Source organism: Streptomyces sp. NPDC001443 (assembly GCF_053597355.1).
In genome coordinates this window covers 1-43,503 of the sequence record NZ_JBSFIA010000055.1, presented here as the reverse complement: position 1 = coordinate 43,503, position 43,503 = coordinate 1, and the positions used below count along the sequence as shown (strand labels likewise).

32 protein-coding genes are annotated in these 43,503 nt (G+C 71.7%); 7 read left to right on the top strand and 25 right to left on the bottom strand.

Translation table 11 applies throughout. From position 1 onward, the window contains the following. Positions 1 to 252: 252 nt before the first annotated feature. The gene (locus tag ACWC24_RS37700; protein ID WP_450667424.1) at positions 253 to 2,799 is read left to right on the top strand and encodes an amino acid permease; all 2,547 of its coding nucleotides are present in this window, start codon (positions 253 to 255) and stop codon (positions 2,797 to 2,799) included. Between the two features lie 154 nt (positions 2,800 to 2,953). Here the strand turns inward: ACWC24_RS37700 and ACWC24_RS37695 are convergent, their stop codons facing one another. Continuing rightward, positions 2,954 to 3,307: a hypothetical protein gene (locus tag ACWC24_RS37695; RefSeq protein WP_450667423.1), complete on the bottom strand. Its 354-nt coding sequence runs from the start codon at positions 3,305 to 3,307 to the stop codon at positions 2,954 to 2,956. 198 nt (positions 3,308 to 3,505) lie between these two features. Next, the gene (locus ACWC24_RS37690) at positions 3,506 to 4,522 is read right to left on the bottom strand and encodes an NADP-dependent oxidoreductase (RefSeq protein ID WP_450667422.1); all 1,017 of its coding nucleotides are present in this window, start codon (positions 4,520 to 4,522) and stop codon (positions 3,506 to 3,508) included. Between the two features lie 101 nt (positions 4,523 to 4,623). Between ACWC24_RS37690 and ACWC24_RS37685 the strand changes: the two genes are divergently transcribed. Then, positions 4,624 to 5,580 carry a LysR family transcriptional regulator gene (locus ACWC24_RS37685; protein WP_450667421.1) on the top strand — a complete coding sequence of 319 codons (957 nt, stop codon included), beginning with the start codon at positions 4,624 to 4,626 and terminating at the stop codon, positions 5,578 to 5,580. Here the strand turns inward: ACWC24_RS37685 and ACWC24_RS37680 are convergent. The 19 genes from ACWC24_RS37680 to adhE form a co-directional block, all read right to left on the bottom strand. After that, positions 5,577 to 6,728, bottom strand: a complete 1,152-nt coding sequence (locus ACWC24_RS37680) for a sugar phosphate isomerase/epimerase family protein (RefSeq protein WP_450667420.1) — start codon at positions 6,726 to 6,728, stop codon at positions 5,577 to 5,579. The genes ACWC24_RS37685 and ACWC24_RS37680 overlap by 4 nt on opposite strands. Next, positions 6,725 to 8,134 carry an alkaline phosphatase family protein gene (locus ACWC24_RS37675; protein WP_450667419.1) on the bottom strand — a complete coding sequence of 470 codons (1,410 nt, stop codon included), beginning with the start codon at positions 8,132 to 8,134 and terminating at the stop codon, positions 6,725 to 6,727. Before ACWC24_RS37675 ends, ACWC24_RS37680 begins: the two co-directional genes overlap by 4 nt. Then, positions 8,131 to 9,300, bottom strand: coding sequence for a metabolite traffic protein EboE (eboE, locus tag ACWC24_RS37670; protein WP_450667418.1), 1,170 nt, complete (start codon positions 9,298 to 9,300; stop codon positions 8,131 to 8,133). The genes ACWC24_RS37675 and eboE overlap by 4 nt, the downstream gene beginning before the upstream one ends. Before the next feature lie 3 nt (positions 9,301 to 9,303). Then, positions 9,304 to 10,152: a TatD family hydrolase gene (locus ACWC24_RS37665; protein WP_450667417.1), complete on the bottom strand. Its 849-nt coding sequence runs from the start codon at positions 10,150 to 10,152 to the stop codon at positions 9,304 to 9,306. Next, positions 10,152 to 10,793 (bottom strand): EboA domain-containing protein, encoded by a 642-nt coding sequence (locus ACWC24_RS37660; protein ID WP_450667416.1) that lies wholly within the window; start codon positions 10,791 to 10,793, stop codon positions 10,152 to 10,154. Before ACWC24_RS37660 ends, ACWC24_RS37665 begins: the two co-directional genes overlap by 1 nt. Positions 10,794 to 10,851: 58 nt before the next feature. Continuing rightward, positions 10,852 to 11,730 carry a sugar phosphate isomerase/epimerase family protein gene (locus tag ACWC24_RS37655; RefSeq protein WP_450667415.1) on the bottom strand — a complete coding sequence of 293 codons (879 nt, stop codon included), beginning with the start codon at positions 11,728 to 11,730 and terminating at the stop codon, positions 10,852 to 10,854. Then, positions 11,727 to 12,650: an SCO3242 family prenyltransferase gene (locus ACWC24_RS37650; RefSeq protein WP_450667414.1), complete on the bottom strand. Its 924-nt coding sequence runs from the start codon at positions 12,648 to 12,650 to the stop codon at positions 11,727 to 11,729. The genes ACWC24_RS37655 and ACWC24_RS37650 overlap by 4 nt, the downstream gene beginning before the upstream one ends. Continuing rightward, positions 12,647 to 13,768, bottom strand: a complete 1,122-nt coding sequence (locus ACWC24_RS37645) for an inositol-3-phosphate synthase (protein WP_450667413.1) — start codon at positions 13,766 to 13,768, stop codon at positions 12,647 to 12,649. Before ACWC24_RS37645 ends, ACWC24_RS37650 begins: the two co-directional genes overlap by 4 nt. 87 nt (positions 13,769 to 13,855) lie before the next feature. Beyond that, positions 13,856 to 15,187, bottom strand: a complete 1,332-nt coding sequence (locus tag ACWC24_RS37640) for a ThuA domain-containing protein (RefSeq protein ID WP_450667412.1) — start codon at positions 15,185 to 15,187, stop codon at positions 13,856 to 13,858. A 14-nt stretch (positions 15,188 to 15,201) separates the two neighbouring features. Continuing rightward, the gene (locus tag ACWC24_RS37635; protein WP_450667411.1) at positions 15,202 to 17,688 is read right to left on the bottom strand and encodes a PQQ-dependent sugar dehydrogenase; all 2,487 of its coding nucleotides are present in this window, start codon (positions 17,686 to 17,688) and stop codon (positions 15,202 to 15,204) included. Positions 17,689 to 17,828: 140 nt separating this feature from the next. Next, positions 17,829 to 18,827 carry a sugar phosphate isomerase/epimerase family protein gene (locus tag ACWC24_RS37630; protein ID WP_392621012.1) on the bottom strand — a complete coding sequence of 333 codons (999 nt, stop codon included), beginning with the start codon at positions 18,825 to 18,827 and terminating at the stop codon, positions 17,829 to 17,831. Positions 18,828 to 18,839: 12 nt separating this feature from the next. Continuing rightward, entirely contained in the window at positions 18,840 to 20,060 is a 1,221-nt protein-coding gene (locus tag ACWC24_RS37625) for a Gfo/Idh/MocA family protein (protein ID WP_450667410.1), read from the bottom strand. A gap of 77 nt (positions 20,061 to 20,137) precedes the next feature. Then, positions 20,138 to 21,181, bottom strand: coding sequence for a substrate-binding domain-containing protein (locus tag ACWC24_RS37620; protein WP_450667409.1), 1,044 nt, complete (start codon positions 21,179 to 21,181; stop codon positions 20,138 to 20,140). Positions 21,182 to 21,198: 17 nt separating this feature from the next. Then, positions 21,199 to 22,218, bottom strand: coding sequence for an ABC transporter permease (locus tag ACWC24_RS37615; protein WP_450667408.1), 1,020 nt, complete (start codon positions 22,216 to 22,218; stop codon positions 21,199 to 21,201). Then, positions 22,215 to 23,732: a sugar ABC transporter ATP-binding protein gene (locus ACWC24_RS37610; protein ID WP_450667407.1), complete on the bottom strand. Its 1,518-nt coding sequence runs from the start codon at positions 23,730 to 23,732 to the stop codon at positions 22,215 to 22,217. Before ACWC24_RS37610 ends, ACWC24_RS37615 begins: the two co-directional genes overlap by 4 nt. Positions 23,733 to 23,954: 222 nt before the next feature. Next, positions 23,955 to 25,136: an ROK family protein gene (locus tag ACWC24_RS37605; protein WP_450667406.1), complete on the bottom strand. Its 1,182-nt coding sequence runs from the start codon at positions 25,134 to 25,136 to the stop codon at positions 23,955 to 23,957. Between the two features lie 233 nt (positions 25,137 to 25,369). Then, on the bottom strand, positions 25,370 to 26,194 hold the full coding sequence (pflA, locus tag ACWC24_RS37600) for a pyruvate formate-lyase-activating protein (RefSeq protein ID WP_450667405.1): 825 nt from the start codon (positions 26,192 to 26,194) through the stop codon (positions 25,370 to 25,372). Positions 26,195 to 26,272: 78 nt separating this feature from the next. Then, positions 26,273 to 28,537 (bottom strand): formate C-acetyltransferase, encoded by a 2,265-nt coding sequence (gene pflB, locus ACWC24_RS37595; RefSeq protein WP_450667404.1) that lies wholly within the window; start codon positions 28,535 to 28,537, stop codon positions 26,273 to 26,275. Positions 28,538 to 28,591: 54 nt separating this feature from the next. Next, positions 28,592 to 31,297: a bifunctional acetaldehyde-CoA/alcohol dehydrogenase gene (adhE, locus tag ACWC24_RS37590; RefSeq protein WP_450667403.1), complete on the bottom strand. Its 2,706-nt coding sequence runs from the start codon at positions 31,295 to 31,297 to the stop codon at positions 28,592 to 28,594. Positions 31,298 to 31,738: 441 nt separating this feature from the next. Between adhE and ACWC24_RS37585 the strand changes: the two genes are divergently transcribed. After that, complete coding sequence (locus ACWC24_RS37585) at positions 31,739 to 32,188, top strand: hypothetical protein (RefSeq protein WP_450667402.1); 450 nt, start codon at positions 31,739 to 31,741, stop codon at positions 32,186 to 32,188. A 27-nt stretch (positions 32,189 to 32,215) separates the two neighbouring features. Here the strand turns inward: ACWC24_RS37585 and ACWC24_RS37580 are convergent, their stop codons facing one another. Both ACWC24_RS37580 and ACWC24_RS37575 read right to left on the bottom strand, forming a co-directional pair. After that, on the bottom strand, positions 32,216 to 33,361 hold the full coding sequence (locus ACWC24_RS37580; RefSeq protein ID WP_450667401.1) for a hypothetical protein: 1,146 nt from the start codon (positions 33,359 to 33,361) through the stop codon (positions 32,216 to 32,218). Positions 33,362 to 33,673: 312 nt separating this feature from the next. Next, entirely contained in the window at positions 33,674 to 34,102 is a 429-nt protein-coding gene (locus ACWC24_RS37575; RefSeq protein ID WP_450667400.1) for a VOC family protein, read from the bottom strand. A 238-nt stretch (positions 34,103 to 34,340) separates the two neighbouring features. On the opposite strand from ACWC24_RS37575, the gene ACWC24_RS37570 reads away from it, so the two are divergent. The 4 genes from ACWC24_RS37570 to ACWC24_RS37555 all read left to right on the top strand — a co-directional run bounded on the left by ACWC24_RS37570 (position 34,341) and on the right by ACWC24_RS37555 (position 40,519). Continuing rightward, entirely contained in the window at positions 34,341 to 34,784 is a 444-nt protein-coding gene (locus tag ACWC24_RS37570) for a hypothetical protein (protein WP_450667399.1), read from the top strand. Between the two features lie 437 nt (positions 34,785 to 35,221). Then, positions 35,222 to 35,827 carry a hypothetical protein gene (locus ACWC24_RS37565; protein WP_450667398.1) on the top strand — a complete coding sequence of 202 codons (606 nt, stop codon included), beginning with the start codon at positions 35,222 to 35,224 and terminating at the stop codon, positions 35,825 to 35,827. After that, the gene (locus tag ACWC24_RS37560; RefSeq protein WP_450667397.1) at positions 35,824 to 39,516 is read left to right on the top strand and encodes an nSTAND1 domain-containing NTPase; all 3,693 of its coding nucleotides are present in this window, start codon (positions 35,824 to 35,826) and stop codon (positions 39,514 to 39,516) included. Before ACWC24_RS37565 ends, ACWC24_RS37560 begins: the two co-directional genes overlap by 4 nt. 199 nt (positions 39,517 to 39,715) lie before the next feature. Beyond that, positions 39,716 to 40,519, top strand: a complete 804-nt coding sequence (locus ACWC24_RS37555) for a hypothetical protein (protein WP_450667396.1) — start codon at positions 39,716 to 39,718, stop codon at positions 40,517 to 40,519. Positions 40,520 to 40,533: 14 nt separating this feature from the next. Here ACWC24_RS37555 and ACWC24_RS37550 read toward each other — a convergent pair whose 3' ends face one another. After that, entirely contained in the window at positions 40,534 to 41,532 is a 999-nt protein-coding gene (locus tag ACWC24_RS37550) for a phosphotransferase family protein (protein ID WP_450667395.1), read from the bottom strand. Between the two features lie 199 nt (positions 41,533 to 41,731). Then, positions 41,732 to 42,979, bottom strand: a complete 1,248-nt coding sequence (locus tag ACWC24_RS37545; protein ID WP_450667394.1) for a cytochrome P450 family protein — start codon at positions 42,977 to 42,979, stop codon at positions 41,732 to 41,734. Positions 42,980 to 43,503 lie beyond the last annotated feature (524 nt).

Genomic DNA, 43,503 nt, shown 5'->3' with positions numbered 1-43,503 from the left:
CAAACCCCCACCACACATATCTACACACACACTGCAAAAAACTAACCAAACACCACGCTCTACCTATCTGGGCCCCGCCCCACACCCCGGACCCCCGGCCGCGCGGCCGGACGACCGCCCCCGCGCTGTTGCGGAGGGAACCGCCCCGCGTTGGAATCAAGTGTGAGGCACTTTGGCGCCGCCACGCCCGCCGACCGTCCCGCGCCCGGCACAGGGGCCGGCCGGAAGGGACTCAAGAGCAATGCCCTTGGCATGTTCTCCTCGGTCGTCATGGCCCTGGCCTCCACCGGTCCGGCGTACAGCCTCGCCGCCACGCTGGGCGTCATCGTGGCGGGGGTCGGACTGCAGGCCCCGATCATCACCATGCTGGCCTTCGTCCCGATGCTGCTGGTCGCGTACGCCTTCCGGGCGCTCAACGCGAGCAACGCCGACTGCGGGACCACGTTCACCTGGGCCACCCGTGCCTTCGGACCACGCACCGGCTGGATGGGCGGCTGGGGCCTGATCGTCGCCAACATGCTCGTCATGGCGAACCTCGCCGCGATCGCCGCCTCCTACGCCTTCCGGCTGGTGGGCCTGGACGGACCGGCGGAGAGCCGCCTGTGGACCACTTTGGCGGGCATCCTCTGCATCGTCGTGCTGACCGCGATCTGCTACGCCGGTATCCAGGTCTCGGCAACGGTCCAGCGCTGGCTGCTGTGCCTGGAAGTGGTGATGCTGCTCGTCTTCGCCGTCGCCGCGCTGATCAGGGTCTACGCCCGCCCTCCCCCGACGGCCATCCATGTCTCCGCCTCCTGGTTCAACCCCTTCGAGGTGACCTCGGCACAGGCCCTGACCTCGGGCCTTCTCGCGGGGGTCTTCATCTACTGGGGCTGGGACACCGCGTTCTCGGTCAACGAGGAGACCGTCGACAGCAACCGCGTCCCGGGACGCGCGGCGGTCCTGTCCACCGTGCTGCTCCTGCTCATGTACGGGCTGGTGTCCACGTCGGCGCAGGCGTTCGCGGGAGTGGGCACCACGGGCATCGGGCTCGCCAACCCCTACAACGTGGACGACATATTCGCCGGGCTGGGCGAGGCCGTGTTCGGGAGTCAGCAGGCTGGGGTCCTTCTGTCCAGACTGCTGATCCTGATGGTGCTGACCTCGGCGCTGGCCTCCGCCCAGACCACCATCCTGCCCCTGGCCAGGACCGTCTTCTCGATGGCGGTCCACAAGGCCGTCCCACCCCGGTTCGCCCGGGTCCATCGCAAGTACCTCACCCCGACCTGGGGAACCGTGGGCACGGGCGCGGTCTCGATCGCACTGCTGGTGCTGCTGTCCTCGTTCAGCGAGAACATCCTGGCCGACTCGATCGACTCGATCGGCCTGGCGATCGCGTTCCAGTACGGACTGACCGGCTTCGCCTGCGTCTGGTACCACCGCAGGGTCCTCACCCACAGCGGCAGAGACCTGATCTTCAAGGGGGTGCTGCCGGCGCTCGGCGGGCTGATCATGCTCGTGCTGTTCCTCTACGCCGCCTTCGTGGTCTACGCGGAGCCCGGGTACGGGTGGACCGTCGTCGACCTGCCGTTGATAGGACGGACGGGCGGCGTCACCGTCCTGGGCCTGGGCGCCCTGCTGATCGGCCTGCTGCTGATGCCGGTGGTCACCCGCGGTCACACCGTGGCCCTCAAACTCCAGCGGAGCCTGCTCCCGCGCGGTCTGCCGCAACACGTCGCCCTCGACTCGGCGAGCCGCTACCTGCCCGCAGACAGCGGGGCCGGGGTGGGCGGCGACTGGTACGACGTCATCCCCCTGTCGGGCACCCGGGTCGCCCTGGTCGTCGGGGACGTGCTCGGACACGGCCTCCAGGCGGCGGCCACCATGGGACGTCTGAGAACGGGCGTGCGCGTCCTGGCCCGGATGGACCTGAGCCCGGACGAACTGCTGTCACGCCTGGACGACCTGGTCGAGCAGACCGCGCACGAGCACACGGTCGGCCGCGGCCCGGGCCATCCGAAGCCGCGGGCCGACAGCGCCCTGGGCGTGTCCTGCCTGTACGCGATGTACGACCCCGTCTCGGGGAACTGCAGCCTCGCGCGGGCCGGGGAGTCGGTGCTGGCGGTCGTCGAGACGCGCACGGGTGTCGTCGACCACCTGAAACTGCCCCCCGGGCCGCCGCTGGGCGTGGCAGGCCCGCCCTACGAGAGCATGGACCTGGAGCTGGCGCCGGGCACGCTCGTCGCCCTCTTCACGGCCGGCCTCATCCAGGACTCCGACAGCCGTGCGGCCGGGCTCGCGCGGCTGTCCCACGCCCTCGCCGACGACCGAGCATCCCTGGAACAATTGTGCGATCGAGCGGTGGACACGCTGCTTCCCGGACCGGTGGACGAGGACGCGACGCTGCTCATGGCCCGCACCCACCTGCTCGACCGCAGCCAGTTCGCCCAGTGGGAGGTGTCGACGGACCCGGAGGCAGTGGGCACCATACGCACCGCCGTCAGCAAACAGCTGCGCGACTGGGACCTGGACGATCTCGAGTTCACCAGCCAGCTCATCGTCAGCGAGCTGGTCACCAACGCCATCCGCTACGGCGGCGGCCCGATCCAGGTACGCCTGATCCGCGACCGGGCCCTGATCTGCGAAGTCTCCGACACCGGCCACACCGCGCCCAATCTGCGGCACGCCGCGAGCGACGACGAGGGAGGCAGGGGCCTGTTCATCATCGCCCAGATGACCCACCACTGGGGCACGCGCTACACCCCCACCGGCAAGACGCTCTGGACCGAGCAGGACCTGCCACCGCCGGACGGTCCATAGCTCTTTCGTTCCAGGGCGGCGCCCGCTTCAGAGCGGCGGGCCCGCTTCGGAGCCGTGCCCGTTCCAGAGCCGCGGGTCCGCGTCAGGGGCGTGCCCGCTCCAGAGCCGCGGGTCCGCGTCAGGGGCGTGCCCGCTCCAGAGCCGCGGGTCCGCGTCAGGGGCGTGCCCGCTCCAGGCACCGGGCCGGTACCTGGCCGCCGAGCACGATCCGCCATTGGCTCCCGCCCCCGCACTCCCGGTACGCCGAGCGCCCGCCCCGGCCGATGGCCACCACGCACGACCGGACCTTCTCCCCCCGGCGCAGATACCGCACGACGGGCGATACGGTCGTCGCGACCGGCCCCTCGTTCCCCGCGGGCTTGCGCACGGGGACCTTCCGGACGGCCTCCCACATCGACGTGCACGGCGCGGACGCGGTGGGGGCGGCGGCGGCCGGCGGGGCGGTGGACAGGGCGGTCGCCAGCACGAAGGCGGCGGCAGTGGTGAACAGACGTCGGGTGAGGTGCATACCGGCTCAACCACGGCACCCACCGGACGGGTCACGGCCACCGACCGAAGATCACCCGACGGAGATCGACCGGGCCCCGCGGCACACGCCCGCGTGACATTTCACCGACAGCGTCGTTGAACGGTGCACCCCCCGAAACGGGCCCCGGGAAACGCGTCCCGGGGCCCGTTGATCACCGACCGTCTCCTTGTCGCCGGACTACACAGCGGCCTGGCCTCGGTCCCGGACGATGATCTTGCCGATGTTCTCGCCGTGCAGCATCCCCAGGAACGCGTCCACGATGTGTTCGAAGCCGTCGACCACCGTCTCGTCCGGGGTGAGCCGTCCGCTCTGGATGTGCGGTACCGCGAACTCGTACAACTCCTCCTGTACGTCGCGGTAGTTGCTGACCAGGAAGCCCTCCATGCGCAGGCTCTTCTCCACGATGTCCGCGTAGTCGAAGCGCGGTGGCGGTGCGTCGGGGGTGTTGTACTGGCTGATCGTGCCGATCCGGACGATACGGCCGAACTCGCGCAACGCTGCGATTGCGGCGGCCAGTTGCTCGCCGCCGACGTTGTCGACGAACACGTCGACGCCGTCCGGCGCGGCCTTGCCGAGCAGTTCGGCGGCGGGTCCGTCGTGGTGGTCGAAGGCGGCGTCGTAGCCGACCTCCCGGACGAGGTGGCCGGCCTTCGCCGCCGAACCCGCGCTGCCGACGAGCCGTCCGGCGCCGAGCAGCCGGGCGAAGCGCCCGGTGGCCGTACCGACCCCGCCCGCCGCGGCCGACACGAACAGGTCCTCGCCCTCCTGGAACCGGGCGATCCGGGTCAGGCCCACATAGGCGGTAAGGCCGGTGCCGCCGAGGACGCTGAGGTAGGCGCTCAGGGGCACGCCGTCGAAGCGGGGCAGGTGCCGGGTCTCCTCCGGCGTGACCACGGAGTGCGTACGCCAGCCCTGCCGGTGGAACACGATCGCCCCCTCGGCCAGCCGGGGCGTGCGCGAGGCGACGACCTGTCCGACGGCGCGGCCCTCCAGCGGCGCGTGCAGCGCGAAACCGCCGGGCACGTCGTCCATCATCTCGCGGTGGTACGGGTCGACGGACCAGTAGAGGTTCTTCACCAGCGCGCTGCCGGGCGGTGGGGTGGGCAGCGTGGACTCGACGAAGGCGAAGTGGTCGGCGGTGGGAAAGCCGTACGGGCGGGCGGTCTGGTGCACGGTGAGCGCGGTCTCGTCCATGGCCGGACCGTAGGCCGGGAATGCGCCCGGCGGGCAGCCGGTTGAGCTCATGCGACCCGCAGGTTCCATGAGCAGTTCTCATACAGTGAGGTGAGCGCCCCGTGGCTCGCACGACCGACTCCGATCTCGCCCCCCACGAACTGCGCGTGCTGGTGGCGGTGGCGGACGCCGGGGGCTTCTCGGCCGCAGCCGGGGCACTCGGTGTGACGCAGTCCGCGATCTCCCACTCGGTCCGCGGCAGCGAGCGCAAGATCGGCGCCGTGCTCTTCGACCGCGGCCGGGCCGGCGCCCGCCCCACGCCCGCCGGGGACAGGGCCGTGGCACACGCCCGCCGCGTCCTGCGGCTGCTGGACGTGCTGACCGGGGAGGCGCGCGCTGCGGCCCGGTCCGACGCGCCGCAGGGGCCGCTGCGGATCGCGGCCTTCCGCAGCGCCGCGCTCCAACTGCTGCCGTCCGTCCTCCAGCGGCTGCGCGCCCGGCATCCGGGGATCGAGCCGCGGGTACGGATCGTGCGCGAGGTGGGGCGCGGCACCGCGGGCGAAGTGGCCGACGGGAGAGCGGACATGGCCATCACCACGCTGGGCGGCTCCCTGCCGCATCCGCCGGGGCTGGTCACGGGCGAGCTCTTCGAGGAGGCCTACTCCCTGGCGCACCCGACGGGACACGCGGCCCCGCGCTCGCTGCCGCTGGTCGACTGGGCCGAGAACTGCGGCTCGTACACCCGTGATTGGTGGGCTGCCCAGGACTGGATCCCGGAGGCGAGCGTCGAGGCGGAGGACGACGGAGCGGTGCTCTCCCTGGTGAGCGCGGGTCAGGGAATGGCGATCATGCCGGCGCTCTCCCTGGCCGGAGCACCGGACTCGGTCACGATCGCCGATCTCGGCCCCGGGCGCCCGACGCGCCGGGTCGGCTACGTCACCACCGCCGAGCTCGCCGGATCCGCCGTGGTGCGCGCCTTCGTCAGGGAGCTGCGGGCCACGGTCCCCACGAACGGGAGTGCCTCCCCGGTGGCTGCCGGGGAGGCACTCGTGAGCCGGTTGCGGCCCGTGAAGTCCTAGCGGCGCAGTGCCGCCAGGTTGCGGTAGCCGATGGCCGCGTGTTCCAGGGACTGTCCTGGGTTCGTGCTGCTCGGGGCGTTGTCCTGCTCGATCATCGGATTGTGGTAGTTGCGGTGGCCCACCCGCGAGAAGAACGTGTGGTAGTCGATGACGCCGGTGCCGAACGGCACCATGTCGTAGCCCTGGCCGTTGGTGGCGTTGACGACGCCGTCCTTGGCGTGGAACAGCGGGTAGCGCTTGTCGTTGCGGGTGACCAGGCCCGCCGGGTCGAAGATGTTGGTCTGGGTCGAGCCGTCGTGGGCGGTGTAGCTGCGGAACTTGTACTGGGCCACGTGCGCCCAGAAGATGTCCATCTCCAGCCAGACCGTCTTCGGGTCGGTGATGGACAGGAAGTACTCCAGCTTGCGGATGCCGGAGCTGCGCGTCGGCCGGCCCTGGGCGTCGAGCGGACCGCCGTCGAGGAGGAAGCCGTAGGCGGCGTCGTGGTTGTGGGTGTAGAGCTTCAGTCCGGCGTCGCGGGCGAGGGTGCCGAGGGCGTGCCACTTCTCGGCGGCCACGTCCCAGTCCGCCTTGTAGGCGCTGCTGGTGGGGTCGCCGCCGGTGCCCACGTGGGCCATGCCGAGGATGTTGGCGATCTCCAGGTGCTTCTTGAAGGTGTCCAGGTCGGTGCTGGACAGCGACCAGGAGCCGGGGATGAAGCCGTGGTTGCCCTGGGCGCGCAGTCCGTTGTCGTCGAGCCAGCGGCGCAGCTGCTTCGCGCCCTCGACGGACTCCAGGCTGGCCCCGCCGGGCGCGTTGGCGTGCTGGCCGTAGCCGGCGAACTCGACCTGCTGGTAGCCGAACCGGGCGAGCTGCTCGAACACTTCGCGGAAGCCGGACGGCAGCGTGCTGGCCTGCGGGTCGCGGCCGATGGCGTCACGGACGGTGTAGAGGATGATGCCGCGCCTGTCGGCGGGGACGAGGACCTGCCCGTTGCCGTTCTCGCCGCCCTTGTTCTCCGTCCGGGGTGCGGCGTGCACGGGCGCCGCGCCGAGGACGGGGGCGGCGATCGCGCCCGCCGCGACGGCGGTGCAGGTGCTCAGGAAGCTGCGGCGGCCGATGCCGAGGCTGCGGCGCAGCTGGTCGTCGGAGTTGTGGTTCACGTTCAACGGGTGCCTTCCTTCACGGGGTGGCCGGTACCGAGACCGGCGAGGTCGAGCAGGAGCGGTTTCACGTCGGTGGCCGCGATGCGGTCGCCGACGGCGCGGGGGGTGGAGCACAGGAGGAGCGGACCGTCGTCGTCGCTCGTGGGGAGGCGGCCGTGGCTGCCCCGGACGGGTGAGCCGTCGAGGGGCACGACCGCCATGCGGTAGCGCAGGCCGAGCTTCTTGCGGGCGAGCGCGGTGGCCGCCTTGACCTTGACGTAGGGGTCCTGGGGATCCATGAACAGCTCGACCGGGTCGTAGCCGGGTTTGCGGTGGATCTCCACGAGCTGCGCGAAGTCGGGGGCGCGTGCGTCGTCGAGCCAGTAGTAGTAGGTGAACCAGGCGTCGGGTTCCGCGACGGCGACGAGTTCGCCGGCGCGCGGGTGGTCCAGGTGATGGGCCTTCTTGCCCTCGTCGTCGAGGAGTTGCTCGATGCCGGGCAGGCAGTCGAGGGCGGCGCGGGTGGCGGCCAGGTCCTCGGGGCGGCGGACGTACACATGGGCGATCTGGTGGTCGGCGACGGCGAACGCGCGCGAGACCATCGGGTCCAGGTACTCCATGCCGTCCTGGGTGTGGACCTCCAGCAGACCGGCGCGGCGCAGGGCGCGGTTGATGTCGACGGGCCTGCTGACCTTGGTGATGCCGTACTCCGACAGGGCGACGACGGTACGGCCTTCGGCCCGGGCGTCGTCGAGGAGCGGGGCCAGTGCGGCGTCGAGGTCGGTGGCCGCCTTCAGGGAGCGCGGGTCGTCGGGTCCGTAGCGCTGGAGGTCGTAGTCGAGGTGTGGGAGGTAGCTCAGCGCGAGGTCGGGCCGGCGGGTGCGCAGGACGTGCCGGGTGGCGTCGATGATCCACTGGCTGGAAGTGAGGTCGGCGGCCGGTCCCCAGAAGCGGAAGAGGGGGAACGTGCCGAATTTCTCCGTCAGTTCGTCGTGCAGGTCGACGGGTCGGGTGTAGCAGTCGGGTTCCTTGCGACCGTCCGCGTAGTAGACCGGGCGGGGGGTGACGGTGATGTCGGTGTCGGCGCCCATGGCGTACCACCAGCAGATGTTGGCGACCGTGTAGCCGGGGTGGGCGCGGCGGGCCGCGTCCCAGATCTTGTCGCCCGCGACGAGCCCGTTGTGCTGGCGCCACAGCAGTACGTCGCCGAGTTCGCGGAAGTACCAGCCGTTGCCGACGATGCCGTGTTCGGCGGGGAGCGTGCCGGTGAGGAAGGTGGACTGGGCGGCGCAGGTGACGGCGGGCAGGACGGTGCCGAGGTTCGCCCGGGAGCCGTTGTCGGCGAGTGCCCGCAGATGGGGCATGTGGGCGAGGAGGCGGGGGGTGAGGCCGACGACGTCCAGGACCAGCAGCGGGGTGGGTCCGGTCATGGCTGTTCCTTCAGTCCGAGGTCGGTCAGCAGGTCGCGGGCGAGGGCGAGTTCGGCGGCGATGCCGTCGGCGAGCCCGTCGCGGTCCCGGGGGCGCAGGCCGGGCGGGAGTGCCTGCCAGGTGTACGTCTCGACCTCCAGGTGCCGGGTGAGCGGGCGGGGGCCGCCGACGAGGCGGGTGAGGGCGGCGCGCAGTTCCGGGAGGGTGGCGGTGAGGGGGCCGTCGGGGTCGGTGTGCAGCGGGACGTGGAAGTGGGCGCGCCACGGTGCCGTCGCGGGCAGGGCGGGGCCGGTGAGGGCCTGTGGGAGGTCGTCGGTGCCGTGCAGCCCGGCGGGGGTGCGGGTGCGGGTCTGGTGCAGGAAGCGGGGTTCGGCGAACTCGGCCAGGGCGTGCCGGACTTCGGGGCGGTCGGGGTGTGCGGCGTGCAGGGCGGCGGACAGTTGCGCCTTGACGACGGGGATGTGTGCGGCGGCGAGGGCGTCCAGCGCGGTGCGCGGGTCCTCGAAGGAGGTGGCGAGGTGGCAGGTGTCGACGCAGACGCCGACGCGGGGGTGGGCGACGGCGGTGAGCGGGACCAGGGCGTCGTGGGTGGTCTCCACGGTGCAGCCGGGCTCGGGCTCCAGGCCGACGCGGATGGAGCGGCCGGTGAGTTCGGCCAGCGCGTCCAGCCGGGCGCCGAGGGTGCGCAGGGCGTCGTGTCCGGTGCGGGCGCGGTCGGCGCTCCAGCCGGTGCGCCAGCCGAGCGGCAGGGTGGAGATGCTGCCCTCGGTGACGTCGTCGGGCAGCAGTGCGCCGAGGATGCGGGCCAGCGCGGTGGTGTGTTCGAGGCGCTCGGGGTCGGCCCAGTCGGGCTTGTACACACGGTACTTGACCTCGTCGGCGCCGAATCCCTCGTACGGGAAGCCGTTGAGGGTGACGACCTCGAGGCCCCGCCGGTCGAGTTCTCCGCGCAGGGTGCTCAGCGCGGCCGGGTCGGTGTCCAGGGCGCGGGCGGCGTCCCGGGCGAGCCACAGGCCGATCCCGAGGCGGTCGCGGCCGAGCCGGCGGCGCACCGGTTCGCAGTGGTCGCGCAGTTGGGCGAGGACGCCGTCGAGGGTCTCGGCGGGGTGGACGTTGGTGCAGTAGGCGAGGTGGACGGTCGTACCGTCGGGGTGGGCGAAGCGCATCGCTCACTCCCCGCCGCGGGCGAGGGAGTTGCCCTCGTGGGTGGCGTCGGGCTGGGCGGCGTCCAGGTTCAGCCGGCCGCTGAGTCCGTAGAAGGCGACCGGGTTGCGCCACAGCACCCGGTCGACGTCGTCCTCGGTGAAGCCCTCGGCGAGCATCAGGTCGGCCACGGCACGGGTCTTGAGCGGGTCGCTGCGGCCCCAGTCGGCGGCGGAGTTGACGAGCACCTTCTCGGGCCCGTGGGCGCGCAGGATCTCCACCATGCGCCGCTCGTCCATCTTGGTGTCGGGGTAGACGGAGAAGCCGAGCCAACAGCCGCTGTCCTTGGCCTCCTTGACGGTCGTCTCGTTGAGGTGGTCGACCAGGACCCGGTCCAGGGGCAGGGCGGACTCCCGCACGACGTCGAGGGTGCGGCGCAGGCCCGCGAGCTTGTCGCGGTGCGGGGTGTGCACCAGTGCGGGCAGGCCGTGGTCGGCGGCGAGCTGGAGCTGTGTGGCGAGGGCCTTGTCCTCGGCCGGGGTCATGGAGTCGTAGCCGATCTCGCCGACCGCGACGACCTGGTCCTTGACGAGGTAGCGGGGCAGTTCGTCCAGGACGGGCGTGCAGCGCGGGTCGTTGGCCTCCTTGGGGTTGAGGGCCAGGGTGCAGTGGTGGGCGATGCCGTACTGGGCGGCGCGGAACGGCTCCCAGCCGAGCAGGGAGTCGAAGTAGTCGAGGAAGGAGGCGGGTGAGGTGCGGGGCTGGCCGAGCCAGAACGCGGGTTCCACCAGCGCGCGGATGCCGGCGGCCCGCATGGCCTCGTAGTCGTCGGTGGTCCGGGAGGTCATGTGGATGTGGGGGTCGAACAGGCGCATCAGGACTCCTTGCGACTCGGTGCGGTGGCCAGGGCCAGCACCCGGTGCAGACCGCCGGGGACGGGGCGGTCGGCGGCGGTGCGCTCGGCGGCGAAGTCGTCGAGCATCCGGGCGAGTTCGGCGTCGCCGTGGGCGCGCTCGTCGAGAGCGGCCACCGCGTCGACGGGAACGCCGGTGAACAGGCACTTGAGGACGGCGTGCCGCCAGCCGTGGGCGTCCAGGTGACGGGCGGCGTAGGGGCCGACGGCTGCGGCGATGAGCCGGGTGTCGTTGGTGCGCAGGGCGTCCTCGACCAGCTGCAGCGCGTCCGCGCCGGGCACGAGGTGGGGCAGGGCGAGCAGCACGGCCCGGCGTTCGTCCGCGGTGCCCTGCCGGTAGACGCGGGTCAGGGCGGTGGTGTCGGCGCGGGCGGCGTGCAGGATCAGGACGCGGGCGGCGTCGGCGTGCCGGCTGCCGCAGCGGCGTCCGGCCTCCGCGAGCCGCAGTTCCCAGGCGCTGATCGGTCCGTGTCCGCCGGGGTGTTCGGCGGCTTCGGCCAGGGCCTGCCGGTACCACTGCCGGGCGGCCGCATCGAGGTGGGTGTCGAGGTGTTCGCGCAGGGCGCCGAGGGAGGGCGCCGCTGCGACGGCGGTGTGGGTCACGGTGTGCTCCTTTGCGTCCTGGGCGGGTGGCCTGCCGCGCGGTCCCGGTGGGGTGAGGTCACGGCGCGCCCCTCTTCGGCGCGGTCGCGGGAGGGGTGTCGGCGGCGCGGCGCAGGAACGGCAGCGAGATCGTGGCGTGGTGGGGACCGGCGTGGGAGTGGCGGGGCAGTTCCACGACCGTCAGGCCCTGGTAGCCGATGGTGTCGAGGGCCGCGAGGACGGACGGGAAGTCGATCTCGCCCTCCCCGAACGGGAGGTGGTCGTGGACGCCGCGCCGCATGTCCTCGATCTGGACGTGCCGCAGCCAGGGCGCGGCGGCGCGCACACAGTCCTGGGGCGGCAGGGGCTCCAGGCACTGGCAGTGGCCGATGTCGAGGGTGAGGCCCAGGGCGGGCGGGTCGCCGAGCAGGCCGCGCAACTGGTGGAAGTCGGCCAGGGTGGCGAGCAGGTGACCGGGCTCGGGTTCGACGGCCAGGGGCACGCCGGCGGCGTCCGCCGCCTCCAGCACGGGGGTGAGGGAGGCGGCGAGCCGCTGCCATGCCTTACCGGGTTCGTCCACCGTTGGCGGAACGATTCCGCTGAAGCAGTGCACGGCCTGGGCCCCTAGGTCCGCCGCCACCCGTACCGCCCGCAGGAGCAGGTCCGTGCGACGGGCGCGGTCCTGCGGGTCCGGTTCGAGCAGGGAGGGCCCGTGCTTGCGGCGCGGGTCGAGGACGTAGCGGGCGCCGGTCTCCACGGTGACGTCCAGGCCGAGTTCGGCCAGCCGCTTGGCGACCTTGCGGGTGCGCTCGGCGAGGTGGGGGGCCAGCGGGTCGAGGTGCATGTGGTCGAGGGTCAGGCCGACGCCGTCGTAGCCGAGGTCGGCGAGCAGCGCGAGGGCGTCGTCGAGCCGCAGGTCGGTGAGGCCGTTGGTGCCGTAGCCGAAGCGGAGGGTCATGTCACGCTCACCTTTCTCGACAGCCGGGCCGCCAGCGGGGCGAGCGCGGCGGTGCACAGCGCGGCGACGGGTGCGCCGGCGCGGGCGCAGAGGGCGGCCTGGAGGGGGATGGTGGCGCGGATGCCGCCGCCGACGGCCTTCTGGGTGAGCTGGGGCGAGGGGTTGAGGGCGGCGTGCAGGTAGGGGCGGGCGGCCAGGGCGGTGTAGGCGGCGGTGAGCGCGGTGCCCAGCGCCCGTGGGGCCGGGCCCTCGGCGGTGCGGCCCGGCGGGCCGGGGGTGAGTGCGGCACCCCGGCCCGCCGGGAGTTCCCGGGTGAGCAGGAGTCCGAGTGCGCCCGCCGTGGCCAGCGCGGCGAGCGGGGGCAGTACCGCTCCCCCGGTGGTCTCGTGCCGGGAGACCGCGGTGAGGGCCAGGGTGTGGGTGCTCAGCAGCGCCGCGGAGGGCAGGGCCCGGCGCACCGTGCCCGGCTGCGGTCCGGTGGCTGCCGCGCCGAGCAGCAGGTCGAGCCCGCGGGCCGCCGCCATCGCCACGGGACCGGCCGCGGTGCGCTTGAGGACCAGGTCGTACGCCCATACGGTGGCCGCCAGCGAGGTCGCGACGGCGAGGGCGGGGCGGCCGGCGCGGGCGGCGAGGGCCAGACCGGCCGCGGTGAGCGCACCGGCCGCGGCGAGGGCGGCCCCGGGCCGGATGCGGCCCGAGGGCAGGGGCCGGTGCGGGCGCTCGACGGCGTCCTCCTCGCGGTCGGCCCAGTCGTTGAGCGCCATGCCGGCCTCGTAGAGGCACAGCGAGCAGCCGGCCGCCAGCAGGGTGCGCCGACCGGGCCGTCCCGACGCGGCCACCGCCGCCCCGGCCAGCACATCGCCGGGGACGGTGAACAGCGCGGGCAGGCGCAGCAGTTCGGCCCAGGCACGGGCGCTCACGCGGTCTCCCGCAGCCGCTGCCCGAACCGTACGAGCGCCGCATACTGCTCGCCGAGCGCCGAAGGCGCCTGCCCCACCGGGTCCTTGAAGTAGAAGCCGAGCTCGGACAGCGCGCCCCGGACGCCCGACTCGTGGGCGCGCAGGGTCAGTCGGGCCAGGTCCAGGACCAGGGGCGCCGCCAGGGCGGAGTCGCAGCCCTGCCAGATGGTCTGGAGGATCATGCGGGTGCCGAGGAAGCCGTCGAAGGCGATGTGGTCCCAGGCGGTCTTCCAGTCGCCGAGCGCCGGTACGTCGTCGATGTGGACCTGGCCCTCGGGGCTGGTGCCGAGGGTGTCGGCCAGGACGCGTTCCTTGCCGGCGTTCTTGGCGGCGGCCGCCGCCGGGTCGGCCAGGGCCGCGCCGTCGCCGCCGCCGAGCAGGTTGGTGCCGGACCAGGCGCGCACGTCCAGCGCCCGCTGCGCGAACATCGGGCCCAGGACCGAACGCAGCAGGGTCTGGCCGGTCTTGCCGTCCCGGCCGGCGTACGGCACACCGGCGGCGGCGACCGCCGCGGCCAGGTCCGGGTGGTGCAGGCCGGTGGACGGGGTGAAGTTGACGTAGCCGCAGCCGGCGCGCAGGGCCGCCGCCGCGTAGAGGGAGCTCGGCGGCAGGGCCGCGCCGTCGGCGGCCGGTTCGGTGGAGGCGACGTTGACCACGACGGCCCGCTCCAACTCCCGGCGCCGTACGAAGTCCTGGATGTCGGCGGTGAAGGCGGCGATCAGCTCCTCGGCGCTTCGGCTGTCACCGCGGGCCGGGCCGCCCGGCCGTATCTCGGCGTCGGCCGCGGCGAGTTCGGCCGCCACCGCGGCCGGGAGGCCGTGCGGCAGGACACCGTCCGCGGCCAGTTCCTCGGCCCGTTTGGGCAGCGGGCAGTCCAGCGTGTCGTGACCGCCGAAGACGAGTGACGCGAGGTCCGGCAGACCGCTGCCGGCGAACGGCGGTGTCTCGGTGACCATACCGGTGGGCGGGTGCAGGCCCGCCGCCACGGCGGCGCAGCCGGCCACGGCGGTGGTGGCGACGGAACCGCGGGCACCGATCAGCCACACTCCCATGCGGGGGCGGGGAAGGGACGCGGACATGGGCAGCCTCCTTGGCGGGCGCGAACCGCGCGTGAGTGAGGGATCAAGACGGCGGGCGGGGGTCCGGCGTCCCCCGCCCGCCGCCGCTCAGTTGCCCTTGACGGGCAGTTCCTTGATCCGGATGTTGCGGAAGGACACGTCGTCACCGGCTCCGTGGTTCTGGACGCCGATGTGTCCGTCGCGCAGGCTCCGGGCCGGATCGGTGTTGGTGAAATCGTTGATCTTCACGCCGTTGAGCCAGACGCGCAGTCGTTCGCCCTGCACGCGGATCTCGTACGTGTTCCACTCCCCCGGCGGATTCAGCGCACGGTCGCGCTTCTTCACGTCGGCGGACCGAAAGCCGTAGACGGAGCCCGTGGTCTTCTCGGGCACGTCGGTGGCGTCGATCTGGATCTCGTAACCGTTGTCGACCGCCGACCAGGGGTCGTCCGAGGGCGGGAAGCCCACGAACACGCCCGAGTTGTCGTCGCCGGCCGCCTTCCAGTCGAGCTTCAGCGAGTACGAGCCGAAGCTCTGCGGGGTGTACCAGAGCAGCCCCAGGCCGCCGTTCGACGTGAGCGTGCCGTCGTCGGAGCGGGTGAAGCCGCCCGGTCCCGCCTGCTTCCAGCCGTCCAGGGATGTGCCGTCGAAGAGCGGCCGGTAGCCGGTCTCGGGCCGGCAGTCGGCCTGGACGTCGCCGATGACCCACCGGATGCCGCCCAGCAGGTGCTGCCGGAAGGCGGGGTCGGCGTAGGACTCCTTGGTGTGGCCGCCGCCGGTGTAGAAGGCACGGCCGCCCTGGTAGTCCTGGCACCAGGCGATGGGATGGTCGCCTTCCATGGTGCCGCCGGTGTACGACGTCTCGTCCAGGGAGGCCAGGACGTGGGCGTGCTCGCGCGGGTTCGAGCGGTAGTTGTACCACTCGTCCGTGCGCTCCCAGGTCCGTCCCAGGTGCGAGGTCGCCGCGTGGGCGCGGTCCTCCACGTTCACCGTGGCCGGCTGGATCGCCGGGTGGTTCTGGAAGTACGCGCCCGCCAGGCCGCCGTAGAACGCCCAGTCGTACTCGGTGTCGGCGGCCGAGTGGACACCGACATAGCCTCCGCCGTGCCGGACGTACCCCTCGAACGCGTCCTGCTGGGCGGCGTCGAGGACGTCACCGGTGGTCGACATGAACACCACGGCGTCGTAGCGGCTGAGGTTCTTGCCGGTGAAGGCGGCCGCGTCCTCGGTGGTGTCGACGGTGAAGCCGTTCGCCCGGCCGAGCTGCTGCACGGCCTCGATGCCCTGGGGGATCGAGTCGTGCCGGAAGCCCGCGGTCTTGGAGAAGACCAGGACGCGCTTGGCGGTGTGGGCCGGGTCCGACTGGGCGGGTGCGGTCATGCAGCCGAGGAGCAGTGCGGCACCGAGCGCCGCGGTGGTGGTTCTGGCCGTTGCTCTCATGGTGTCGCCTCCTCTCAGCCGGTGGTGAAGTTGAAGTCGTCGAGCTCGTACAGGGATCCGCTGCCGCCCTTGAACACCAGGTAGAGGGCGGTGGTGCCGCGCGGTGCGTGGGACAGGTCGGCGGAGACGTCCTGGTAGGTGTCCCAGCCGCCGGTCACCGGCACGGTGGCCTTGCCCAGCAGGGTGCCGGTCGCGGACCCGGCGCGGACCTCGAGGGTGCCGCCGGCGCCGCCGGAGGCGATGCGCGCGGTGATCTTCTTGGCGTCGGACAGGGCGTACGGGGTGAAGGCGATCCAGTCGCCGTTGCCGATGTCGCCGACGGTCTTGGCGCCGTGGGCGCCGGTGCGGGCGGTCACCGTGACACCGGAGGAGGTGTTGAAGTGCTCGGCCTGGCGGTGCCGGGGCTGGAGGACGCTGCGGGCGTGCGTGGTGAGCGCCTCCTGGCCGCCGCCTCCGTTGTCGGTGTACTGGGCGTCGAGGACACCGAAGATGTTGGCGTCCTGGTCGTGTCCGCCGTCGGCGCTGGTCTGGATGGTGCCGGAGCAGCCCTGGGCGGAGGTCAGCGGGTGGCCGTGGGTGTCGTGGCCGAGGATGAAGTTGACGGTGACCTTGGAGCAGTCGACCGCCTTGCCGTCCTCGGGGTCGGTCACCTTCACGTTGAACGGGATGGCGTCACCGAAGCTGAACAGCTTGCCGTCCTGCGGGAGTTGCAGGGTGACGGTGGGGGCGGTGTTGCCGACGACCACCTGGACGCTCGCGCTGCCGGTGCGGCCGGTGGTGTCCTTGGCGGTCACCGTGGCCGTGTAGGTGCCGTTCTTCTTGTACTTGTAGGTGGGGTTGGCACCGGTCGCGGTCGCTCCGTCGCCGAAGTCCCAGCTGTAGGTGAGCGCGTCGCCGTCCTGGTCGCTGGAGCCGGCCGAGGAGAAGGCCACCTTCAGCGGGGCCTGTCCGGAGGTGCGGTCCGCCGCGGCCTGGGCCACCGGGGAGTGTCCGTCGGTGGCGTTCTCGATGCGGTACAGGCCCGAGTGGTCGTCGCCGCCGAACCAGGAGGTGCCGTAGTCGAGCACGTAGAGGGCGCCGTCGGGGCCGAAGGCCATGTCCATCACCTGGGTGCCGGTCCAGGGGATGTCGTTGATCGACTGGACCTTGCCGTCGGCGTCGCTGGTGATGCGCTTGATCCAGCGGCGGCCGAACTCACCGGCGAAGAAGTCGCCGTCGTAGGCCGCGGGGAACTTCACGGGCGAGTCGAGGGCGGCGTCGTAGTGGTAGACCGGGCCGCCCATCGGGGACTCCGAACCGGTGCCGAACTCGGGCACGGACGGGCCGTCGTAGGGGATCCAGGCCGGCTGGGCCGGGGGCAGGTCCGTCAGACCGGTGTTGTGCGGCGAGTCGTTCTTCGGCGCGGAGCAGTCGAACTCGGCGCCGGAGGTCTTCGTCGCGAAGTCGTAGTCGACGTAGGCGTCGTTGGCGCCGGTGCAGTACGGCCAGCCGAAGTTGCCGGCCTTGGTGACCCGGGCGAACTCGACCTGGCCGGCCGGGCCGCGGTCGGGGTCGGCCGCACCCGCGTCGGGGCCGTAGTCACCGACGTAGACGATGCCGGTCTTCTTGTCGACGCTGAACCGGAACGGGTTGCGGAAGCCCATGGCGTAGATCTCGGGCCGCGTCCTGTCCGTGCCGGGCGGGAAGAGGTTGCCGTCCGGGACGGAGTAGGAGCCGTCGGCGTTCACCTTGATGCGCAGGATCTTGCCGCGCAGGTCGTTGGTGTTGCCCGAGGTGCGCTGGGCGTCGAAGCCGGGGTTGCGGTCGGGGCGCTCGTCCAGCGGGCTGTAGCCGTCGGACTGGAAGGGGTTGGAGTCGTCGCCCGTCGACAGGTACAGGTTGCCGGCCGCGTCGAAGTCGATGTCACCGCCGACGTGGCAGCACAGGCCGCGTGTGGTGGAGACGTCGAGGACCTTCTTCTCGCTGGCCTTGTCGAGGGTGCCGTCGGCGTTCAGCACGAAGCGCGAGAGCCGGTTCACCCCGTCGAAGGGCGCGAAGTCGGCCGCGGTACCGGTCTCCGGTGCGTCGCCCGCCGGGGTGTTCAACGGCGGTGCGTAGTACAGATAGATGGCGCGGTTGTGCGCGAAGTCCGGGTCGACGCCGACGCCTTGGAGGCCCTCCTCGTCGTGGGAGTAGACGTCGAGCTTGCCGGCCAGCTTGGTGTTGCCCGCCGCGTCCGTCAGACGCAGCTCGCCGTCGCGGGAGGTGTGCAGGACCGAGCGGTCCGGCAGGACGGCGAGCGACATGGGCTCGCCGACCTCCGCCTCGCCCTTGGCGAGGGTGACCTGCTGGAAGTCCTCCGTCGCCGCGGCGGCGTCCTGACCGGTGACGGCAGCGCCGGCCTGGGGGGTGGTCAGGGTGAGGGTGGCGCCTGCGAGCAGCGCCCCGCTGAGCAGGGCGAGCGACTTGCGCAGACGTGTTCTGCGGTTCGCGTTGCGGGTGGTGGGGTCGTTCCCGTGCACGAATGGCCTCCAGATCGGGGCTGGTTGTACGGGCGGGTGCGTACGCCGGGATGCGCCGTCATCCCGGAGCCGTTACGAGCGGACGTCGGGGGCTGTCGTCCGGACCGGGTGGGACCGGTCCGGACGGCAGGCCCTGGGCGTCAGCTGGAGAAGGCCGCGTCGAACGAGGCCGACGGCGGCTCGAAGTCGTAGGCCCGCAGGCGGGTGAGAGCCTCGGGGGCGCCCTGGAGCCGGTCCATGCCGGCGTCCTCCCATTCCACGGAGACGGGTCCGCGGTAGTCGATCGAGCGCAGCATGCGGAAGACGTCCTCCCAGGGCACGTCGCCGTGTCCGGCCGAGACGAAGTCCCAGCCGCGGCGCGGGTCGCCCCAGGGCAGGTGGGAGCCGAGGCGGCCGTTGCGGCCGTCGAGGCGCTTGCGGGCTTCCTTGCAGTCGACGTGGTAGACGCGGTCGCGGAAGTCGTACAGGAAGCCGACCGGGTCGAGGTCCTGCCACACGAAGTGGGAGGGGTCGAAGTTCAGGCCGAACGCGGGGCGGTGGCCGACCGCTTCCAGGGCGCGGTGGGTGGTCCAGTAGTCGTAGGCGATCTCGCCCGGGTGGACCTCGTGGGCGAAGCGTACGCCCTCGGCGTCGAAGACGTCGAGGATCGGGTTCCAGCGCTCCGCGAAGTCCTCGTAGCCGCGCTCGATCATCGACTCGGGAGCCGGCGGGAACATGGCGACCAGGTGCCAGATCGCGGAGCCGGTGAAGCCGATGACGGTGTCGACGCCGAAGGCCGCGGCCGCGCGGGCGGTGTCCTTGATCCGCTCCGCAGCGCGCCGTCGTACGCCCTCGGGGTCGCCGTCGGCCCAGACGTCGCCCGGGAGGATGCCCCGGTGGCGTTCGTCGATGATGGCGTCGCAGACGGCCTGTCCGGTGAGGTGGTTGGAGATCGCCCAGCACTTCAGGCCGTACTTGTCCAGGAGTTGGTGGCGCGAGGCGATGTAGCCGGGGTCGGCGAGCGCCTTGTCGACCTCGAAGTGGTCTCCCCAGCAGGCGAGTTCGAGGCCGTCGTAGCCGAAGTCGCGGGCGAGGCGGCACACCTCTTCCAGCGGCAGGTCGGCCCACTGGCCGGTGAACAGGGTGAACGGGCGCGGCATGCGACGGGCCTTTCAGTCCGCGACGGGCGTGTAGACGGAGTTCTTCTCTGCGCTCTCCTCCACCGCCGCCAGGACCCGCTGGACCTGGAGTCCGTCGGCGAAGGAGGGGTCGGGGAGGCGGCCTTCGTCGATGGCGTGGACGAGATCGCGTACCTGGTGGACGAAGGTGTGCTCGTAGCCGAGACCGTGGCCCGGCGGCCACCAGGCGTCGATGTAGGGGTGGTCGGGTTCGGTGACGAGGATGCGACGGAAGCCGGCCTCGACGCCGGGGTCGGTGGCGTCGTGGAACCACAGCTCGTTCAGCCGCTCCAGGTCGAAGCAGAGGGAGCCGCGTTCGCCGTTCAGCTCGATGCGCAGCGCGTTCTTGCGGCCGGTGGCGTACCGGGTGGCCTCGAAGGAGGCGAGGGCGCCGGAGGCGAACCGGCCGGTGAACAGGGCCGCGTCGTCGACCGTGACGGTGCCGGTGCCGGCCGCGGGCATCGCGGTCAGGCCGCTGCCCGCGCCGCCGGGCAGCGGCCGCTCCCGTACGAACGTCTCGGTCAGCGCCGACACCCCGGCCAGCCGTTCCCCCGCCAGGTACTGGGCGAGGTCGACGATGTGGGCGCCGAGGTCGCCCAGCGCGCCGGAACCCGCGAGTTCCCTGCGCAGCCGCCAGGTCAGCGGGAAGTCCGGGTCGGTCAGCCAGTCCTGGAGGTACGCCACCCGGACGTGCCGCAGGGTGCCGAGCCGGCCGTCGGCGACCATCCGGCGGGCGAGCGCGGTGGCCGGCACCCGGCGGTAGTTGAAGCCGACCATCGCCAGCCGTCCCCGACCGTACGCCTCCTCGGCGGCCCGTGTCATCGTCACGGCCTCGTCGACGGTGTTCGCGAGGGGCTTCTCGCACAGGACGTGCTTGCCGGCGGCCAGCGCGGCGAGGGCGATCTCGGCGTGGCTGTCACCGGGGGTGCAGATGTCGACGAGGTCGACGTCGTCGCGGGCGATCAGCGCCCGCCAGTCGGTCTCCACGGCCGCCCAGCCGTGCCGGTCGGCCGCCGTCCGCGCCGCCTGGCCGTCCCGTCCGCACAGTACGGCCAGGACCGGCTGGCGGGGCAGGTCGAAGACGCGGCCCGCGGTGCGCCAGCCCTGCGAGTGGGCGGCGCCCATGAAGGCGTAGCCGACCATGCCGACGCGCAGCGGCGGCTTCCCGGCGCCCGGTGGCGACTGTGGTTCCCCTGACGGGTGCGGCTGTTCCATGCGCTCGTCCTCCTGTCGGTCGTGGCGCGCCGGGGGGCTTGCGCCCCCAGCGCGGTGGGGGGTGCGGGCGGGTCCGGTCACCGGAAGCCGGTGGACATGTACTGGTCGACGTTGGTCTTGTCGACGACGGCCGAGTACAGCGTGATCGAGGCGGGGATCTCGAACTCGGCGAGGCCTCCGACGCCCTTGCCCTGGCCGAGGGCGCGGGCGAGGTCGATGGCGGAGGCGGCCATCGTGGGCGGGTACAGGACGGTCGCCTTCAGTACGCCGTCGTCCTGCTTGATCGCCTGGAAGGCGGACAGCGCGCCGGCCCCGCCGACCATCAGGAAGTCGTCGCGTCCGGCCTGCTGGATGGCCCGCAGCGCGCCCACGCCCTGGTCGTCGTCGTGGTTCCACAGGGCGTCGAACTTCGACTGCGCCTGGAGCAGTTGGGCCATCTTCGCCTGGCCGGACTCGACGGTGAACTCGGCGGCCTGGCGGGCGACCTTCTGGATGTTGGGGTAGTTCTTCAGGGCGTCGTCGAAGCCCTGGGTGCGCTGCTTGGTCAGCTCCAGGTTGTCCAGTCCGGCGAGTTCGACGACCCGCGCGTTCGGCTTGTCCTTGAGCTTCTCGCCGATGTAGCGGCCGGCGTTGAGGCCCATGCCGTAGTTGTCGCCGCCGATGTAACAGCGGTAGGCCTGAGCGGAGTTGAAGATGCGGTCGAGGTTGATGACCGGGATGCCGGCGCGCATCGCCTTGAGTCCGACCTGGGTGAGCGCCTTGCCGTCGGCGGGCAGCACGACCAGGACGTCGACCTTCTTGTTGATGAGGGTCTCGATCTGGCCGATCTGCTGGGCGGTGTCGTTGGAGCCCTCGGTGACCTCCAGGGAGACGTCCGAGTACTTCTTGGCCCGGTTCTTGGCGTTGTCGTTGATGGCGTTCAGCCAGCCGTGGTCGGCCTGGGGTCCGGCGAAGCCGATGGTGACGTGCTTGCCGGGCTTGTCGTCGGCGGCGGCCGGCTGGTTGTTCGCCGCGGTCTTGTCGTCCTTGGTGTCGTTGCTGGTGCAAGCCGTGAGCAGGGCGCCCGCGGAGACCGCCGCGGTTCCGAAGAGCAGTCCTCTGCGACTGGTGGTGTGTGACATGGCGGTGAACCCTTTCCTCAGTTCGTGCTCGCGGTGCGGCGCTGCACCAGGACGGCGGCGACGATGATGGCGCCCTTGGCGATCTGCTGGACGTCGCTCTGGAGGTTGTTCAGGGCGAAGATGTTGGTGATGGTGGTGAAGATCAGGACGCCGAGCACGGAGCCGGTGATGGTGCCGCGCCCCCCGCTGAGCAGGGTGCCGCCGATGATCGCGGCCGCGATGGCGTCGAGTTCGTAGAGGTTGCCGTTGGTGTTCTGGCCGGAGCCGGAGAGCACGATCAGCAGGAAGGCGGCGATGCCGCAGCACAGCCCGGACAGCAGGTAGAGGTAGAGCCGCTGGCGGCGGACGTCGATGCCGGCGAGCCGGGCGGCCTCCGCGTTGCCGCCGACGGCGACGGAGCGGCGGCCGAAAGTGGTGCGGTTGAGCGCGAGCCAGCCGGCGATCGTCACGAGTGCGAAGACCAGGACCAGGGGCGGGATGCCCAGCACGTAGGAGTCGCGCTCGCCGAGCTTGAGGACGCTGTCGATGGAGACGATCTGCGTCCGGCCGTCCGTGATCTGGAGGGCGAGTCCGCGCGCCGAGGCCAGCATGGCCAGGGTCGCGATGAAGGGGACCATCCCGCCGTAGGCGATCAGCAGTCCGTTGACCAGTCCGCAGCCGAGGCCGACGAGCATCGCGGTGAAGAGGATGCCGGCGAAACCGTACTCCTGGGTGGCGACCGTGGTCGCCCAGACCGAGGCGAGGGCGACGATGGCGCCGACGGAGAGGTCGATGCCGCCGGAGGTGATGACGAAGGTCATACCGACCGTGACCACACCGATCACGGAGGCCTGGGTGAGGACGAGTTGCAGGTTGCGGGTGTCGAGGAACTCGTCGGGCTTGGTGATGCCGCCGATGACGACCAGCGCGGCGAGCACCCCGAGCAGCGAGAGGGTGCGGACGTCGGCGCGGGCCGGCAGGGCGCGCCAGGGGGCGAGTCGGCCGACCGGCGGCATCTTGCCGGCGGTGTCCCTGGGCGGGGAGACAGGCTGCGTCATGACGCCGGGGTTCCTTCCATGACGAGGTCGAGGACACGGTGTTCATCCAGTTCACGGGCGGGCGCCGTATGTACGACCCGGCCCTCGCGCAGCACCAGTACGCGATCGGCGAGGCCCAGCACCTCGGGCACCTCGCTGGAGACCAGCAGGACGGCGAGCCCGTCGTCGGCCAGGCGGCGTATCACCGCGTACAGTTCGGCGCGCGCGCCGACGTCGACGCCGCGGGTGGGCTCGTCCAGCAGCAGCACCCGGCAGCCGCGCAGCAGCCAGCGGGCCAGGACCGCCTTCTGCTGGTTGCCGCCGGACAGGGTGCGTACGGGCACTTCGGGGTTGTCGGGCCGCAGGGACAGTTCCCGCACGGCGGCCCGTGCGGCGCCGCGTTCGGCGCGCCGGTCGACCCAGCCCGCCCGGGAGAAGCGGGACAGGGTGGAGACCGAGACGTTGCGGGTGACGGACTCCAGCATCAGCAGGGCTTGCGCCTTGCGTTCCTCGGGTGCCAGTCCGAGTCCGGCGCGTACGGCCGAGCGGACGCTCCCGGGGCTCAGTGTCCGCCCGTCGACGGACACGCTGCCCGCCGTGGGCCTGCGGGCGCCGTAGATCGTCTCCAGGATCTCCGAGCGGCCCGAGCCGACCAGTCCGGCGAGTCCGACGATCTCGCCGGGCCGCAGGTCGAGGTCGAGCGCGTCGAACTCGCCGTCGCGGGCCAGGCCCCTTACTTGCAGGACGGGTTCGGCGTCGGGTTCCCGCTCCGGCCGCTCCGGGAAGACGTACTCGACGTTGCGGCCGGTCATCAGGGCGACGACGTCCCGCGTCGGAGTGGTCTTCGCAGGCAGCCCGCCGGCAACCGCCCGGCCGTCCTTGAGCACGGTCACCCGGTCCCCGATGCGCCGGATCTCCTCCAGGCGGTGCGAGATGTAGACGACGGCGACGCCGTCGGCGGTGAGGTCGGCGACGATCCGGAAGAGGTTGTCCACCTCGTCGGGGTCGAGGGCGGCGGACGGCTCGTCCATGACGATGAGCCGTACGTCGTGGGAGAGGGCCCGGGCCATGGACACGATCTGCTGCTGGGCCGCGGACAACTCCCCCACCAGACGCGCGGGATCGATCTCCGGGTGGCCGAGTCGCTTGAGCAGCGCGGCCGTCGACGTGCGCGCCGCCTTGCCGCGGACGACGAAGCCGACGGTGGTCGGCTCGTGCCCGAGGTGGACGTTCTCCGCCACCGACAGGTGCTCCACCAGGTCGAGTTCCTGGTAGATGGTGGCGATGCCCAGGCGCATGGCGGCGATGGGCGAACGCAGGGTGACCGGCTCGCCGCGCCAGCGGATGGTGCCCTCGTCCGGCTGGTGGGCACCGGCCAGGACCTTGATGAGCGTGGACTTGCCGGCGCCGTTCTGGCCGAGCAGACAGTGCACTTCCCCCGCCTGGACGTCGAGGTCGACACCGTCCAGGGCGCGGACGCCGGGGAACGACTTGGCGATCCCGGACATGCTGAGCAGCGGTGGTTCTTGTGCCATGTGGGTTCCCCTCGGCGAACGTGCGGGCCGGTGTCAGGGCGTGCCGCGCCTGCGGCCGGACAGGCGTGCTGCGGCTCGGAGGGCAGGGCTGGGTGCCGTACGGACGAAGGCGTCGTTACGTGGTTACACGAGTCAGCGAACTGTTGCACGAGTCAGTGGGCGTGGTGGACGAAGGTCGCTCGCGCCGACGGGGGTCGGCGCGGCACGGAGCCGCTGTGGGCCTTACGCGGGTGAGAAGAGGTGGTCGCTGATCAGCCGGGCCGCGCCGATGACGCCGGCGCTGGGGCCCAACTCGCCCAGGACGATGGGCAGATTGCGGGTGGCAAGCGGGAGGGACTGGCGGTAGACCTGGGTGCGGATGGCGGCGAGCAGGTTGTGGCCGAGGCCGGTCACCCCGCCGCCGATCACCACCAGGCCGGGGTTGAAGAAGGACACGAGTCCGGCGATGATCTGCCCGACGTGGGTGCCGCCCTCACGGATCAGTTCGAGCGCGGTGGCGTCCCCCGCCGCGGCCGCGGCGGCGACGTCCGCGGCGGTGAGGGTGCCGTTCGTCTCGAACCGGCCCGCGAGTTCGACGGAGAGGCCCTGTTGGGCCGCCTGCATCGCATCGCGAGCCAGTGCGGCCCCGCTGAAGTGGGCTTCCAGGCAACCCCGGTTGCCGCAGGCGCAGGGCCGGCCGTCGGGCACGGCCTGGATGTGGCCGATGTCGCCCGCGCTTCCGGTGGTGCCCCGGTGGACCTGGCCGCCCGCCACGATGCCGCAGCCGATGCCGGTGCCGATCTTGACGCAGAGGAAGTCGGCCGTGGTGCGGGCGACCCCGGCGTGCTGCTCCCCCATGGCCATGAGGTTCACGTCGTTGTCGACCATGACCGGGCAGCCGAGTTCCTGGCTGAGCGCCTCCCGCACGGGGAAGCCGTCCCAGCCGGGCATGATCGGCGGGGCGACCGGCACACCGTCGGGGAAGCGGACCGGACCGGGGACCCCGATGCCGGCGCCGTCGAACCCTGCGGCGAGCCCGGCGGCCTTCAACTTCCCGGCCATGTCCAGGACTTGTTCGAAGACCGCGACCGGCCCCTCCCGGACGTCCATCGGCTGGTTGAGATGGCCGAGGATCTCCAGTTCGGGTGTGGTGACGGCGACGTCGACCGAGGTCGCGCCGATGTCGACACCGAGGAACCTGAGGTCCGGGTTGAGCCGGATGTTGTGGGAGCGGCGGCCGCCGCGCGAGGCGGCGAGTCCGTCGGCGGCCACGAGCCCCGTCTCCAGCAGCCGGTCCACCTCGACGGCCAGCTTCGACCGCGAGAGGTCCATCCGGTCGCCGAGCTGGGCACGGGAGTTGGGGCCACCGTCACGCAGCAGCTGCAGCAGACGAGCCTGATGCGTGTTCGCCGGTCGAGCAGTCATGCGTCTCACGTGCCCCTCCCCGCCAGTTTCGGCCACCAGTGTCGGGCTTTCGACAGGGAACGTATCAGCGGCAGCCGAACCTGGGAAGAAGCTGTGCATGGATTGCCGCACTCTTTTTCCACTCAGAGGACAAAGAAGCGTCCGACCCGACGAACAGACGGCACAACGGACGCTTCGCGCACGGCACTTGACCGGCGAAACTCACCCCCCTGACGAGCGCACCGGCCGGGCGATCAGACCGCGTACAGGCCGTACGAGGTGAAGACGGAGCGGGCTTCGGAGACCTGGTCGGCGGTCGGGACGGGGGTCTCGGCGAGGGTGAACTCCATGCCCAGCTCCTCCCACTTGGCGGCGCCGAGCTTGTGGAAGGGCAGCACGTCGACGCGGCTGACATTGCCCAGGGACGCGGCGAAGGAGGCGACCCCCGCCACGTTCTCCGCCGGGTCGGTCAGGCCCGGGACCAGCACGAAGCGCACCCAGACCTCCTTGCCGAGCGCGGCCAGCCGGCGGGCGAAGGCCAGGGTCGGCTCCAACTGGCGTCCGGTCAGGCGCAGATACAGCTCACGGTCCCAGGACTTGATGTCCAGCAGCACCAGATCGACGCTCTCCAGCAGCGTGTCCGAGGCTCGGGCGCCGAGGAAGCCGGAGGTGTCCAGGGCGGTGTGCAGGCCCAGTTCGTCGTGGCAGCGGCGCAGGATCTCGCCGGTGAAGTCCGGCTGGAGCAGCGGTTCGCCGCCGCTGATGGTGAAACCGCCGCCCGCGGCCCGGATGAACTGGACGTACTTGACCACCTCCTCGACGATCGCGTCGGCCGTGGTCCGCTTGCCGTTGCGCATCCGCATGGTGTCGGGGTTGTGGCAGTACAGGCAGGCCAGCGGGCACCCGGCGAGGAAGCAGACGAAACGGGTGCCGGGGCCGTCCACACCGGTGGACAGGTCCCAGGAGTGCACCGAGCCGCTGACCGGCCCGGTGCCGCGCAGCGCGGCGGCCTGTTCGGCCGGGGTGTCGGTGCTGACGGGGATGAGGGGCAGCAGGGCGCCCGGCTGGATCAGATTCATCACGAAGCCTCCTGGCGTCCCGTGTCCGAACGGATCTCCCGGGGAACGCGCTGGGCGCGCTCCCCGGGAGGACGGTGGCTACAGCGAGCCGTGGAAGGTGCGGCTCAGCACGTCGAGCTGCTGCTCTCGCGTCAGCCGCACGAAGTTGACCGCGTAGCCGCTGACCCGGACGGTCAGCTGTGGGTAGTTCTCCGGGTGCTCCATCGCGTCCAGCAGCGTGTCGCGGTTGAGCACGTTGACGTTCATGTGGAAGCCCTGGGAGGTGACGAAGCCGTCCAGGACACCCGCGAGATTGCGGACGCGGTCCTCGGGAGTGCGTCCCAGTGCGTCGGGGGTGATGGTGTTGGTGAGCGAGACCCCGTCCTCGGCCTGCTCGTAGGGGAGTTTGGCGACCGACAGCGCGCTGGCGACGTAGCCGTGGGTGTCGCGGCCGTTCATCGGGTTGGCGCCCGGGGAGAACGGCTCGCCGGCGCGGCGGCCGTCGGGGGTGTTGCCGGTCTTCTTGCCGTAGACGACGTTGGAGGTGATGGTCAGCACCGACTGGGTGTGCTCGGAGCCCCGGTAGGTGGGGTGCTTGCGCACCTTGCGCATGAACTCCTCGACCAGCCACACCGCGATGGAGTCGGGCCGCTCGTCGTTGTTGCCGTACGCCGGGTACTCGCCGTCGATACGGAAGTCCACGGCCAGCCCGGTCTCGTCGCGCACCGGCGTCACCCGGGCGTACTTGATCGCCGACAGGGAGTCCGTGGCGACCGAGAGCCCGGCGATGCCGCACGCCATGGTGCGCCGGATGTCCCGGTCGTGCAGCGCCATCTCCAGCCGCTCGTAGGCGTACTTGTCGTGCATGTAGTGGATGACGTTGAGGGCGTGGACGTATGTCTCGGCCAGCCACTCCATCTGCTGGTCGAGGCGGGCCAGCACCTCGTCGTAGTCCAGCACCTCGGAGGTGATCGCCCCGGTGGTCGGGCCGACCTGGGCGCCGGACTTCTCGTCCCGGCCGCCGTTGATGGCGTACAGCAGCGTCTTGGCGAGGTTGACCCGGGCGCCGAAGAACTGCATCTGCTTGCCGACCTCCATCGCGGAGACGCAGCAGGCGATGGCGGTGTCGTCACCGAAGCGCGGGCGCATCAGCTCGTCCGACTCGTACTGCAGGCTGGAGGTGTCGATGGAGACCTGCGCGCAGAAGTCCTTGAAGCCCTGCGGCAGTGCCGGCGACCAGAACACGGTCATGTTGGGCTCGGGCGCCGGACCCAGGTTGTACAGGGTCTGGAGATAGCGGAAGGAGGTGCGGGTGACCAGGGTGCGGCCGTCCGCGCCGATGCCGCCGATGGACTCCGTCACCCAGGTCGGGTCGCCGGAGAACAGTTCGTCGTACTCCGGGGTGCGCAGGAAGCGCACGATCCGGAGCTTGATGATGAAGTCGTCGACGAGTTCCTGCGCCGCGCTCTCGTCCAGGAGCCCGGCGTCCACGTCCCGCTGGAGATAGACGTCGACGAACGTGGAGGTGCGGCCGAGGGACATCGCCGCGCCGTTCTGTTCCTTCACCGCCGCGAGGTAGGCGAAGTACAGCCACTGGATCGCCTCCCGGCCGCTGTTCGCCGGTCCGGAGATGTCGTACCCGTAGGAGGCCGCCATCTCCTTCAGCTCGCCCAGCGCCCGGATCTGCTCGGCGATCTCCTCGCGCTCGCGGATCACCTCCTCCAGTCGTGACGCGTCACGGGGCATGGCGTCGAGGTCGGCCTTCTCCTCCTTTTTGGCCTTGATCAGCCGGTCCACGCCGTACAGCGCGACGCGGCGGTAGTCGCCGATGATGCGGCCGCGGCCGTAGGCGTCGGGCAGACCGGTGACGATGCCGGCCTTGCGGGCGGCCCGGATGTCCGGGGTGTACGCGTCGAACACACCGGCGTTGTGGGTCTTGCGGTACTCGGTGAACACCCGCTCCAGCTCGGGCAGGACGGGATAGCCGTACGTCTCCAGCGCCCCGGCCACCATCCGCCAGCCGCCGTAGGGCATGATCGCGCGCTTCAGCGGGGCGTCGGTCTGCAGCCCGACGATCAGGTCCCGGTCCTTGTCGATGTAACCCGGCGGGTGGGCGGTGATGGTGGACGGGATGTCGTACGAGACGTCGTAGACGCCCTTGGCGCGCTCCTCGGGGAAAAGGTCGGTGATCTTCTTCCAGACCGCCGTGGTGCGCTCGGTGGGACCGGCCAGGAAGGAGCTGTCACCCTCGTACGGGGTGTAGTTCTGCTGGATGAAGTCCCGTACGTTGATCTCGTCCCGCCACAGGCCGCCCCGGAAGCCGTCCCAGGCGCTGCGGGTCGGCCGCTGCTGTTGCGTGGTCATCGATGCACGACTCCTTCGAAGTTCGGTTTCGGGGTTCGGAGTTGAGCGGTCGGCTCAGACCGGATCGCCGTAGAAGGCGGTGCGCATCAGCTCCTGCATGTCGGCCAGCATCGGCAGCCGCGGGTTGGCGGGCGCGCACTGGTCCTCGTAGGCGTTCATCGCCTGCTCGGGCAGGGCCGCCAGGAAGGCCGCCTCGTCGACCCCGGCGTCCTTGAACGACCGCGGGATCCCGACCTTGTCGCGCAGTTCCTCCACCGCCAGGGCGAGGGACTCCACTCCTTCCTCCGGGGTGGCCGCGGGCAGGCCCAGCATCCGGGCGACGTCCTGGTAGCGCTGGGGGGCGATGTAACTGCGGTACCTCGGCCAGCCGGTGACCTTGGTGGGGTTGCCGCCGTTGTAGCGGATCACGTGCGGCAGCAGCAGCGCGTTGGTGCGGCCGTGGGCGACGTGGAAGGTCGCGCCCAGGGTGTGCGCCATGGCGTGGACCACGCCGAGGAAGGCGGAGCCGAAGGCCATGCCCGCGATGGTGCCGGCGTTGTGCATCTTCTCCCGGGCGACCGGGTTGTCCGCACCCTCGCTGACGGCCTTCTCCAGGTTGTCGAAGATCAGCCTGATGCCCTGGAGCGCCAGTCCGTCGGTGAAGTCGTTGGCGTACACCGAGACGTAGGTCTCCAGGCAGTGGGTCAGCGCGTCGAAGCCCGAGTCGGCGGTGACCGCCCTGGGCATGGTCATGGTCAGCGCCGGGTCGCAGATCGCCACGCTCGGGGTCAGCGCGTAGTCGGCCAGCGGGTACTTCTGGCCGGTCTCGGTGTCGGTGATCACCGCGAAGGGGGTCACCTCGCTGCCGGTGCCCGAGGTGGTCGGGATGCACACCAGCCTGGCCTTCTCCCCCAGGTCGGGGAAGGTGAAGGCGCGCTTGCGGATGTCGAAGAACTTCTCCTTCAGGTCGGCGAACTCGAGCTCCGGGTGCTCGTACATCAGCCACATCACCTTGGCGGCGTCCATCGGCGAGCCGCCGCCGAGCGCGATGATGGTGTCCGGCTCGAAGTGGCGCATCATCTCGGCGCCCTGCTGCACGGTGCGCAGACTCGGGTTGGGCTCGACGTTGTCGATCACCCGGATCTCCGGGATCTCGCTGCGGCGGCCCAGGACGTTCCGGATCCGCTCCAGGTGCCCGATCTCCACCATCGTCTTGTCGGTGACGATGACGAACTTGCGCGAGCCGCGCACATCGGCGAGGTACTTGATGCAGTCGCGCTCGAAGTAGATCTTCGGTGGGATCTTGAACCACTGCATGTTGTTGTTCCGCCGCCCGATGCGCTTGATCTGGATCAGGTTGAGCGCGGTGACGTTGCCGGAGACCGAGTTGCTGCCGTACGAGCCGCAGCCCAGGGTCAGCGACGGCATGAACGCGTTGTAGACGTCACCGATGCCGCCCTGTGAGGTGGGCGCGTTCCAGATCACCCGGCAGGCCTTCACCGCGCGTCCGTACTCCTCTGCGAAGGCCGCGTCCTCGGTATGCACGGCGGCCGAGTGGCCGAGTCCGTTGAACTCCACCATCTGCGTGGCCAGCCGCACCCCGTCGTTCCGGCTCTCGACCGTCAGGACGGCCAGCACCGGGCAGAGCTTCTCCCTGGTCAGCGGCTCGTCGATGCCGACCTCGGAGACCTCGGCCAGCAGCACCGAGGTGTCCTCCGGCACCTCGAAGCCCGCGCCCTTCGCGATGGCGACCGCGCTCTGGCCGACGATGGCGGCGTTCAGCTGGGCGCCCGCGCAGTCCCGTCCGGCGCCCTCGGCGACCCCGAACAGGTACTGCTCCAGCAGCGCCTTCTCGTGTGCGTTCGTCTGGTACGCCTTGAGTTTGCGGAACTCCTCGACCGCCTCGTCGCGGATCTCCCGGTCCAGGATCACCGCCTGTTCCGAGGCGCAGACCATTCCGTAGTCGTACGTCTTGGACAGCACCACGTCGTTGATCGCGCGCTGGATGTCCGCGCTCTTCTCGATGTACGCGGGCACGTTGCCGGCCCCGACGCCCAGCGCCGGCTTGCCGCAGCTGTAGGCGGCCCGGACCATCGCGTTGCCGCCGGTGGCCAGGATCGACGACACCCCGGGGTGGTTCATCAGGGCGCTGGTGGCTTCCTTGGAGGGCTGCTCGATCCACTGCACGCAGTGTTCGGGGGCGCCCGCCTTCACGGCCGCGTCCCGGACGATCCGGGCGGCCGCGGCGGAACACTTCTGGGCGGCCGGGTGGAAGCCGAAGATGATCGGGTTGCGGGTCTTCAGGGCCATCAGCGCCTTGAAGATCGTGGTGGAGGTGGGATTGGTGACGGGCGTGACGCCCGCGAGCACCCCGACGGGTTCGGCGATCTCCACGATCCCGTCGATGTCGTCGCGGCGGATCACTCCGACCGTCTTCACGCCCTTCATCGAGTTCGTGATGTTCTCGCAGGCGAAGATGTTCTTGACGGCCTTGTCCTCGAAGACACCGCGCCCGGTCTCCTCGACCGCCATCACCGCGAGTTTCGTGTGCTGGGCGAGTGCGGCCAGGCTGGCCTTCTTGACTATGTGGTCGATCTGTTCCTGGGTGTAGTCGGCGTACTCCTGCAGCGCCTCCAGACCGCGTACGACGAGTTCGTCCACGGCCTGGTCGACGTCGTTCGTCTCGTTCGTCTTGTTCTGGGCGACTGGAGCGGCGGCGGCCTCGGCGGCCGGGCCCGTCTCGGAGCTGTGCTGGCCGTCCTTCTTACGGCGGCTGGTCATCGGATCACCTTTCGTTCAGCGGTGTGCCGAAACAGCCGGGCTCTTACGGCTCGGGTGTACTACCAGCGTGGCATTGCCCGCGGGATCGCGCAGATGTGCTGGTGGGCCCCTGTTTCCGGCCGCCCGGACCAGGCCGGAGGGGGCCGCTCGGACCGGGTGCGAGGGACCGCTCGGACCGGGCGGGAGGGGCCGACCGGCCCCGACTCGCCGGTCCGGGGCTTGACGTCCCCGCGCGCCGGGTACCGCAGGCGCACGCGGGCCTGGGCGGAAGCCCTCCGGACGAGACCTCGCCCGGAGGCTCTTGCGCGGCACCTGGTGCGGCGGGCGTCGGAGGGATCCGCGCCACAGCCGTGGTGGATCCCGCGGCGCAATCCCTTCGCGCGCGGTTCCCGTATCACCTCACAGGAGGCGACACCTCAGGCGGGAACGACGGGAGCCATCATGATCTCGGCCTCTGTCACCGATGTCACCCTTCGAGGACTGGGAGTCTGCTGCGCCTCGGGCAATGCGGTGCTGCACGGTCTCCTCGTCCCTGATCACCTCGAGGAGAAGTTCTACATCGGCGTCCTGTTCGCCGTGGGCAGTGCCGTCATGCTGCTCGTGGCGGCGGCACTGGTGACCTCGAAGCACCTCTTGGGGGCCTGGCTGGCCGGGGCGATCGTCAGCCTCGGCATGATCGCCGGCTTCCTGCTGTCGCGCACCGTCGGCCTGCCCGGCGGCTACTACGAACCCGGCTGGGAAGCGCCGTACGGCCCCCTGTCCCTGCTGGTCGAGGGGTTGTTCGTCCTGGCCTCCCTCGCCTGGCTGGGCGAGCGGTCGACGCACCGGGCCGCCCCGAAACCCGCGGACCGTGTGCGCACCGGGCCCGGTTCCGGGCAGTGGACGCGCTGAGACCGGTGCGTCGGCCGGCCGGTTCGATCACTCGGGTACGTAGTGCGCGAGGTAGGCGAGGAGGTCCGGGTCGAGATCGCCGGCGCGCATCTTGTCGTGGACGGCGGACGAGAGTCTGGCCTCGACCAGGAACCGGTAGGCGAAGCTCTCCACGCTCGGCGCGGTCCAGAAGATCTCGCGGCTCGGTCGCCTCAGGACGATCTTGCCGTCGGGTCCGTACCTGGTCTCCGGCTTCTCGGTGAAATCCCGGTCCGAGCAGACGACGGCGGACTGCCCGCCGTGGTGCAGGTAGAGGTACCACATGATGCAGCTCTGCTGATCGCGGAAGAAGAGCACCATGCGGTCGGCCGGGTCGACCGGGCTGGGCAGCGGGCCGGACACGTCGGTCCAGGCACCGTCGCCCTCACGGTCGAGGCAGCGGTGCAGGTTGGCCCGGGTGATCAGCGCCGTGAAGTCGGCGGGGAGTGCGAGACCATCTCTCGCCAGCTCGGCCTCGATCGCATCCGTGACGGCCGTACGGTGTTCGAGCGGATCGCCGATGTCGCCGAACCAGGCGAAGTCGCCGACGAAGGACTCCTCGTCCAGCGGCGGAACCGTGTCCAGCGGATAGGCCCGGAACCACGCGAAGGCGCGCCCCTGCCCGTCGTACGGCCGGTAGGGCCCGATGCCGTGCCCGGCCCAGAACGCCGGAAGGCGCACCGCCGCGGGACCGTCGCCGATCCGGCGGAATCCGTCCTCGGGGTACGCGTGCGCGGGGGGACCGGCCGCAAGGACACGGGGCGTCGAGCGCGCCGGGGTCCGCGGCAGCCGGATGTCCGGCCGACCGAGTTCGTCCGCCGGCCGGACGTATCCGGGCTGGTCCTCGGGACGGGGCCGGGGTACGGCCGGGACGCTCACCCGGAAGCCGTCACGTCGCTCCTCCGGCCACCGCGCGTCGATGGCGAGGGCCGCGACCTTGCAGTCGGGGCATTCATCGGGGTAGCCGCCCCACCCGCCGAACTGGGAGCCGGTCATGTCCGGCTTCTCGATCCCGCAGAGCGTCCGGCGGAAGTAGCCGTAGGCGTGGCGGTGGGCGTCCGGCATCATGTCCGTCCACGCGGCCTCCCACCGGATGTCCCAGGGGCAGTGCCCGGGGCGGCTGACCTCGTGGTCCGGAGTCCCGAACCTGGTCACCGCGTAGCACCAGGTGCAGACCCAGCGCTCGCGACACCATCGCGACGGTGCGTGCCCCCACCTCGTCATCTCGTGGTCACAGACATCGCAGCGCATGGCGGAATCCTGCCATGTGCCCGAGCGGTGGCTCAGCGGCCTGGTCACGGCCCGGCCCGGCCCGGCGCGACGCCCGGGGACGGCCGGTGCAGGTCGCGTACTCGTGACGGACGGAACTTCGTCCCGGCCCCGTCCGCCCCGCACGAGACCGCCTTCAACAAGGACTCGAGGGCAACGGCTCCGCACCTCGTCGGCCCACAGGGGGCTGCAGGACGCTCAGTCGATGCAGAACTCGTTGCCCTCGATGTCCAGCATCGGGATGCACGAATCGTTGCCGTCGTACAGCGTTCGCACGTGTACCGCGCCCAGCGGGATCAGCCGTGCGCATTCGGCCTCGAGCACGGCGAGACGTTCCTCGCCCACGAGTCCGGTACCGACCCGCACGTCGAGATGCACCCGGTTCTTGACGGCCTTGCCTTCCGGGACACGCTGGAAGTACAGCCGCGGGCCGACACCCGAGGGATCGACGCAGGCGAACCATGAATCCCGGTCCTCCGGGGACTGGGAGCTCTTGAATTCCTCCCAGGTGGCGAATCCCTTCGGCGGCGGTGGCACGACGTATCCCAGCACCTCGCACCAGAAGCGGGCGAGGCGCTCGGGTTCGGCGCAGTCGAAGGTGACCTGGAACTGCTTGATCGATGACATCGGCGCACCATAGCAGGGGTCCGGATCCTCATCTCCCGTGTGGGCAAAGGCATGTTGACGAAGCAGCAGACGCCCGTTGCGCGTCCGGGCTACGGCAGGCGTGGACGGAGGCCTCCGTCGAAGGCAGTACTTGAGGCCGGGCTTGCCCGATGGCACCGCCGCCGAACCCGCGGGCATGGACACTTTCCTTGTCGGCAGGAGCAGTTGGCGTCACCGACGGGAACGGGAACGGGAACAGATGGATCAGCTTGCAGTGGGCGCCGTGGTCGCGCTGATCGCCCGCTACGCCGAGGGTCTGGCGGGGGGCATGCTCGACACCGCGGTCACCGAGCGGCTGCGGCGGCTCTGGGACACGGTCACGGCCCGGTTCCGCGGGGATCCGGTGGCCGAGGGAGCGCTGCGCCGGTTACGGGAGCAGCCCGGCAACGTCAACCGTCGCGGCGCTGTCGCGGACCATCTCCAGGAACTGGTCGACGCCGACCCGCACTTCGCCGCCGCACTCGCGACGCTGGCGCGCGAGGCCGAGCACGCGGGCGGCGGGGCGAACAGCGTGCGCCTGGAGAACACCGGAGCCGTCGCGCTGGACGGTGCGCGGGTGGAGATCAGCGGCGGGTCCATCGCCGCGGGGCGGGACGCCCGGATCGAGGGTACGTACACCGAGCGGACGCGATCGGCCGAGTGATGCGAGTCGGAAGGACGTCCGGTCGCCGCGGGGCGGCCGCGGCGGCGGTCGCCGTGTGCGTGGCCTTGCTATCGGCCGGGTGCAGCGGGCCGGGGGACAAGGAGGGCAAGGCCCGGAGCGACGCCCTGTCGCCGTGGACCGCCGAAGCCTCCTCCACCGCGACAGGACACACTGGTTCGAGGGGTTCCTCCGAACCGGCCGCCTCCGGGCGATCGTCCCCGGCCGCCTCCGGGCGATCGTCCCCGGCCGCCTCGGAGCCGACGGCCGGCGGTGACGCGAGCGGGCGCGGTGATCCCGGCCTCGGGGCGACGCCCTCGCGCACGGCCGGTGACTCCCCCTCCCCCACCCGGTCCCGTCCGGCCGAGGACGTACGGATCGTCTGCGGGGTCCGGGCGCCTTCCGGGACGGCCGCGGACGGGCGCGGGCGACAGGTCCTGGTGTTCCCTTCTCCCGGTACCGATCACACCTACCCCGACACGCGTGCTCCGCTGCGCGCCTGTGCCACCTCGGGGCTGCCGGTCTCGTACGCCTACGAACCGCAGGAGAACTGCCACACCGAGGGCGGTCAGGTCGTCCTGAACGGTACGACGGGCAGTTGCACCGTGATCGCCTCCCAGCCGGGCGACTCCGCCTGGGCGCCCGCTCGGGCCGTGCGCCGGGAATTCCGGGTCGGGCCGCAGTGGGTGACCGCGTCGTGGGCCGATCCGCCGGTCCGTCTGTCCTACCCGGGCGTCACCGTCGTACGCGTGCGCATCGCGGGTTCCCAGCCGTTCAACGGCTTCGTGGAGATGACCACCGCCGGTGCCTGCGGGTTCGGCGACGGCAGCAGCGACCGCACATCGGTCACCCTCGCGGCTCCGCAGACGCTCGTCTCGGTCAGCGTGGTCGCCAGGGATCCGCGCTCCGGCGGCCAGTGCACGCTCGACGGCTACGCCAGCTCCAACCACGGCATCAACGGCTATCTGTCGCAGCGCACGTACACGATCGTCGCCCGGGGCGGTGCTTCCTCGTCGTCCGCCGACGGGTCGCCCTCTCCCTCATGACCGACTCCACCCCCGCCGCACCCGGCGGGATCCATGGGTCCGGGCCCGTCGCCACCGGCGGCGGACAGGTGAACATCAGCGCTCCCGGGGGCGTGGCGGCGGGTCGGGACGTCCGGATCGAGACGTTCCACCAGTACGTCGTCGAAACCCCCGCACGGTCGCGGCGACCTCGGCCCGGCGGGCTGCGGCCGTACCCCGGACTGCGCCCGTTCGACGAGGACCGGGCGCACCTGTTCCACGGCCGGGAGCGGGAGACGGAGCAGGTGCTGAGTCTGCTGGCGGCTCATCCGGTGAGTGCCGTGGTCGGCTCCTCCGGTTCCGGCAAGTCGTCGCTGCTCGCCGCGGGGGTCGCGCACGCCCTGCGGCAGGGCGGGCTGCCCGGGAGCGGGCGATGGGCGGTGCGGCTGCTGGGCGGCGGCCCGCTGCCCGTGGAGCAGTTGTGCGCGGCTCTGCGCGCGGCTTTCGAGGACGCGGGGGTGGCGTACGGACCGCTTCCCGGACCGCACGCCCTGCGGGCGGACCCCGCGCTGTTCGGACGGCTGTCGGCTCGTCTGGCGACGTCTACGGGCGAGCGCGTGGTGTGGCTGCTCGACCAGTTCGAGTCCTACCTGTCGCCCGCGCAGCCCCCTGCCACGCTGCGCTGCGTGGCAGGGGCCGTGCTGTCGGTACGGGAGCACGGCGCGGGAAGCGTCCATGTGCTGGTGGCCCTGCGGACCGACCTGTACCAGCGGCTGGAAGCGGACGCGGACCTGGCCGCGGAGGTGAGCGGGCACCAGTTCTGGCTGCCGCCGCTCACCCGCGAGGGCCTGCGCGACGCGGTCCGCGGCCCGGCCGAGGCCGCGGGCCTCGACGTACAGGAAGAGCTGACGGACCGGATCGTCGCGGACGCGGCAGCCGGTCCCGGCAGCCTGCCGCTGATCGCGTACGCCCTGGAACAGGTGTGGGAGCGGGACGACGCGCGAGAGCTGACGCTGGCCGCCTACGAGGCGACCGGCGGGGTGGCCGCAGCGCTGGAGCGGGGGGCGCAGCGGGCCTGGGACGCGCTCGACGCACCCGGGCAGGCGGTCGCCCGGCGGGTGCTGGTCCGGCTCGCCCATGTCGGCGGCGGCGAGCGGGCCACGCGGCGGGTGGCGTTCGCGCGGGACCTCGTCACGGACGTCGACAGCGAGCAGGCGGTGCTGGCCGTCGTGGACAGCTTCGTCCGGGAACGGCTGCTGCTGGTGGGGCGGAACCTGGTGGACGGGGAGGCGACCGTCGAGGTGGCGCACGAGGTGCTGCTGGAGAAGTGGCCGGCGCTGCGCCAGTGGCTGGCGGACGAACCGCGGGCCAAGCAGGTCCAGGACGACATAGCCGCCGGCACGGCTCAGTGGCTGGAGCACGGGCGGGACGAGGGATTTCTGCTGCCGACCGGCCGGCTGCTGCTGTGGGAGCGGCTCGATCCGGCGCGCTGGCCGCTCAATGAGCGGGAGGTCGCCTACGTCGAGGCGTCGCGGCGGGCGCGGGCGCGGGTGCGGCGGGACCGGGAGCGGGCCAGGGTGCTCCAGCGCCGCTGGGTGGTGACGGGGATCTGCCTCGTGCTCGCGCTGGCCGTCGCCGCTTCGGCGTTCTGGGTGCAGCAGCGTACGGCCCGGGCCCGGACGGTGACGGAGGCTCTGCGGCTGTCCGCGCAGGCCAGGTCGGCGATGGGCGAACGTCGTGATGTGGCCGAGCTGCTGGCTGCGGCGGCGGTGCACACGAATGACGCGGCGGCCACCCGGTCCGCTCTGGTGGACGTGCTCGGCCGCCAGGGCGGCCAGCTCGCCGTCCACCGACCGCGTTTCGGGGCCGCGCGGCCCAACACGCTGACGGCCCTGCCGGCGGCCGGCGGAGTGCTGGTGCTCGGTTGTTCGGACGGATCGCTCCGGCGCGTGGACCCGGTGAGCGGCGCGGAGCGGGGGGTCTTCGGGGAACGCAACGGCGACGCGGTGTCGGCGGTCGCGGTGGCGGACGGTCTGCTGGTCTCCGGCGACGAGACCGGCGGGGTGGTGGTGCAGCCGACCACGGTGGGGGCCGGCGTGACGGCGCGGCTTCGGGCGCCCGGTGGGGTGCGGATCGCGGCTGTCGCGCTCGACGCCCGGCGGGGTGTCGTGCTGGCGGGCGGGGTGGACGGAGTGGTGGCGCGATGGCTGGTGCGCGACGGACGGGTGAGCCCGCTGAGGAGCGTGCGGCTCGCGGGTGCGGTGACGGCGATCGCGGTGCATCGTCCGGGCAGCCTCGCGGCGGTCACCACCTCGGCCGGGCACGTACAGGAGATCTCCACCGACCCGGCGCGGGCCGGGGTGGTGTCCGACACCATGGTCAACGCTCCGGGGGCGGGCGCCGTGGCGGACACCGCGGTGGCGGGCGGAGGTCTGGCGGTCGTGGACGGTGTGCAGTTGCACCTGTGGGACCGGCCGGGTGCGCCGCCTCGTACCGGTGCCGCTCCACGGACCACCGCCGTGGTCGCGGCGCGCCAGACGGTGTTCACGGGGGACAGCACGGGCCGGGTCCGGGTCTGGACCGGTCCCGGGGTGCCGCGCCCCACCGGTGAGGCGCTCGTCGGCCCGCCGGCCGACGCGGTCGTCGCGCTCGCCACGGACGGCACACTGCTCAGCGCGCTCACACGGGAGCGCAGACTGGTCGTCTGGGATCTCGGCGGCCGCCGCTCGCCGGCCGCGGTCGCGCGGGCCGCTTCGGTGGGAGGCAAGGCGACAGCGGTCTCCTACGGTCCCGCGGGCACCCTCGCCCTGGGCGACAGCACCGGGACCGTTCGCTTCGCCGGGTCCGGACCGTACTCAGGCGCCCGGATGAGTCTGTCCCGCGCCCCGGTCACCGGTCTGGCCTGGACGGGGCGTGCGTCGCTGGTGGCCGGCACCGCCGACGGCGTCCTGCACGGCGTGGACCTGACCACGTTCACGCACAAGCCGTTGGCGGTGCGCCCGTCCTCCCCGGTCAAGGACGTGCGCTCGGCACCGGACGGCACCGTCGCCGCCGCCTGGGACGACCAGGTGCTCATCCACCGCCCGGACGGCTCCACGGTGCGGCTGCCCGGATCCACCGGAGGAGGCATCCACGCGCTGGCTCTCGGACCGCACGGAGAGATCGCCCTCTCCGTCGGAGCGCCCACCGTGGCACGGGTGCTGCTGTGGCCGCGTGGCATCGCCACCCGGGCTCCCGTCCTGCTGCGGGGCCATCGCCTCTTCGTGGCGGCGCTCGCCTTCTCGCCCGACGGCGGCACCCTGGCGACGGGCAGCGACGACCGCACCGTCGCCCTGTGGGACGTGCGCTCCGCCCGCCGCGTCGGCACGTTGACAGGTCACGGCGACACCGTGCGGGCGCTGGCCTGGTCCGGCGGACACCTGCTGGCCTCCGCCGCGGAGGACGGCACGGTACGGCTGTGGGACACCCGTTCTGCCACCGGCCACGGCATGGGGCCTCCGCTGCGCTACGCCGAGGACGACGAGGTGACCGCCCTGTCCGCCTCCCCCGACGGTCTTGAACTCACGGCCGCGAACGGTCACTACGCCGTGACCTGGCCGTTCGCCCCGGAGGCATGGACATGGAGAGCCTGCGCCCTCACCGCCGAACTGCGCGGCGACGACCAGGAGCAGAGCGTGATCACCGGCTACGCGGACGGCACGTACCCGATGGACGTCTGTCCCAAAAGTTGACGTCGACGACGATCCGGACCCGTCCCGTCGGCAGCCGCGAACGTGAACCGGTCGTCGTGCGGTGCGCTTGACGCCGTAGGTGATTCCGCCAAGTACAAGGCCGTGGGAGGCTGTTGGCGTCCGGCCGGGGTGGATCAGGGGACTGCGAGAGGGGTCACCCGGTGTCGTGTGCGATGAGCGGGACGGCGGAGGCCACGTCATGAACGGCGAGATGGCGTGGATCACCGTCGGCTGGATGCTGGGATTCACCGCGGTCAACGCAGGGCTCTACGCGGGCTGGTGGCGGCGTACACGGGACGAACGGAAGTTCCTCAGCGACATCCGGGCAGCGGATGCGGACCCGATCCGGGCGGCATGGTGGCTCGGCGGCTCGTGGGACACCGCGCCACCGCAGCAGGAACGGTACGCGGCAGAGGTGGCCGTGTGCCTGCTGATCCTGGCCGAGGACGCCGAGATCGACCGCGACGGTCGGATCACCGTGCCGCTCGGACGGCTCGGCAGGCACACGGACCCGGTCCTCGCCGCGCTCGTGACACTCCTGCGTCTGCACAAGGGCGCCACGGTGCACGAACTGCTCACCGACCCTCGCTTCCAGCGGTTCCGGAAGGTCCTTCGGTCACGTCGTCCGCCCCTGCGCAAGTGGTTCGGCTCCTACCGCGTCCCCGCGCTGACAGCCGCCTTCGTCACCGCGTTCGGCATGTCGTTGCACGCGATGGTCACGCGCCACGCCGTGCCTGGACTGCCCGACCGCGACCCGGGCTGGTGGACCACGGTCTGGATAGGGCTGTGGGCCGTGCTCGCCGCCCACGCAGCCCTCTGGCCGCAGGAACCGTCCCGCCCCTGGCCCCGGTTCACCCGCAACTGCCGTGCCGCCGTCGCCCGGGCTCTGGCCGGCCAGAGCCCGGACACATCCCGCCGGGTGTCCATCAGTTCGTCGAAGCCGTCCGAACCGCCCTCGCCGGCAGTTGTGGCCGACTCGAAGCCCCGGGCCGGAGGCGACTGACAGCGGCCCGGGGGTCAGGAGGTCGCTTCCCTGATCTCGTCCAGGGCTGCGACGAGTTGTGGGGCGACCGCCTCCTCCCTCCACCGGAGGGCGTCCGTTCCCATCTTCCGTGGGACCGTCTCGACCAGCATGATCAGGTAGAGGTACGCCCGGTAGAGGGCGAGACGGAGAAGGGCCGGGGTGTCGAACCCGGCTCGGCCGCCGGCCTTCCGGTAGCCGGCCAGAAAGGCCTCGTCCTTCCTTATGTTCCCCAGGAGGGCCAAGGAGACGAAATCGGCCAGGGGGTCGCCCCAGAGCATGCGCTCGCCGTCGATGAGTCCGCCGATGCGCACCGGTTCGGCCGAGGGCTCCGAGCCGGCCGGGAGTACCGGCTCGGCCGGGCGCTCCACGAGGACGTTGCCTCGCCACAGGTCGAAGTGGACGAGGGCGGGAACGATGACCTCGTCGAGCGCGTCGTACGCGGCCCGGAGCCCACGGTCGATCTCGGCGGCCGGCCGGGGCAGCCGGGCCTCGAAGCGGCGCGCGTCGTCGAGGACCGCGTCGAGCATTCCGGTGAAGGCGGTCCGCCAGTCGGCCGTGAGCGGGCCGAGTGCGCCGGACGGGTATCCGAAGGCCGGTCCGGTGACCCGGTGCAGGGCGGCGACCTGACGACCCAACTCGTTTCGCAAACAAGCCTGTTCGGCGTCGGTGAGCGAGCTGTCCCAGGGGGTGCCGGGGCACGCCGTCATCAACAGCGTGGTGTTGTCGTCGTCGAGCGCGAGGAGGCGGGGCGCCGGCACCCCCGCCTCTTCGGCGCGACGGTAGAACTCCGCCTCGGAGACGAGGAGTCGGCTCTCGTAGCGCAGCCCCGGGGCGTCCGGCGCGGTCTTCAGTACGCAGCGGCCGCCGTCGGTGAGCACGAGTTCCTCGACGGTGTTGTACGTGCCGCCGCTCAGCGGACGCACACGGGCCAGGCGTTCGGGCGGGATCCCCGCACCCTCCAGGATGTCGCGCGCCCGTTTCCAGGAGTCCACCGCGTTCGCCCGCCTCTCCCCGTCGGTCACCCGGCCGCGTACACGCCCTTGACGTCCCGGCCGTCCGCGATCAGTGTGCCTGGCCGTGCCCCGGGCACCGACCCTCCGGAGTCCGACGCGGGCCCGGCACAGCGTACGTGCGTCCCACCGCCCTCCGCATCGGCTTGCCGCTGTTCGTCGGGCGGGCGGGAGACGAGCGTCAGCGCCGGACCGGACGGACCGGGAGCACTTGGACGCTGTTGCCGATGAAGCTTCGCTGGTGGGGCAGTTCGGCTTCGGGGACGGCGAGGTCGAGGTCCGGGAAGCGGGTGAAGAGCCGCTCCAGGGCGATCGTGGCCTCGAGGCGGGCGAGCGGGGCGCCCATGCAGTAGTGCATGCCCTGGCCGAAGGAGAGGTGCCGGGCCGCGCCGGGCCGGGTGACGTCGAAGCGGTCGGCGTCCGGGCCGTGGAACGCCTCGTCCCGCCCGGCGGCGGTGTAACCGGCGAGGACCGGCGTCCCCTGCGGGATGACGGTGCCGCCGAGGGCCAGGTCGCGGGTGGGGTAGCGGAAGGGGAACCAACTGACCGGACCGTCCCAGCGCAGCGTCTCGTCCACCACGTCCGACCAGGTGACCCTGCCCTCCAGGACCAACGCCAGCTGGTCCCGGTGCGTGCACAGCGCCCGTACGGCGTTGCTGATCAGGTTGAGGGTGGTCTCGTGGCCGGCGACCAGCATCAGGCGCATCGTGCCGATGAGCTCGGCCTCGCTGAGCCGGTCGCCGCCGTCCTCGCGTGCGGCTATCAGGGCGCTGGTCAGGTCGTCGCCGGAGGCGGCCCTGCGGGCGGCCGCGATCGTGCCGAGCAGTTCGACGAGCTCGCGTACGGCGGCCATCACCTCCGCCGGGGTGGTGTCGGTGGCGATGATCACGGTGTAGGTGAGTTCGTGCAGCCGGGCGCGGTACTCGGCGTCCACGCCGAGCAGCTCGCAGATGACGCTCAGCGGGAGCGGCAGCGCGAAGTGCGTACGCAGGTCCGCGACGCCCTCCGGGGCCTCGGCGGCGGCCCGGCCGAGGTCGTCGAGGAGGCCGGTGGTGAGCTCCTCGATGCGCGGTCGCAGCCGCTCCACCTGGCGGACGGTGAACGCGTTGCCGACGAGCGAGCGCAGTCGGCGGTGGTCGGCGCCGTCGGCCGTGTGCATGCCCTGGGCGTCGGCGAAGACCCGCAACGGCCAGTCCGCGGGGATCGTGCCGTCGTTCAGCGCCGGGCAGTGGCGGGCGTCCTTGGCCACGTCGGGGTGGGAGAGGAACTCCTTGAGCGCGTCGTGCCCCACGACGACCGCCGCGGGCACCCCGCCGGGCAGGACGACGTCCGCGACGGGCCCCCGGGCCCGCAGCTCGGCGTTCAGGGCGTGCGGGCAGCCGCCCGCGGGGTCGACGACGTGAGCGGGAGCGGGGATGCGGGAGGACAAGCCGGGACTCCTGACCGTATGAACGAATACCGGCGCCAACAGTGCGGTGCCGATGGGCGGTTGTACAAACCCATTCCGGCGAGACCGCGGTCACATTCCCCCCACCCGCATCGTGAGCCCGCGTACGCGCAGTGTCGCGGAACCGGTGAAGCGCCCCACATGACCCACGTCACCCACTACCCACGATAGTGGACAAAAAGGGACATGTTTAGGCGCGCACACATGCTTTGACCTGCGGATTGAGAGCCATCTCACACCAACCGGCAAACACCCCAATGCGGCCACAACTAGTAAAAGGGGTCATTGCGGACGCTTCTCGGGCCTGCTTGTCTTGAGGACGTCGCCAGGCACCACGACCCCCCAGGGTCACGGTGCCGACGCACGCCAGGACCGGAACACACGGTCCCCCGGCGAGCGAGCGACCTCCCCGTCCCCGAAGAAAGTGGTACTCCGTGTCCCTCGCCGCCATCCGCCGCATCGCCAGCCCGAAGAAGGCCCTCACCGTGACCGCCGTCGTCGCCGCC

Excerpts from the sequence above, each read along its gene's own strand:
- ACWC24_RS37700 (WP_450667424.1), top strand. The coding sequence starts at position 253 with ATGTTCTCCTCGGTCGTCATGGCCCTGGCCTCCACCGGTCCGGCGTAC.
- ACWC24_RS37695 (WP_450667423.1), bottom strand. The coding sequence starts at position 3,307 with ATGCACCTCACCCGACGTCTGTTCACCACTGCCGCCGCCTTCGTGCTG.
- ACWC24_RS37690 (WP_450667422.1), bottom strand. The coding sequence starts at position 4,522 with ATGGACGAGACCGCGCTCACCGTGCACCAGACCGCCCGCCCGTACGGC.
- ACWC24_RS37675 (WP_450667419.1), bottom strand. The coding sequence starts at position 8,134 with ATGACCGGACCCACCCCGCTGCTGGTCCTGGACGTCGTCGGCCTCACC.
- eboE (WP_450667418.1), bottom strand. The coding sequence starts at position 9,300 with ATGCGCTTCGCCCACCCCGACGGTACGACCGTCCACCTCGCCTACTGC.
- ACWC24_RS37665 (WP_450667417.1), bottom strand. The coding sequence starts at position 10,152 with ATGCGCCTGTTCGACCCCCACATCCACATGACCTCCCGGACCACCGAC.
- ACWC24_RS37655 (WP_450667415.1), bottom strand. The coding sequence starts at position 11,730 with ATGACCCTCCGCTTCGGCTACGGCACCAACGGCCTCACCGACCTGCGG.
- ACWC24_RS37645 (WP_450667413.1), bottom strand. The coding sequence starts at position 13,768 with ATGTCCGCGTCCCTTCCCCGCCCCCGCATGGGAGTGTGGCTGATCGGT.
- ACWC24_RS37640 (WP_450667412.1), bottom strand. The coding sequence starts at position 15,187 with ATGAGAGCAACGGCCAGAACCACCACCGCGGCGCTCGGTGCCGCACTG.
- ACWC24_RS37630 (WP_392621012.1), bottom strand. The coding sequence starts at position 18,827 with ATGCCGCGCCCGTTCACCCTGTTCACCGGCCAGTGGGCCGACCTGCCG.
- ACWC24_RS37625 (WP_450667410.1), bottom strand. The coding sequence starts at position 20,060 with ATGGAACAGCCGCACCCGTCAGGGGAACCACAGTCGCCACCGGGCGCC.
- ACWC24_RS37620 (WP_450667409.1), bottom strand. The coding sequence starts at position 21,181 with ATGTCACACACCACCAGTCGCAGAGGACTGCTCTTCGGAACCGCGGCG.
- ACWC24_RS37615 (WP_450667408.1), bottom strand. The coding sequence starts at position 22,218 with ATGACGCAGCCTGTCTCCCCGCCCAGGGACACCGCCGGCAAGATGCCG.
- ACWC24_RS37610 (WP_450667407.1), bottom strand. The coding sequence starts at position 23,732 with ATGGCACAAGAACCACCGCTGCTCAGCATGTCCGGGATCGCCAAGTCG.
- ACWC24_RS37605 (WP_450667406.1), bottom strand. The coding sequence starts at position 25,136 with ATGACTGCTCGACCGGCGAACACGCATCAGGCTCGTCTGCTGCAGCTG.
- pflA (WP_450667405.1), bottom strand. The coding sequence starts at position 26,194 with ATGAATCTGATCCAGCCGGGCGCCCTGCTGCCCCTCATCCCCGTCAGC.
- pflB (WP_450667404.1), bottom strand. The coding sequence starts at position 28,537 with ATGACCACGCAACAGCAGCGGCCGACCCGCAGCGCCTGGGACGGCTTC.
- adhE (WP_450667403.1), bottom strand. The coding sequence starts at position 31,297 with ATGACCAGCCGCCGTAAGAAGGACGGCCAGCACAGCTCCGAGACGGGC.
- ACWC24_RS37585 (WP_450667402.1), top strand. The coding sequence starts at position 31,739 with ATGATCTCGGCCTCTGTCACCGATGTCACCCTTCGAGGACTGGGAGTC.
- ACWC24_RS37575 (WP_450667400.1), bottom strand. The coding sequence starts at position 34,102 with ATGTCATCGATCAAGCAGTTCCAGGTCACCTTCGACTGCGCCGAACCC.
- ACWC24_RS37570 (WP_450667399.1), top strand. The coding sequence starts at position 34,341 with ATGGATCAGCTTGCAGTGGGCGCCGTGGTCGCGCTGATCGCCCGCTAC.
- ACWC24_RS37560 (WP_450667397.1), top strand. The coding sequence starts at position 35,824 with ATGACCGACTCCACCCCCGCCGCACCCGGCGGGATCCATGGGTCCGGG.
- ACWC24_RS37555 (WP_450667396.1), top strand. The coding sequence starts at position 39,716 with ATGAACGGCGAGATGGCGTGGATCACCGTCGGCTGGATGCTGGGATTC.